40 protein-coding genes (2 of these 40 only partly in view) are annotated in these 57671 nt (G+C 70.9%); 21 read left to right on the plus strand and 19 right to left on the minus strand.

Going from position 1 to position 57671, the window contains the following annotated elements; all coding sequences use genetic code 11:
• From ACFXKZ_RS08790 to ACFXKZ_RS08805, 4 genes are all read left to right on the plus strand, one after another.
• Window positions 1–214: the final stretch of a bifunctional o-acetylhomoserine/o-acetylserine sulfhydrylase gene (locus ACFXKZ_RS08790; RefSeq protein WP_379997962.1), read on the plus strand. It extends 1163 nt beyond the left edge of the window; the window shows 214 of its 1377 coding nt (coding positions 1164–1377); the start codon falls outside the window, past its left edge; its stop codon occupies window positions 212–214.
• 36 nt (window positions 215–250) lie between these two features.
• Window positions 251–1477: a homoserine O-acetyltransferase gene (locus ACFXKZ_RS08795; protein ID WP_379997964.1), complete on the plus strand. Its 1227-nt coding sequence runs from the start codon at window positions 251–253 to the stop codon at window positions 1475–1477.
• A gap of 102 nt (window positions 1478–1579) precedes the next feature.
• Window positions 1580–2143: a rhodanese-like domain-containing protein gene (locus ACFXKZ_RS08800; protein WP_379997966.1), complete on the plus strand. Its 564-nt coding sequence runs from the start codon at window positions 1580–1582 to the stop codon at window positions 2141–2143.
• A 125-nt stretch (window positions 2144–2268) separates the two neighbouring features.
• The gene (locus ACFXKZ_RS08805) at window positions 2269–3087 is read left to right on the plus strand and encodes a polysaccharide deacetylase family protein (RefSeq protein WP_379997968.1); all 819 of its coding nucleotides are present in this window, start codon (window positions 2269–2271) and stop codon (window positions 3085–3087) included.
• Here the strand turns inward: ACFXKZ_RS08805 and ACFXKZ_RS08810 are convergent.
• The gene (locus ACFXKZ_RS08810; protein WP_379997970.1) at window positions 3063–3560 is read right to left on the minus strand and encodes a pyridoxamine 5'-phosphate oxidase family protein; all 498 of its coding nucleotides are present in this window, start codon (window positions 3558–3560) and stop codon (window positions 3063–3065) included. The genes ACFXKZ_RS08805 and ACFXKZ_RS08810 overlap by 25 nt on opposite strands.
• Window positions 3561–3661: 101 nt before the next feature.
• On the opposite strand from ACFXKZ_RS08810, the gene ACFXKZ_RS08815 reads away from it, so the two are divergent.
• Window positions 3662–4246 carry a TetR/AcrR family transcriptional regulator gene (locus ACFXKZ_RS08815; protein ID WP_379997972.1) on the plus strand — a complete coding sequence of 195 codons (585 nt, stop codon included), beginning with the start codon at window positions 3662–3664 and terminating at the stop codon, window positions 4244–4246.
• A gap of 630 nt (window positions 4247–4876) precedes the next feature.
• On the opposite strand, the gene ACFXKZ_RS08820 is transcribed toward ACFXKZ_RS08815, so the two are convergent.
• The gene (locus ACFXKZ_RS08820) at window positions 4877–5902 is read right to left on the minus strand and encodes an alpha/beta hydrolase (RefSeq protein WP_379997974.1); all 1026 of its coding nucleotides are present in this window, start codon (window positions 5900–5902) and stop codon (window positions 4877–4879) included.
• A 214-nt stretch (window positions 5903–6116) separates the two neighbouring features.
• On the opposite strand from ACFXKZ_RS08820, the gene ACFXKZ_RS08825 reads away from it, so the two are divergent.
• Entirely contained in the window at window positions 6117–6767 is a 651-nt protein-coding gene (locus tag ACFXKZ_RS08825) for a TetR/AcrR family transcriptional regulator (RefSeq protein ID WP_379997976.1), read from the plus strand.
• An 18-nt stretch (window positions 6768–6785) separates the two neighbouring features.
• On the opposite strand, the gene ACFXKZ_RS08830 is transcribed toward ACFXKZ_RS08825, so the two are convergent.
• Window positions 6786–8027 (minus strand): hypothetical protein, encoded by a 1242-nt coding sequence (locus ACFXKZ_RS08830; RefSeq protein ID WP_379997978.1) that lies wholly within the window; start codon window positions 8025–8027, stop codon window positions 6786–6788.
• A 97-nt stretch (window positions 8028–8124) separates the two neighbouring features.
• On the opposite strand from ACFXKZ_RS08830, the gene ACFXKZ_RS08835 reads away from it, so the two are divergent.
• From ACFXKZ_RS08835 to ACFXKZ_RS08845, 3 genes are all read left to right on the plus strand, one after another.
• The gene (locus tag ACFXKZ_RS08835; protein WP_379997980.1) at window positions 8125–8706 is read left to right on the plus strand and encodes a TetR/AcrR family transcriptional regulator; all 582 of its coding nucleotides are present in this window, start codon (window positions 8125–8127) and stop codon (window positions 8704–8706) included.
• Window positions 8707–8834: 128 nt separating this feature from the next.
• A complete protein-coding gene (locus ACFXKZ_RS08840; protein ID WP_379997982.1) occupies window positions 8835–10049 on the plus strand; it encodes a Cmx/CmrA family chloramphenicol efflux MFS transporter in 1215 nt (404 codons plus the stop codon).
• A gap of 234 nt (window positions 10050–10283) precedes the next feature.
• A complete protein-coding gene (locus tag ACFXKZ_RS08845) occupies window positions 10284–11966 on the plus strand; it encodes an amino acid transporter (RefSeq protein WP_379997984.1) in 1683 nt (560 codons plus the stop codon).
• 74 nt (window positions 11967–12040) lie between these two features.
• On the opposite strand, the gene ACFXKZ_RS08850 is transcribed toward ACFXKZ_RS08845, so the two are convergent.
• Window positions 12041–12418 (minus strand): RNA-binding S4 domain-containing protein, encoded by a 378-nt coding sequence (locus ACFXKZ_RS08850; protein ID WP_379997986.1) that lies wholly within the window; start codon window positions 12416–12418, stop codon window positions 12041–12043.
• 146 nt (window positions 12419–12564) lie between these two features.
• On the opposite strand from ACFXKZ_RS08850, the gene ACFXKZ_RS08855 reads away from it, so the two are divergent.
• Together ACFXKZ_RS08855 and ACFXKZ_RS08860 are read left to right on the plus strand one after the other, a co-directional pair.
• Window positions 12565–13815: a serine hydrolase domain-containing protein gene (locus ACFXKZ_RS08855; protein ID WP_379997988.1), complete on the plus strand. Its 1251-nt coding sequence runs from the start codon at window positions 12565–12567 to the stop codon at window positions 13813–13815.
• A complete protein-coding gene (locus ACFXKZ_RS08860) occupies window positions 13812–15032 on the plus strand; it encodes a serine hydrolase domain-containing protein (protein ID WP_379997990.1) in 1221 nt (406 codons plus the stop codon). The genes ACFXKZ_RS08855 and ACFXKZ_RS08860 overlap by 4 nt, the downstream gene beginning before the upstream one ends.
• Window positions 15033–15041: 9 nt before the next feature.
• Here the strand turns inward: ACFXKZ_RS08860 and ACFXKZ_RS08865 are convergent, their stop codons facing one another.
• The 5 genes from ACFXKZ_RS08865 to ACFXKZ_RS08885 all read right to left on the minus strand — a co-directional run bounded on the left by ACFXKZ_RS08865 (window position 15042) and on the right by ACFXKZ_RS08885 (window position 19853).
• Window positions 15042–15272 carry a phosphopantetheine-binding protein gene (locus tag ACFXKZ_RS08865; protein WP_379997992.1) on the minus strand — a complete coding sequence of 77 codons (231 nt, stop codon included), beginning with the start codon at window positions 15270–15272 and terminating at the stop codon, window positions 15042–15044.
• 7 nt (window positions 15273–15279) lie between these two features.
• Window positions 15280–15912, minus strand: a complete 633-nt coding sequence (locus tag ACFXKZ_RS08870; protein ID WP_379997994.1) for an isochorismatase family protein — start codon at window positions 15910–15912, stop codon at window positions 15280–15282.
• 48 nt (window positions 15913–15960) lie between these two features.
• Entirely contained in the window at window positions 15961–17646 is a 1686-nt protein-coding gene (locus ACFXKZ_RS08875; RefSeq protein ID WP_379997996.1) for a (2,3-dihydroxybenzoyl)adenylate synthase, read from the minus strand.
• Window positions 17643–18830: an isochorismate synthase DhbC gene (gene dhbC, locus ACFXKZ_RS08880; RefSeq protein ID WP_379997998.1), complete on the minus strand. Its 1188-nt coding sequence runs from the start codon at window positions 18828–18830 to the stop codon at window positions 17643–17645. The genes ACFXKZ_RS08875 and dhbC overlap by 4 nt, the downstream gene beginning before the upstream one ends.
• A 243-nt stretch (window positions 18831–19073) precedes the next feature.
• A complete protein-coding gene (locus ACFXKZ_RS08885) occupies window positions 19074–19853 on the minus strand; it encodes a 2,3-dihydro-2,3-dihydroxybenzoate dehydrogenase (protein ID WP_379998000.1) in 780 nt (259 codons plus the stop codon).
• 160 nt (window positions 19854–20013) lie between these two features.
• Here ACFXKZ_RS08885 and fhuB point away from each other — a divergent pair, with 160 nt between their 5' ends.
• Complete coding sequence (fhuB, locus tag ACFXKZ_RS08890; RefSeq protein ID WP_379998002.1) at window positions 20014–22383, plus strand: Fe(3+)-hydroxamate ABC transporter permease FhuB; 2370 nt, start codon at window positions 20014–20016, stop codon at window positions 22381–22383.
• Window positions 22384–22517: 134 nt separating this feature from the next.
• Entirely contained in the window at window positions 22518–23453 is a 936-nt protein-coding gene (locus tag ACFXKZ_RS08895; RefSeq protein ID WP_379998004.1) for a SigB/SigF/SigG family RNA polymerase sigma factor, read from the plus strand.
• Between the two features lie 105 nt (window positions 23454–23558).
• On the opposite strand, the gene ACFXKZ_RS08900 is transcribed toward ACFXKZ_RS08895, so the two are convergent.
• Window positions 23559–23978 carry an SRPBCC family protein gene (locus ACFXKZ_RS08900; RefSeq protein WP_379998006.1) on the minus strand — a complete coding sequence of 140 codons (420 nt, stop codon included), beginning with the start codon at window positions 23976–23978 and terminating at the stop codon, window positions 23559–23561.
• A gap of 397 nt (window positions 23979–24375) precedes the next feature.
• Here ACFXKZ_RS08900 and secA2 point away from each other — a divergent pair, with 397 nt between their 5' ends.
• Both secA2 and ACFXKZ_RS08910 read left to right on the plus strand, forming a co-directional pair.
• Window positions 24376–26796 carry an accessory Sec system translocase SecA2 gene (secA2, locus tag ACFXKZ_RS08905; RefSeq protein WP_379998008.1) on the plus strand — a complete coding sequence of 807 codons (2421 nt, stop codon included), beginning with the start codon at window positions 24376–24378 and terminating at the stop codon, window positions 26794–26796.
• Between the two features lie 90 nt (window positions 26797–26886).
• Window positions 26887–27393 (plus strand): hypothetical protein, encoded by a 507-nt coding sequence (locus ACFXKZ_RS08910; protein ID WP_379998010.1) that lies wholly within the window; start codon window positions 26887–26889, stop codon window positions 27391–27393.
• Window positions 27394–27430: 37 nt separating this feature from the next.
• Here ACFXKZ_RS08910 and ACFXKZ_RS08915 read toward each other — a convergent pair whose 3' ends face one another.
• From ACFXKZ_RS08915 to ACFXKZ_RS08930, 4 genes are all read right to left on the minus strand, one after another.
• On the minus strand, window positions 27431–27745 hold the full coding sequence (locus tag ACFXKZ_RS08915) for a hypothetical protein (protein WP_379998012.1): 315 nt from the start codon (window positions 27743–27745) through the stop codon (window positions 27431–27433).
• 130 nt (window positions 27746–27875) lie between these two features.
• Window positions 27876–38315, minus strand: a complete 10440-nt coding sequence (locus ACFXKZ_RS08920; protein ID WP_379998014.1) for a LamG-like jellyroll fold domain-containing protein — start codon at window positions 38313–38315, stop codon at window positions 27876–27878.
• Window positions 38316–38735: 420 nt separating this feature from the next.
• Window positions 38736–39902 carry a M20 family metallopeptidase gene (locus ACFXKZ_RS08925; protein ID WP_379998016.1) on the minus strand — a complete coding sequence of 389 codons (1167 nt, stop codon included), beginning with the start codon at window positions 39900–39902 and terminating at the stop codon, window positions 38736–38738.
• Window positions 39899–40036 (minus strand): hypothetical protein, encoded by a 138-nt coding sequence (locus ACFXKZ_RS08930; RefSeq protein ID WP_379998019.1) that lies wholly within the window; start codon window positions 40034–40036, stop codon window positions 39899–39901. The genes ACFXKZ_RS08925 and ACFXKZ_RS08930 overlap by 4 nt, the downstream gene beginning before the upstream one ends.
• A 177-nt stretch (window positions 40037–40213) precedes the next feature.
• Here ACFXKZ_RS08930 and ACFXKZ_RS08935 point away from each other — a divergent pair, with 177 nt between their 5' ends.
• From ACFXKZ_RS08935 to ACFXKZ_RS08945, 3 genes are all read left to right on the plus strand, one after another.
• Window positions 40214–47656, plus strand: coding sequence for an amino acid adenylation domain-containing protein (locus ACFXKZ_RS08935; RefSeq protein WP_379998021.1), 7443 nt, complete (start codon window positions 40214–40216; stop codon window positions 47654–47656).
• Complete coding sequence (locus tag ACFXKZ_RS08940; protein ID WP_379998023.1) at window positions 47643–47858, plus strand: MbtH family protein; 216 nt, start codon at window positions 47643–47645, stop codon at window positions 47856–47858. The genes ACFXKZ_RS08935 and ACFXKZ_RS08940 overlap by 14 nt, the downstream gene beginning before the upstream one ends.
• 62 nt (window positions 47859–47920) lie before the next feature.
• Window positions 47921–49399 carry a DHA2 family efflux MFS transporter permease subunit gene (locus ACFXKZ_RS08945; protein ID WP_379998680.1) on the plus strand — a complete coding sequence of 493 codons (1479 nt, stop codon included), beginning with the start codon at window positions 47921–47923 and terminating at the stop codon, window positions 49397–49399.
• Here ACFXKZ_RS08945 and fes read toward each other — a convergent pair.
• Together fes and ACFXKZ_RS08955 are read right to left on the minus strand one after the other, a co-directional pair.
• Window positions 49385–50602, minus strand: a complete 1218-nt coding sequence (gene fes / locus ACFXKZ_RS08950; RefSeq protein WP_379998025.1) for an enterochelin esterase — start codon at window positions 50600–50602, stop codon at window positions 49385–49387. The two genes, ACFXKZ_RS08945 and fes, sit on opposite strands and share 15 nt — an antisense overlap.
• Before the next feature lie 131 nt (window positions 50603–50733).
• Complete coding sequence (locus ACFXKZ_RS08955; RefSeq protein ID WP_379998027.1) at window positions 50734–51756, minus strand: ABC transporter substrate-binding protein; 1023 nt, start codon at window positions 51754–51756, stop codon at window positions 50734–50736.
• A 257-nt stretch (window positions 51757–52013) separates the two neighbouring features.
• On the opposite strand from ACFXKZ_RS08955, the gene ACFXKZ_RS08960 reads away from it, so the two are divergent.
• Window positions 52014–52949, plus strand: coding sequence for a S1 family peptidase (locus ACFXKZ_RS08960; protein ID WP_379998030.1), 936 nt, complete (start codon window positions 52014–52016; stop codon window positions 52947–52949).
• 21 nt (window positions 52950–52970) lie between these two features.
• Here ACFXKZ_RS08960 and ACFXKZ_RS08965 read toward each other — a convergent pair whose 3' ends face one another.
• The 3 genes from ACFXKZ_RS08965 to ACFXKZ_RS08975 form a co-directional block, all read right to left on the minus strand.
• The gene (locus tag ACFXKZ_RS08965; protein ID WP_379998032.1) at window positions 52971–53453 is read right to left on the minus strand and encodes a peroxiredoxin; all 483 of its coding nucleotides are present in this window, start codon (window positions 53451–53453) and stop codon (window positions 52971–52973) included.
• 98 nt (window positions 53454–53551) lie between these two features.
• Window positions 53552–54040 carry a DUF5360 family protein gene (locus ACFXKZ_RS08970; RefSeq protein WP_379998034.1) on the minus strand — a complete coding sequence of 163 codons (489 nt, stop codon included), beginning with the start codon at window positions 54038–54040 and terminating at the stop codon, window positions 53552–53554.
• On the minus strand, window positions 54037–54576 hold the full coding sequence (locus tag ACFXKZ_RS08975; RefSeq protein ID WP_379998036.1) for a TetR/AcrR family transcriptional regulator: 540 nt from the start codon (window positions 54574–54576) through the stop codon (window positions 54037–54039). The genes ACFXKZ_RS08970 and ACFXKZ_RS08975 overlap by 4 nt, the downstream gene beginning before the upstream one ends.
• Window positions 54577–55746: 1170 nt before the next feature.
• Between ACFXKZ_RS08975 and ACFXKZ_RS08980 the strand changes: the two genes are divergently transcribed.
• Window positions 55747–57279, plus strand: coding sequence for an ArnT family glycosyltransferase (locus ACFXKZ_RS08980; RefSeq protein WP_379998038.1), 1533 nt, complete (start codon window positions 55747–55749; stop codon window positions 57277–57279).
• Between the two features lie 134 nt (window positions 57280–57413).
• A protein-coding gene (locus ACFXKZ_RS08985; RefSeq protein ID WP_379998041.1) for a GntR family transcriptional regulator crosses the window boundary here: on the plus strand, window positions 57414–57671 show its start. It continues 474 nt past the right edge of the window; 258 of the gene's 732 nt are visible here — the first part of the coding sequence; the start codon lies at window positions 57414–57416; the stop codon falls past the right edge of the window.

Consider the following 57671-nt stretch of genomic DNA (forward strand, 5'->3'; position numbering starts at 1 on the left):
GCTGTCCCTGTTCAGCCACCTGGCCAACATCGGCGACGTGCGCAGCCTGGTGATCCACCCCGCCAGTACCACGCACGCCCAGCTCACCGACGCGGAACGGCTGGCCACGGGCGTCACCCCCGGCCTGGTCCGGCTCTCCGTCGGCATCGAGGGCCTGGCCGACCTGCGCGCCGACCTGGTGGCCGGATTCCGCGCCGCCGCGCAGTCGAACTAGCCGGGACAGCCGGGAACTTCGGACGGAACGCTCGCCATGTCGCACGCCACACCCCCCACACCCGCCCCGCCGGGGCCTCGTTCGTTGACCCTGCCCGCACCGCTGTGGACCGAGTCCGGGGAGGTGCTGCCCGAGGTCCGGATCGGCTACGAGACGTGGGGTCGGCTCGCCCCGGACCGCTCGAACGCGGTGCTGGTCCTGCACGCGCTGACCGGGGACAGCCACGTCGCCGGCCCGGCCGGTCCCGGCTTTCCCACCCCCGGGTGGTGGGACGGCCTGATCGGCCCGGGTCGGGCGCTGGACACCGACCGCTGGTTCGTGGTCGCGCCGAACGCACTCGGCGGTTGCCGGGGCAGCACCGGCCCCGCCTCGCCCGGTCCGGGCGGCCGGGCCTGGGGAAGTCGTTTTCCCCGGTTGACCATTCGCGACCAGGTGGCCGCGGAGGTGGCCGCCGCCGACATGTGGGGCATCGAGCGGTGGGCGGCCGTGGTGGGCGGGTCGATGGGCGGGATGCGGGCGGTGGAGTGGGCGGTGACCCATCCGGAGCGGGTCGGCGCGCTGTTCCTGATCGCCACCACGGCGGCGGCCGGCGCCGAGCAGATCGCGTGGTGCTCGACGCAACTGCACGCGATCCGGGCCGATCCGGGGTGGGCCGGCGGCGACTACCACGACCGGCCGGCCTCGGCCGGGCCCTGGCGGGGGCTCGGCCTGGCCCGCCGCATCGCGCACATCACCTACCGCAGCGAGCCCGAGCTGGCCGCCCGCTTCGGCCGGGAGCGCCAGCCGGGCGAGGGCCCGAACGGCCGCTACGCCGTCGAGTCCTACCTGGACCACCACGCGGCCAAGCTGACCGCACGCTTCGACGCGGGCAGCTACGTGGCCCTGACCGAGGCGATGAACAGCCACGACGTGGGCCGGGACCGGGGCGGCGTGGCGGCGGCGCTGGCCCGGATCACCGCGCCGACGGTGGTCGCGGCCGTCGACAGCGACCGCCTGTACCCGCCGAGCGGGCAGCGGACCCTCGCCGACGCCATCCCGAACGCGGGCCCCCTGCGCGTGGTGCGCTCCGCGTACGGCCACGACGGCTTTCTGCTCGAACTGGACCAGGTGGCACCCCTGGTCGCCGAACTCCTGGAGCGGGCGGGGCAGGCGGACCGCGTCGGGAGTGCCGAACCCCTGGAGCGGGTCGGGCGTGCCGCTGCGACCCGAAATACGCCGCCGAACCGGAACACCCTGCTCGATCCCACCGTTACCGGAAGGTAGTCCTCCCCATCACCCCACCCGGTGTCGAGCCCGGGGAGCCGCGCCACGCACCGGCGCGGCCCCCGGCCCGGCGGCGGGCGGGCCGTCGAAAGGCCGATCACCATGACCGCCCTCGCTCCCGCGCAGGTCCGCGCCCGGTTGACCGCGTTCACCGTGCTCGACGTGCGCACCCCCGGCGAATTCGCCACGGGCCACATCCCCGGCGCGTACAACGTCCCGCTGGACCGGCTGCGCGAGGCGGTGCCGGTGCTCAAGCGGGCAGCGCACCCCGAACTGTTGATCGTCTGCGCCTCCGGTGCCCGCTCCGAGCGGGCCCGCACCGAATTGGCCGCCGCCGGCATCGAGGCCGCGCACCTGAGCGGCGGCACCTCGGCCTGGGCCGCCGAGGGCCACGCCCTGGACGCCCCGGACGGCGCCCGCGCGGTGTGGCCGATGGAGCGTCAGGTCCGCTTCGCGGCCGGCTCCCTCGTGGTGCTCGGCCTGCTCGCCGGCCGCCGTGCGCCCAAGGTGCGCCTGCTGTCCGCGGCGATCGGCTCCGGCCTGGTCTTCTCCGCCGTCACGAACACCTGCGGCATGGCCGCCGTACTCGGCCGACTCCCCTACAACCGCCCCGCCGCCGAGACCCCCGACCTGCCCGCCACGCTCGGCGCCCTCGACCGCGGCTGACCTCCCACCGAGGGAAAGGGCGCGCCAAGTCGCCGCAAAATGGGCGTCGGGTGGGGAACCCGCCCGTTGGCCGCGTACGTGTTCGGACATGTGTCCGTAGTTCCGAACAGTGCTTGGAGTCACCGGTGACGAGCCTGCCCACCCGCCGTGTCCTGCGTCGTCTGACCGTTCTCGCCGTGGCCGGGGTGCTCGCCGCCGGGACCGCGGCGTGTTCGTCGGATTCGGGAGGTTCCGGAGACAAGGCGAAGCCCGGTGGGCGCGAGGGGTCCGCGGAGGTCGGTCCGCCACCGTCCGACGCGCCCACCGCGGCCGATCCGCAGGCGTCGATCCCGGCGCCGCTGGTGCCGGACGCGCTGGTGCGCAAGACCGCGACCGGCGGGCGCACGGTCGCGCTGACCTTCGACGACGGGCCCAGCCCGCAGTGGACGCCGCAGGTGCTCGCGCTGCTCAAGCAGTACAAGGCGAAGGCGACGTTCTGCATGCTCGGCCCGAACGCAAAGGCCAATCCGAAGCTGGTCAAGGAGGTCGTCGCGGACGGCAACCGACTGTGCGACCACTCGGTCACCCACGACGAGGGCATCGCGAAGCGCCCGCTGTCCCGGATCAAGTACGAGATCACCACCGCGCACGACCAGATCGTCGCGGCGGCCGGACCGGGCACGAAGGTCGACTGGTTCCGTGCGCCCGGCGGCGACTGGTCACCGCAGGTACGCGCGATGGCGGCCGGGTACGGCATGCGCTCGCTGGACTGGTCCGACGACACGCGCGACTGGCAGCGCCCCGGCGCGGACAAGATCCTGGCCACTGCCGAGAAGGAGCTGAAGCCGGGCGGGATAATCCTGATGCACGACGCGGGCGGCGACCGCGCGCAGACCCTGGCCGCGCTCAAGCAGCTGCTTCCCTGGCTGGTCCAACAGGGCTACACCTTCGACTTCCCTGCCTGAGCCGGTCCCGCCCCGGCGCCGGAGACCACCGACATCGCCGGCACCAGCCCGTAGGGCTCCGGGTGCACCCCGGCGGAGAAGTCGAGCACCTCGACCCGATGCGGCACCAGGCGCACCAGCACGAAGTCGCCGCCGGTCGGACCCGCCGGGAAGAACGGCCGCAGCGTCTCGTCCCAGCGCGCGGTCGACTCCTGCTCGGAGTCGACCGGTTCGGCCCGGGCGTAGAACGTCGCGTAGGCGACGGCCGGGCGATCCTCGACCGAGTACGACACCTCCGGTCGGGCACCGATGTCGAGCGCCTTGCGCGAGCGCGGACTGGTGGCGAACCAGATCGTGGCGTCGTCCTCGACCGCGAGGTGCTGCACCAGGCGCACCCGGGGCACGCCGCGCTCGTCGGTCGTGGCCAAAAAGCCCAACCCATGCGAGCGCACGATGCGCAGGGCCGTGTCGAGGAGGGTGGGGGTGATGGACATGGTCGACCGCCGATCGTTCACAGCGCTTTCCCGATTTTAATGGCTCCATACTAGAATCATGGTTCCATTAAAAATCAAGCACGAGGGCGAGGCGGACGGACGTGGGCCGCAAACCGAGGTTCGGCGACGACGACTTCCTCGACGCCGCGCTGCGGGTCGCCGCGCGAGCCGGCGCCGCCGGGGTGACGATGGCAGCCGTGGCCGCCGAGGCGGCGGCGCCGGTCGGATCCGTGTACCACCGGTTCGCGTCGCGCGACCTGCTGCTCGCCCGGTTGTGGGTGCGCACCGTGCAGCGCTTCCAGGAGCCCTTCCTGGCCGCGCTGGCCGACCCGGACCCCGAGCGCGGCGCCGACCGGGCGATCCGGGCCGTGCTCGACTGGGCCCGGGAGCATCCGGACCAGGCTCGGGTGTTGCTCCTCCACCGTCGCGAGGACCTGGTCGCCCACTGGCCCAACGAACTCGGCCGAGACCCCGCCGGGATCAACGACGCGCTGCGGGAGGCGTTGCGGGCGTACACCCGGGCGCGCTTCGGCCGCGTCTCGCCGGCGGGCCTGGAGCGGGTCACGTTCGCGCTGGTCGACGTGCCGTACGCGGCGCTGCGCCGACACCTGGGGGCGGGCCGAACCCCGCCGAGGTCGATCGAGGCCGCCGCGTTGGCCGCGTCCCGGGCGGCACTGAGCCATTGATCCGCAGGCCGACACGCCCCGGAGGATGCATCGAGATCGTCGCATTGTGAATAAATCTAGTGAAATGCACCATTCGCTCCTTATTGCAGCCTTTCGCCGTCACATCCGGATCCGCACCCGAGTCCGCACCCGGGTGACGATCGCCCTCCTCCTGTCCGCGACCGCCATCGGCCCGACCACCGCACCGACGGCCGAGGCCGCCTCCGCGCGTGGTGGGGCCATCGCCCGTTCGGAGGTCCTGGCCCGGGCGAAGGACTGGTTCGACCGCAGGGTCGAGTACGACCAACAGGCCGTCGCCCCGGACGCCGACGGCGCGCACGAGTACCGCACGGACTGCTCCGGAATGGTCGCGATGGCCTGGCATCTGCCGAGCACCGACTTCAACACCGATTCCCTCGACCGGCGTTCGGTCACCGTTCGGGTCGGCCGCGACGACCTGCTCCCCGGCGACGCGCTGGACGACACCGCCGACGGCCACGTGGTGATCTTCACCGGTTGGATCGCCCGCAGCGCCGGCACCTTCACGTACATCCAACTGGCCAACCCGCGCACCGACATGGCCACGGGCACCGGCAGCTTCGACAGTCCGCTGCTCGCCGGCCACCCGACCGCGAACTACGTCGGCCTGCGCTACCTGCACGTCGTCGACGACGAGAACACGGCCACGCCGTCGCGCGTCCTGGACCGGTATCCGTGGTCCTCGTCGAGAAATCGCAGCACCTCGGCGACCACGGCCGGGTCGCTCATCACGCGGTGATGGCCGAGTCCCCTGGTGACGAACAGCCGGGCCCGGTCGGAGTAGGCCGCCGCGAGCCGATACCCCTGATCGACCGTCGCCATCGGATCGTCCTCGTCGTGCACGACCAGGATCGGCACCCGTACCCGCTCGGGACCGTAGGACGCGGAGAACCGCTCCCAGATGTCCGACTCCGGGGCCAGCAGTCGCTCGTCCGCCCGCTCCCGGACCAGCGCCACCACCCGCGCATCCAACCGGAGTCGGGCACTGAACCGGTGCAACAGGTATTCCATGTCGCACACGCCGCCGATCGCCACCACCCGATCCGCCCGCACCCCCGAGCGCAACGCCTGGAACGCCCCGAGCACACCGAAGGAATGCGCCAGCATGGCTCGGAATTCCCCATGACGTTCCTGGAGTTGCCGGGCGATCTCGGCATAGTCCAACACCGTGGGGCCGATCCCACCCGAATCCCCGTTGCCCGGCGCGTCGAAGCCGATCGGGGTCAGCCCCCGGGCCCGCAGCTCCTCGACGAACGGCGCGAAGCGCGAGGCCCGGGACTGCCATCCGTGCAGCAACAGAACCGGCTCGGCCCCGTCGCCCCAGCGGTAGGTGACCACCTGCCGACCACCGACATCCAAGGTGTCGGTGACCGCGAACAGGTGCGCCGAACGCTCCGCCGGCCGGACCCGACTGCGCCCGAACGGACGCCGAAACAGCACGTAGGCCAGCGCCCCGGCGGCTCGCGGAGACAGCGCCGTCGTCGCCCGCAGAGCCAACCGCGCAGACGTCTCCCCGGCCCGCCTGACGACCGACCCGGAGTTCGCCGACCCCCGTGTGTCGACGAACTCCGGTGCCTTCGCGGCGAGTTCGGAATCATTCCGGCCGGCGATGGTGCCGGACCCCTTCGTATGGATCATGTCCGCACGCCCCCTGGGTGAGTGGTTCGCCGGGCCGACACGCAACCCGCCCTGTCAAAATTGCACGACCGGTCGTACTATTTATCAAGTCGGCGAAGACTGTCAAGGCCTGAGGGGAGGCACGACAGCGGGATAATCGACGCCGGTCGGCCGAGCAGGCGGCGGGCCCACCCGAGGGGCCGGACCGGTCGGGCCGGCGGAGACAGGAGTGGCCATGAGCACGTCCGCGACCGACGGGCGGGTCCGCAAGGGCGATCGCACCCGGCAGGCGATCGTCCACCGGGCCGCCGACATCGCCTCGATGGAGGGCCTGGAGGGACTGTCCATCGGCCGGCTCGCGAGCGACCTGGAGATCAGCAAGAGCGGGGTGTTCGCCCACTTCGGTTCCAAGGAGGAACTGCAACTCGCCGCGATCGGCGCGGCGGTCGAGGTCTACGTGGACCATGTGGTGACCCCGGCGATGGAGGGGCCCGCCGGCCTGGTCCGGCTGTGGCGGCTGACCGAGCACTGGATCGCCTACTCGCGCGACCGGGTCTTCCCCGGCGGTTGCTTCTTCTTCAACACCGCCGCCGAGTTCGACGCCCGCCCGGGCCGGGTCCGCGACGCACTGGCCGGCGCCTGGAGCGGCTGGCGCGCGCTGCTGACCGCCGAGGCCGAGGCGGCGAAAACCCGGGGCGAGGCCCACCCGGACCTGGACGTGGCCCAACTCGTCTTCGAGATCATCGCGTTCCTGGAGGCCGCCAACGGCATCAGCGTCCTGCACGACGACGAGAGCGCCTACACCCGGGCGGGCACCGCCATCCACGCCCGCCTGCTGACGGCCGCCATCGACCCGGATGCGCTACGGGCGCCGCCGACGGAATAGGGCGCGCCCCGCCGGGGCTCAGTCCGCCGCCAACCCCGCGTACCTCCGGCAGGCCGCCCGGTCGTCCGGCAGGTCGCGCGCCCGCAGCAGCTCGCGGAAGTTGAGCCACTTCCAGGTGTCCACATCCAGTTCGGCCAGGGTCGCCACGACCCGGCGCCGTGCCGCCGGCAAGTCGGCGAAGGCGGGCGCGGGCACTCCCAGTGCCTCCGTGCCGAAGGCCAGGCGAAGTGCCGCGTCCGTGATGGCGAAGGCCGAGGGGCCGGAGGTGCGGGACAGCCCCGTCAGGACCGATTCCAGTACGTCGACCGGGAGTTCGCCGACTTCGAGGGCGACCAGGCTGCTCGACGCGTACGCCCCCAGGTCGCCGTCGAAGAACCCCAGCGGGACCGCCTCGTCGTCGGCCGGCGGGTCCACCATGCAGGCGGCGAGTTCGGCGATCACCTCGAGGTCGGCCGCGCCGAGGCGGGCCAGTGCGATCGCTGCCGCCCAGCGGGCCAGGGGTTCGTCGGTGCCCTGGTGGTAGGCCCGCAGCGGGGCGATCTGGGCCGCGTCGCCGAGCAGCCCGATCGCCACGATCGCGTTCGCCGCGACGCCCGGTACCGATTCGGTCGCCGGCAGGTCGCGCAGCCGGGGCAGGATCCGCGACGCCTCCTCGGGAAACCAGCCGACCGCGTAGGCCGCCGCCGCCCGCAACTGCGGATCGGGATCGGTCAGCACACCGCACAGTGTCGGCACACCGGCACGCACCGCGTCGTACGCGCGCAGTTCGTACTCGGCCTCCCGGCACGACTCCTCGAAGTCGAAGGTGTCCCGCCGCCGCTCCCGGACGCGTCGCTCGGCCTCGCCGTCGGCCTCCGCGATCCAGCCGTCGAACCGCCGCCGAGCCCCCTCCGCACCCTCCGCGCGTGTTCGACCCACCGCCGCGCGCCAGGCGGCGATCGCCACCCCGTCGGGGAGATGCGCCTCGTCGTATCCGATCGCCAACGCCGCGAGCAGATGCACCAGGTCGGCCCGATCGGGGGTGCCCGGATCCGCGACGAGCGCGAGCAGGAACGGGACGGCGTGCGCCGTCGCCTCGTACCGGCTGCCCTGATGAAAGATGTTGCCGTAGAGCGCGTTCAGCGCCCGCCTCCGCTCCTCCGCATCCGCCGAGCGCAACGCGCGCAGCTGTTCGGGCACGTCCTCGGCCGAGCCGTACGCGTGTCCCGAACCCGCCCAGTCGATCCCGTCCAGCCCGGCCAGAGGCCCCCACTCCACCATGGTCGACAATCCTTCCCTCTCCGGCGCGCGGCGTCGACGGGCGGGAGCGATCAACCTTATTGGACCACCCATTACAAAACCTGCTAGCGTGCTCCGTATGGCCCGACCACGGAAGTTCGACGAGGAGCAGGCGGTCCAGGCCGCGCTCGACGCGTTCTGGCGGGCGGGCTACGAGGCCACCTCGACGCAGGACCTGTGCGACGCGACCGGCCTCGGCCGCAGCAGCATCTACAACACGTTCAGCAGCAAACGCGATCTGTTCCTGCGCGCGCTGCGGCGCTATATCGAGCACATGACGAGCGTCCAGGTCGCGAACCTGGAGAGCGATCGCCCCGTACACGACAAGATCCGCGATCTGCTGACCTCGATCGTGGTCGACGAGACCGACAACCCCGGCGACCGGCGCGGCTGCCTGGTGGTCAACACCGCGATCGAACTGTCCGGCCGCGACGTCGAGGTGACCGCGCTGCTCGAACGCGACTACCGCCGCCGGCACGCGGCGATCAGGGCCGCGATCGACGCCGGACGGCTCGACGGCGACATCGACCGGGACAAGGACGCCGACGCCCTCGCGCACGCCGTGATCGGCGCGGTGTCGGGAATCCGACTCGCCGCCCGCAGCGGGGTCGACCGTGCGGGCCTGACGGCGATCGCGGAGACGACACTCGCGGCGCTCTAGCGACCCGCGCGCGCCGAGCCGACACGGCGCCCACCGCACCCCCGGGCCCGGCTCACGCATGCCCCCGTTTTGAACCGTACATTCCAAAACACGAACGCACACCGCACCACCGACTCGGGAGTACCCCCATGCCCCTGGCCGTCTACATCCTCGGACTCGGCATATTCGCGCAAGGCACCTCGGAGTTCATGCTCTCCGGGCTGCTGGAGACGATGGCCGCCGACCTCGGCGTCTCCATCCCCGACGCCGGGCTGCTGATCTCGGCCTTCGCCGTCGGCATGGTCGTCGGCGCACCCCTGCTCGCCGTACTCACCCTGCACTGGCCCCGGCGTACCGCCCTGATCGCCTTCCAGGCCGTGTTCGTCCTGGGCCACGTGGTCGGCGCGCTCGCCCCCGGCTACTGGGTGGTGCTCGCCACCCGCGTGGTCAGCGCCATCGCCTACGCCGGCTTCTGGGCGGTGGCGGCCGTCACCGCGATCGGTCTGGTCGCCCCGAACGCGCGGGCCAAGGCGATGGCGGTGGTAGCGGGCGGATTGTCCCTGGCCACCGTGGTCGGCCTCCCGCTCGGCACCATGATCGGCACCTGGGCCGGCTGGCGCGCGGCCTTCTGGGCGGTCGCCCTGCTCACCGCGCTGAGCACGGTCGCGGTGTACGCGGTCCTGCCCGGCGGTCACACCGCGAACGAGGCGCCGCGCGCGGTCCGGACCGAACTGCGCTCCATGCGCCGGCCGCGACTGTGGGTCGCCTACACCACGACGGCGGCCGGTTTCGGCGCCGTGGTCGCGGTGTTCAGCTACCTCGGCACGATGCTGACCAACACCACCGGGATCGGCGAGGCGTGGGTGCCGCTGGTGTTGTCCTGGTACGGGGTGGGCGCGGTGGTCGGGATCACGGTCGGCGGACGGCTGGCCGACGAACACCCCTTCGGCACCCTGTACGGCAGCCTCGGCACGGTCGTGGTCGTGTCCCTGCTGCTCGCGCTGACGGCGCGGAACGTGCCGGCCACCCTCGTCCTGGTCTTCCTGCTCGGCGCGGGCGGCTTCGCGGCGAACCCGGCCGTCAACGCCCGGGTGTTCGCCATCGCGTCCGACGCCCCCACCCTCGCCGGCGCGACCAACACGGCGGCGTTCAACGTCGGCATCACCGTCGGCCCACTGCTCGGCGGCCGGGTGATCGCGGCCGGCTTCGACTACGCCGCCGTCGCGTGGGTCGGCGTCGCCCTGGGCCTGATCGCAGTGGCGAGCGCCTGGACGGATTCCCGCATGCGCGGGCGTACGTCCGCGCCCGCCGTGCATCCGGCCGCCGAGCACGCCGCCGCCGAAGCGACCCGGGTGCCCGCCTGAGCGGCGCCCGGCGCCGGCCGCGCCGGGTCGACTTCGTGGCCGACGGTGACCATCCCGCCGCACCCCGCGACACTTGCCGTCCCGTGCACCTGACACAGCATCAGTTCCCTTGATTTTTCCGGCCTCCGGGGCTGCCGGACGGCTTGCCGGGGGGTCTAATCTGATCCCCTGCTTCAATGGTCCGTTTTCGGTCGAACGGGTAGAAACCACCCGTCTAGGACAGGACGGTTCGCCATGGTCTCCACCGACCCCGCAAGACCCTCCTCGCCCGAACCGCCCCCGCGTCGCGCAGCCGGCGAGAAGGGCCTCAAGACCGGCGCCCTGGGCCTTGCGTCCAGCGTCGTGATCGGGCTCGCCTCCACCGCACCGGCCTACAGCCTGGCCGCCACCCTCGGCATCATCGTCGCGGGCGTCGGCCTGCAATCGCCGATCGTCATGGTCCTGGCCTTCGTCCCGATGTTCCTGATCGCCTACGGCTACAAGGAACTCAACGAGGACAACCCCGACTGCGGCACCACCTTCACCTGGGGTTCACGCACGTTCGGCCCGATGACCGGCTGGATGGGCGGTTGGGCCATCATCGTCGCGGACGTCATCGTGATGGCCAACCTCGCGCAGATCGCCGGCCAGTACGGCTTCCAGCTGGTCGGCGCCTACGGCCTCGCCGAGGACACGTTCTGGACCACCTTCGCGGGCGTGGTCTGGATCATCCTGATGACCTGGATCTGCTACGTCGGCATCGAACTGTCCGCCAACCTGCAGAAGGTATTGCTGACCATCGAGATCGTGGTCCTGGTCGCCCTCGGCCTCACCGCGCTCTGGAAGGTCTACCTCGGCAACGCCCCCGACGGCTCGGTCCACATCGCGGGGTCCTGGTTCAACCCGTTCGAGATCGACTCCGTCGACGCGCTGACGAAGGGCGTCCTGGCCGCGGTGTTCATCTACTGGGGCTGGGACACGGCCGTCTCGATCAACGAGGAGACCGCGGACTCCGCGCGCACCCCCGGCCGGGCCGCGGTGATCTCGACCGTTCTGCTCCTGCTGATCTACGTCCTGATCAGCACCTCGGCGCTGTCCTTCGCGGGCGCCGGCGACACCGGCAGCGGTCTGGCCAATCCGGACAACTCCGGGGACGTACTGTCCGGCCTCGGTTCGAGCGTCTTCGGCAGTGTCGGATTCGGCTGGTTCATGGCCAAGCTGCTGGTGTTCATGGTGCTGACCTCGTCGGCGGCGTCCACCCAGACCACCATCCTGCCGACCGCGCGCACCGCGCTGTCGATGGCCGCGCACCGGGCCATCCCGGAGAAGTTCGCGCGCGTGCACACCCGCAACCAGGTGCCGACCTGGTCCACGGTCGGCATGGGGATCGCGTCGGTGGCCTTCTACGTGGCGATCACCCGGGTCAGCACCAACGTCCTGACCGACTCGATCGGTTCGATCGGCCTGGCCATCGCCTTCTATTACGGCATCACCGGCTTCGCCTGCGTCTGGTACTACCGGCGCGTGCTCACCCGCAGCCGGCGCGACCTGATCACCAAGGGCATCATGCCGGGGCTCGGCGGCGCACTGCTGGCGTACTTCTTCATCGACGCGTGCTACGTCTACTCGGACAAGGACTACGGCACGACGTACTGGACCCTGCCGTTCGCGCCGCACTGGCAGCTCGGCGGGGTGTTCCTGACCGGGATCGGCGCGCTGTTGCTGGGCGCGGTACTCATGCTCGGGTACCGGTTCGTCGCGCCGTCGTTCTTCCGCGGCGAGACGCTGCCGCACGCGGTGGCTTCGAGGAACGCCGTGGTCGAGTGGGTGGGGTCGGCGGGGTCTCCGGGGTCCGCGGGGCCTGCGGGCCCGGCGGGGTCTCCGGGATCGGCGGGGGCTGCGAAGGACGAGGGGTCCACGGGATCCACCGCGCTCTGACCCGCGTGGGTGGGCCCACTCCGCTCGGTGGGCCCACCGCGCCATCGGTCGGTGTTCGCGGTCGGTGTTCGCGGTCAGTGTTCGCGGAACTGCTCCAGGAGGCGACGGTCGCGCTTGGTCGGGCGGCCCGTGCCGCGGTCCCGCTGGGGAACCATCAGGAGCGCGTCCCGAGGCGGACGCGGCGGGCTGTTGTCGGTCAGGCACTCGGCGGCCACCGGCGGCCCGACCCGCTTGCGCACGATGCGCTTGACCACGACGATCCGCTCGTAGCCGTCCATGCGCACCCGCACCTCGTCCCCGACCTTGACGGTCTGGGCGGGCTTGACCCGGTCCCCGTTGACCCGCACGTGCCCGGCCTTGCAGGCCGCGGCGGCAAGCGAGCGGGTCTTGGTCAGCCGCACCGACCAGATCCAACTGTCGACCCGAACGGTCGTCGCCTCGTCTGTTGCCATGCCCCGACTCTAACCCGGCAGGTTCGGTTCGCCCCACCTCCGCACACCGGGCTGCACCCCGGCCGGTTCGGGTGTCCGCACGGTCGTTGCGGCACCCCGCCGGGCGGGACCCTCGGGGGATACCCGTGCGTCCCCGAGGAGTCGGCGTGTTCCCGAATACGATCCACCTGCCCGGCAATCCCACCGTCGTGACCCGTCGTCGCTGCTGCGTACTGGCCGTGACGCTGGCCGGGTCCGCCGTGGTCGCCACCACGCCCGCCGCCGCTGCCACCGGCACGCAGCGGGCCCGGACGGGCGGTGCGCGACTGCGCCGGGAGGCGGAGTGGCTGCTGCGCGAGGGTGGCTACGTCAATGTCGCGATCCTGCTCCGGGACGGGTCCGAGCGGATCGAGGCAAGCGCCGGACCCGGCGAGCTGCGTACCGGGCAACCGATGCCGCGCGGCGGCGCGTTGCGGGCCGGCAGTGCCACCAAGGCGTTCGTGGCCACCGTCGTCCTGCAACTGGTCGCCGAGCGGCGGTTGTCGCTCACGGATGCGGTGGACCGGTGGTTGCCGGGCGTGGTGGCCGGCAACGGCAACGACGGACGCCGGGTGAGCGTGCACAACCTGCTGCGACACACCAGCGGGCTGCACAACTACAGCATCGAACTCGGAGACACCGCCGCCGACTTCGAACGATTGCGGTTCCGCCACACGGGGCCGGCCGAACTCGTCGCCGCCGCACTGCGCTTCCCCCCGAGCTTCCCGCCCGCCGCGCCCGACGACCCGGCACCGAACTGGGAGTACTCGAACACCAATTACATCCTGGCCGGGATGATCATCGAGCGGATCACCGGCCGACACTGGGCCGAGGAGGTGCGTGCCCGGGTACTTCGCCCGCTCGGCCTCACCGACACCCATGCCCCCGGCGACGACCCGACCCTGCCCGCGCCGTACGCCCACTCGTACCACCGCTTCCCGGACCGGGACGAGTGGGTGGACACGACCGTACGCACCATGTCCTGGGCCGACGCCGCCGGCGAACTCGTCACCACCCACGCCGACTTGGAGCGCTTCTTCACCGCGCTGCTGCGCGGCCGACTGCTTCCACCGGCGCAACTCGCGCTGATGCGCGAGACCGTGCCGATGCCGCCCGACTTCGAGCAGGTGATGCCGGGTGTGCGGTGCGGCCTCGGCCTGATGCGCCAACCGCTGCCGTGCGGCGGGTATCGCTGGGGCCACGGCGGGGACGTCGAGGGCTCCAAGATCCGCATGGGCGTCACCGAGCACGGCCGGCGCAGCGTGGTGATCGTGGCCAACGGCACCTACACGGACGACGAACACGGCCTGCGCGCCGAGGTGGCCGTGCAACAACTCACCGACCGCCTGCTCTGCCCCGAAGGGAGCGCGCCACGATGACCGCGCCGAACCGGATCCACAAAAGGTCGTTACGCCCGGCGGCCCTGGCCCTGGGCATCGCCCTGACCCTGACGGCGGCCGGCCCGGGCGCGGCGACGGCGAGCGCCGACGCCCCTGCCTCCCGCCTCCAACGCGATACCGACGCGGTCCGCGCGGCCGGCACGATCGGCGTCACCGTGCACTACACGGCTCGCCCGACGCCCGGCGGGCCCACCACCGTCCGTACCGCCCGCAGCGGTGAGGCCGAACTCCACACCGGCCGGCCGCTGCCCCCGAGCGGCCACTACCGCACCGGCAGCACGACCAAGACCTTCGTCGCCACCGTCGCCCTCCAACTGGTCGCCGAGGGCCGACTGCGGCTCGACTCCCCCATCGAGACCTGGCTCCCCGGCCTGGTGCGCGGCAACGGCAACGACGGCCGCCGGATCACCCTGCGTCACCTGCTCCAGCACACCAGCGGTATCCCCGGCTACACCGCGCTGCCCGCCGCCGTACCGGCCCTGTACTCGGCGCGCGGCTACCTGGAGAACCGCTTCCGGCACTACCGGGCCGAGGATCTGGTCGCCGCCGCGCTGACCCTGCCGAGCCGCTTCGAGCCGGGGAGTTCGTGGGCGTACTCGAACACCAACTACCTGCTGGTGGGCCTGATCATCCGGCAGGTCACCGGCCACTCGTGGGGCGAGGAGGTTCAGGATCGCATCATCCGCCCGGTCGGCCTGCACGACACCCGCGTCCCGGGCGACGATCCGTACCTGCCGCAGCCACACGCACAGGCGCAGCACACCTTCGCGGGCGACGCCCGGCCGACCGACACCACCGTGCTCAACCACACCGTCGCCGACGCGTCGGGCGCCATCCACGGCACGCCGAGCGACATCGACCGGTTCTTCGTCGCGTTGTTGTCCGGCCGGCTGCTCGGCCCCGCCGAACTGGCCGAGATGCAACGCACCCACCCGATCCCCGACGAGCCCGGACGCGGGTACGGTCTGGGGCTGGAGAGCACCGAGTTGAGCTGCGGCGGGCGGTACTGGCAACACGGCGGCGACGATCTGGGCTTCTCCAGCGAGAACGGCGTCACCGGCGACGGGAGTCGTGCAGTCCTGGTGGTGCGCAACGGCGTCGACGAGAACGACGAGGCGGGCGGTGCACGGGTGGACGCGGCGACCCGGGCGCTGATCGACCACGCCCTGTGCGCCCCGGATCCACGCCACCCGTGAACCGGGCGACTACGGCCTGGGCGCGAGCAGTTCCGTCCACCCCTCCAGGGTCGGCCGCTCCGCCAGGTCGGCGAAGTCCACGCTCACTCCGTGGTCGCGGGTCCAGCGCTCGACCAGCGCCATCACCCGCACCGAGTCCAGGCCGTAGTCGACCAGGTTCTCGTCGTCGGGGATGTCCGCCGGGTCCTCGCCGAGGATGTCGGCCACGTCGGTGCGGATCAGTTCGAGGGTCAGGGCCATGTCCGGTCTACTTTCCCGCGAAGAGTGATTGGGTATCGGTGACCACCGCGCAGTTCGCGGCGGCCCAGGACAGGGCCATGCGGTGGTTGTCCGAGGTGAAGTCGGCCACCGCGTCGGCCACCACGAACGTCTGGATGTCCTGCATCCAGGCGTCGCACGCGGTGGTGGTCACGCCGATGTGCGCGTACACCCCGACGATGATCAGTTGGTCGCGCTCCAGGTCGCGCATCCAGCGGCGCAACTCGGTGCGGACGAAGGCGCTGTACTTCCACTTGGTGAGCACCGTGTCGGCGGGGCCGGGCGCGACCGGTGCGGCGACGGCCGCCGCGTGCAGGTCGTCGGGCAGGCCCGGGCCCCAGAAGTCCTGTTGCAGGCCGCGCTGTTCGGCGGTCTGGCCGCCGGGCTGGGCGGAGTAGACCACGGGTACGCCGAGTCGGTCGCAGTCGTCCTTGAGACGGGCGACGTTGGCGAGCAGTTCGGTGATCGGCGAGGCGTTCGGGGTGAACGCGGACAGGAAGTAGTTCTGGAGGTCGTGCACGAGGAGCGCGGCGCGGGTGGGATCCACGGTCCAGTCCACCCGATTCGTCGGCAGGTCGGCTGCGTTCGGCATGGGATAGGGGGCGATCTTGGGGAGGGCCATCGGGGAGGCGGTCCTTCGGGAGGTGGATGTGTGGGGGTGGAGGCGGGCTCAGCCGGCCCGGGCGGCCAGTCCGGCCGCGATCGCCGCGCGCAGGTCCTTCTTGCTGACCTTGCCGACGCCGGTATACGGGAACGTCTCGACGAACTCGACGTGGTCGGGCACCTTGTAGCCGGCCAGGCCGCGTTCGCGGACGAAGCGGCGGATGGCCACGGGCTTGAGCGGTTCGGCACCGGCGCGCAGGATCACGTACGCGCAGGTGCGTTCGCCCAGGTAGGCGTCCGGTACGGCGACCACGGCCGCGTCGTGTACGGACGGGTGGGCCAGGATGTGGTTCTCCACCTCCTCCGCCGCCACCTTCTCGCCGCCGCGGTTGATCTGGTCCTTGGCCCGGCCCTCCACCACGAGGTGGCCGGAGGCGAGTCTGCGGACCACATCGCCCGTGCGGTAGAAGCCGTCCTCGGTGAAGGATCGCGCGTTGTGCTCGGGGGCGTTCCAATAGCCGCGGATGGTGTAGGGGCCGCGCGTGAGCAGGTGTCCGGTCTCGCCGTCGGGGACGGGCACGTCGGCGTCGTCGACGATGCGGATCTCGTCGTCCGGGGAGATCGGCCTGCCCTGCGAGGTGACGATGATCTCGTCGGGGTCGTCCAGGCGGGTGTAGTTGACCAGGCCCTCGGCCATCCCGAACACCTGTTGCAGGGTGCAGCCGAGGGTCGGGGTGACCCGGCGGGCCGCCTCCTCGCTGAACTTGGCGCCGCCGACCAGGAGTACGCGCAGGCTGCTCAGGTCGAAGCCGCCGCGCTCGGCGGCCTCGGTCCAGGCCAGGGCGAGCGGCGGTACCACCCCGGTGATGGTCACCCGTTCGCGTTCGATCAGCGCGAAGGCGACGTCGGGGGTGGGCTTGGGGCACAACACCACGCGTGCGCCCGCGTACAGCGCGCCGAGCGTGCCGGGCGAGCTGAGCGGGAAGTTGTGGGCGGCGGGCAGCGCGCACAGGTACACGCTGTCCGCGTCGACCGCGCAGATCTCGTTGGAGCCGCGCAGCGAGTAGATGTAGTCGTCGTGGGTGCGCGGGATCAGCTTGGGCACGCCCGTACTGCCCCCGGACAGTTGCAGGAAGGCGAGATCGCCCGGGGCCGGGGGGTCGGTGATCTCGACCGGGTCGCGCTCGATGTCGACCAGCGCGGTGTGTTCGCCCGGATCGCCGACCACCAGGACGTGCCGGAGCGTGGGCGTGACCGCCTGTACCGCGCTTGCCAGGGTGCGGTGGTCGAAACCGTCGGACACGTCGGGGATCACGTAGGCGACCGCCTCGCTGAACGCGCAGAAGTGGCCGATCTCGGTCTGGCGGTGTGCGGGGAGCGCGAACACCGGCAGGGCGCCGATCCGGAACAGGGCGAAGATCACCGCGAAGAACTCGGCCACGTTCGGCAGTTGCACCACGACCCGGTCGCCCCTGGCGACGCCGAGCGCGAGCAGTCCGGCGGCGACGCGGTCGGCTCGCTCGTCCAGGTCGCGGTAGGTCCAGTGGCGTTCGCCGTCCACGACGGCGACCCGGTGCGGGTGCGCGGCGGTGCGGTCGCGCAGGACGCCGCCGAAAGTCTCGCCGCGCCACCAACCGGCCGCGCGGTAGCGCTCGGCGAACTCGGCGGGCCAGGTGGGCGCGAGCGACCCGGGGTTGGGGGTGCTCGGCGTGCTCGGCGTGGACGCGGTGCTCGGCGGCTTCGGGGTGCTCATCGTTCACCCGCCACGGCGTGCAGGAAGGTGCGGAACTTGGCCTCGGTCTCGGCGGTTTCCGCGTCCGGGGAGGACTCCGCGACGATCCCGGCACCGGCGTACAGGCGCAGCACGTCGCTCGCCGCCTCGGCGCAGCGGATGGTGACCACCCATTCGCCGTCGCCGTCCGCGTCGCCCCAGCCGACCATGCCGGTGTACAGACCCCGGTCGAACGGTTCGAGGTCGGCTATGGTCTGCCGCGCGGTGGTGGTCGGGGTGCCGCAGACGGCGGGTGTCGGATGCAGTGCGCAGGCCAACTCCAGTGCGGAGGGCCGCCTTTCCGGGTCCACGGTGCCGGTGACGGTGGTGGACAGGTGCCACATCGCGGCGGTGCAGACCAGGGTCGGCCGTTCGGGGATCTCCAGGGTGGCGCAGTGTGGGGCGAGCGCGTCCCGCACGGCCGCCACCACGACGGCGTGTTCGTGCAGGTCCTTCTCGGATTCGAGCAAGGCCATCGCGCGGCGTACGTCCTCGGCCAGATCGGTGCTGCGTTTGGCGGATCCGGCGAGCGGGTTGGCGACCACCCGGTCGCCGTGCCGGGAGACGAGCAGTTCGGGGCTGGCGCCGATCAGGGTGTGGTCGGGCCGGGTGCCCGGGACCGCGAAGGTGTACCCCTGCGGGTCGCGGCGGGCCAGGCGCTGCAACAGGACGGGTATGTCCGGCGGATCGGCCGCGTGCAGTTCCAGGGTGCGGGCGAGCACGACCTTGTCGAACGCCCCGGCGCGCATGCGCCGTACGGCCTCGGCGACGCCCGCGCGGTAGGTCTCCGGCGCGGGCACCGGACGGATGTCCCAGTCGGTCGGCGGTGGCGCGGGCGCGGCCAGTGCGATCAGCGGGTCGGCGGACAGCGGCGGCCCCCAGTCGATCGTGCCGGGCACCACGAGCGCGGCGGGTGCGCCCTGGTCGAAGGGCACCGCGCCGAGCACGATCGGGGGCCGGCCGCCGACCGGACTCGCGTCGGCCAGCGTCGCGGCCACGCGCGTCGGCAACGGGCGGGCGTCGTGCGGGACTTCGGCCTGCGTGCCGTGCGCGAGCAGGGTGCGGGTGGGGGACGCGAAGAAGCGTGTGTCGCCCGGACGATACGCCTCCAGCAGCGCGGTCGCCGCGCCCACTGTGGCCAGGCCGGTGGCTTCTGGGGTGGTCACCTGAGGCTCCTTTGATTCTCCGACGGGGTGGTACGGAGTCCGTGCGGCACCGACGACCGGCCGGTCGGCCGGTGGGCCGGGCGAGTGGGGCACGTCGAACCGGTGCGCGCGGTCCGCTTCCACGGTCTGCGGTACCGGTCGCCGCGCGCGGTGTTGCGATGCGAGTGTGCGTGCGGGTACAGGTGCATGGCCGTTCCGCCGGGCGGCTCGTGGCCGAAGTCCCATACGAGGAGCGCCCGTTCGTCACACGTGCAGCGTGGCGCCGCCGTCGACGTACATGTTGTGCATGGTGATCTGCCGAGCTCGGTCCGAGGCCAGGAACACGACCGCCTCGGCGATGTCGGCGGGGTCCGCGATCCGGCCGAGCGGAATCCCGGTGCGCCACGCCGCCGGGTCGCCATCGAGCACCCGCTTCGGCGCCTCGGGGTCGGTCCACAGGGCGCGTTGCATCGGGGTGTCGGTGGAACCCGGCGAGACCACGTTACAGCGCACACCGCTGCGTGCCAGCTCCAGTCCCAGACACATCGTGAACATCGTGGCGGCGGCCTTGGAGGCCGCGTAGGCCGCCATCCCGGTGCGTGGGATGCCGGCCGCGTTGGACCCGACCGTGACGATGCTGCCGCGCCCGCGCGCGGCCATCGATCCGGCCACCGCCCGGCCGGTGTGGAACACCCCGGTGGTGTTGACCGCGAATGTGTCGGCCCAGTCCCGGTCGGTGAGTTCGGTCACCGGCGAGACGTGCAGCACGCCGGCCACGTTGACCAGGATGTCGATCGGCCCGAGGTGATTCTCGATCGCGGCGATGGTGGCGTCGACCGCCGAGGCGTCGGTGACATCGAGCGGGTATGCGATCACCGCGTCGGTGCCGTCGTCGGCCATCAGGTCTTTGACGCCGGTCGGATTGCGGTCGGTGGCGGCGACGGTCGCGCCGTGGTCGACGAGGGCCCGGACGACGGCGGCACCGATGCCCTGCGCGGCGCCGGTGACCACCGCGACGCGACCGGCGAGGTCTGATGGGTGCACGAAACTCCCCTTGGCAAGCACAACCCCGTTGATCGGGATTTAGGTTAGCCTAACCTAATATCGATCTCATGGTCGATCCCGGTGGGGCCCTCTGCGCGGGCTCGAAGTCGGCGTGATGCGGCCTTCCAAGGGTGCTCGGTGGTTAGGTTAGCCTCACTTTATGACTGTGCATCAGCCGATTCTGCAAAACCTGGGTGGCCCGCCGAGCATGTCCACCGACGCCACGCCCGGTGCGCACTCGGACGATCGCCGCGACGACCCCTCCGGGCGCGCGGCCGGTCGGCGTACGGTCCTGATCGCTGCGATCGCACTGACCGCGACGGTGGTGGTGCTGACCGGGATCTCGCTTTCGGTGGGCGCCGGCGAGGTCGGTGTCGGCGGCGCCTTCGACTACATATTCAACCGGCACGGCGCCCGCTCCGACAGTCATCTGACCCTGGTCATTCGCGACTTGCGGCTGCCGCGCACGCTGACCGCGTTGCTCACCGGCGCCGCGTTGGGCACGGCGGGCTGCCTGTTGCAGACCGTCACCCGCAATCCGCTGGCCGAGACCGGGCTGCTCGGGGTCAACGCGGGCGCCTCGCTCGGCGTCGTGCTCGGCATCACCCTGGTCGGCGTGCAGACCGGATACGGCTATCTGGTCTGGGCGTTCGCCGGCGCCGCCGTGGCCGGGCTGCTCGTCCTGGCCATCTCCGCCCGGCGCGGCGGCGGTTCGCCGATGCGGCTGGTGCTCGCGGGCGCCGCGCTGAGCGCCACCTTCGGCGGCATCACCAACATCCTGATCGTCAACTCCACCGAGGCGTACGACAACTTCCGCTTCTGGATCCTCGGTTCGCTGGCCGGCATCCAGGGCTTCGACTCGCTCGGCAGCCTCGCGCCGGTGCTCGCGGGCGGGTTCGTGCTCGCCGTGCTGGTCTCGCGGTCGTTGTCGGCGCTGGTCCTGGGCGACGACCTGGCTCGCGGGCTCGGCCATCGCCCGGCGCTGACCCGGGCCCTGGTCGCGGTGTCGGTGACCCTGCTCACCGCGTCCTCGGTGGCCATGGTCGGCCCGATCTCCTTCCTCGGCCTGCTCGCCGGATTCCTCGCCCGGACCCTGGCCGGCCCGCGCATCCTCGCCCAACTGTGCTTCTCCGCGCTGATCGGCGCGGCCGTACTGACCGCCGCCGACGTCGCGGCCCGGGTGGTTGCCCGGCCGTTCGAGGCGCCGGTCTCGGTGATCGTGGCGCTGATCGGCGCGCCGCTGTTGATCGGCGTGGTGCGGTCGCGGCGGCTGGGCGCGCTGGGGCTGACGGACGCGCCGGAGTCGGTGTCGGCGTCGAGTGGGGGTTTCGGCGGTGCGGCGCGGGTGCGGCGTCTGATCGGGCGCGGGGGCGGGGGCGCTGGGGCGGCGCGGGCGGGCGAGGCGGCACGGGCGGGCGAGGATGTGCCCGAGGACGAGGCGGCGCGTGCGGACGAGGCCGCGCGTTCCGCGGCGCTCGGGCGGAGCATTCCGCGGTTGCCCGAGCAGCTGGTGTTGCGCCGGGGCCGGTTCTCCCTGCTGTTGCCCGGTCGGGCGGTGCTGGTTACGACGCTGCTCGCGGTCGCGCTGGCCGCGGCGATCGTGGTGTCGGTCTACTCCGGACAGCGCGGACTGGGCCTGGTCCGTACCTTCGACGCGATCCTCGGCCGGGGCGACCACTTCGACGTGCTGCTGGTCCGCGAGTTCCGACTGGGTCGGATCGTGGCCGGCGCGGCGGCGGGCGCGGCGCTGGGCGTCGCGGGCTGCCTGACCCAGACACTGGCCCGAAACCGGCTCGCCACCCCGGAGTTGCTCGGCGTCAACGACGGCGCCACCGCCGCCGTCCTGGTCTCGGTCAGCTTCAGCGCGAGCGGCTCGTTCGGTGCGTGGTGGGCCGGACCGATCGGTGCGCTCGTCGCCGCCGTGGTGGTCACCGCGGTCGCCGGCGGCCTGGGCCGACGCGGCTATCGGGTCCTGGTGGTCGGCCTGGCGCTGTCCGCGCTGGCGTCCGCGATCACGCAGGTGGTGCTCGCCCGGCGATCGCTCAACTCGGCGAGCGCGCTGTACGTGTGGAGTTCGGGCAGCCTGAACGGGCGCGGATACAGCGTGGCATGGCCGGTACTGATCGGGCTCGCGGTGCTGGTCCCGCTCGCCCTCGCGCTCGGGCGCAAGCTGGACGTGTTGCGCTTCGACGACTCCACCGCCTCCTCGCTCGGCCTGGATCCGGGCCGGATCCGGCTGATCTGCCTGGTCGCGGCGGTCTGCCTGGCGGGTCTGGCGGTCGGGATCTGCGGGCCGGTGGGCTTCGTCGCGCTGGCCGCGCCGGTGATCGCCGGACGGCTGACCGGACCGCTGCGGGTGCCGATCCTCGGCTCGATGCTGGTCGGCGCGATCCTGATCGTGCTGGCCGACATGCTGGGCCGAATCGTCCTGGACGGCGCGGAGATTCCGGTCGGCGTGGTGACCACGGTGCTGGGCGGTCCGTTCCTGCTGTGGGTGCTGCTGGGTCGGTCCGGCTCGGCACGCGCGTAGGGTGGGGTCGAGGCCGGATCGTAATAATCCGCGGCGAAGGGGTGTACGCCGAAAAAGGCGGGGCAGTATGCCCGGACGTCGGAACCATGCACCCGCGCCCACGCACCGTGTACGACAAGAGGGGAAGGCAGACGATGAACCCGAGCACGACGACCGCGACCACAGCCGCCGCGGAGATTGCTCACACGGCTCGTTCCGTCGCATTCCCGGCACTCGCGTCCTCGGCTCCGGAATCCTCGGTCGGCACGTCCGGCGAGTCTGCCGACCGGGTTTTCGACACCTTGGCTTCGCCGGATCGCGCGGAGCCGACCGCGAGCGACGCGCGAGCGATGTCCAAGGTCCTCTTCGACCGACTGAAGGTGTTGGAGGAGGGCACACACGAGTATCAGTACGTGCGCAACACCCTGATCGAACTCAACCTCCCCCTGGTCCGGTTCGTGGCCGGTCGCTATCGCTCGCGGCACGAGTCGGTCGAGGAGATGGTCCAGGTCGGCACCATCGGGCTGATCAAGGCGATCGACCGCTTCGACGCCTCGTTCGGGACCGAGTTCCCCACCTTCGCGATACCCACGATCTCGGGTGAGATCAAGCGCTTCTTCCGGGACACCAGCTGGGCCGTACACGTGCCGCGGCGCCTTCAGGAGCTGCGGCTCGAACTGGCCCGTGCGCGGGACGCGTTCACCGGTCGATTCGACCGTGAACCCACCCCCGCCGAGCTGGCCGAATACCTGGACCTCAGCATCGAGGAGGTCACCGAGGGGCTGACCGCTGCGGCCGGCTACTCCGCCGCCTCGCTGGACGCGCCCACCTCGGAGGACGGTCCGGGCGACGGCTACTCCGGCCGCTCGTCCTACGTCGACCCCGGCTACGAGATCGCGGAGAACCTGCACGTACTGAAGCCGCTGCTGGCCGCGTTGCCGGAGCGGGACCGGGAGATCGTGTCGATGCGGTTCGGCCAGGAACTGACCCAGGCCCAGATCGGCGCCAGGCTCGGAATCTCCCAGATGCACGTGTCGCGCCTGCTCAGCCGCATCCTGACCCGGCTGCGCGCGGAACTGCTCGCGGACTGAGCACACTTCGTACGCTTGGTACGCTTCGCGCACGGAGCGCATCGACTCGGGGCGGGGCCACGCGAACTCGCGGCCCCGCCCCATTCGTTCGCCCGGTGCGCTGTTTCAGGCCGCCGCGCGGCCGAGCAGTGCGTCCATCGCCTCCGGGAAGTCGGCCGTGATCGCCGGTCCCAGTTCCGGGCCCACGCGGTCGGCGTCCGGGCCGGTGATCTCCAGGCGGTGCACCACCCGGGTACCGGCGCCGTTCGCGAGCCGTTGCAGGGCGTGGCTGAAGCGCAGCCGCACACCGCCGAACTCGGTTTCGTCCGCGTACAGTTCGTTCTCTTCGAGGGCGACGATCACGGACCGGATCGGCTCCTGCCCAGTCGGCGTCATCGAGACGTACGACCCGACCTCGAACGGTCCCTCCAGCACGACCGCCTCCATCGAGGTGTCCCAGCGCGCCCAGTTGTCCACGTCCGCAAGCACCTTCCAGATCGCCTCGACGCCCACCTCGGTCTCGACCGTGTGCTCGTGAATCCACATGATGTGCCCGCTCCGCTTGCTCGGCGACATTTAACCTGCGCAAAGATTATCTGTGCGACGACTGAATCACAAGGAATCCGGGTCGCCGCACCGGTCGCCGGCCGGATCCCGCCGGGCGGGGTCACCGATCGCGGGGTATGCGATCACGGACAGGGAATCCGGGTCACGAACAGGGAACAGCCGTGGACCTCGCTTCGTTGTCCGAACGGCCGCACCGACCGGATCCTCGGCGACGTGGGGCCGAGGTTGTGATGTGTGTGTCGGGTCGCGGGGGCGCGGTGCGGAACGGGCGGGCGCGGGTGGGTACACCGCGCGTCGCACGGCATCCGACCGACGTCGCCGTCGCCTCGGCTGCCGACGACAGGGGCGCCATCCGCCCCGCGGAAGTGGAGGCCCAGTGGGTTCGTCCGGCGCTCTCACCCGGTCCGTCCGTCGTTTCCTGGGCAAGCCCGGAACCGTGACCCCGACCGGCCTGCGCCCCCTGGTCCGGCGCGCCGCCGACCGCGAGGCGGCGCTGCGCAATCTGTCCGACGCCGAGCTGCGCGCGGCGGCGCACACGCTACGGGTACGGGTCGGCGGCGCGGAGCCCGAGCCGGAGGCCGCCGCGCGTTCCGGCGGCCGGTTCGGTCGGGCCGGCCGGGCGTCCGGGATTCCGGGCACGCCCTGGGACGACGACGCCATGGTCGAGTTGTGCGCGCTGGGGCGCGAGGCGGGCCGGCGGGCCCTGGGCGAGCGGGCCTACGACGTGCAACTCCTGGGCGTACTCAGCCTGTTGCGCGGCACGGTGGTGGAGATGGCCACCGGTGAGGGCAAGACCCTGGTCGGCGCGCTGGCCGCCGCCGGGTTCGCGCTCCAGGGCCGCCGGGTGCACGTGTTGTCGGTCAACGACTACCTGGCCCGCCGCGACGCCGAGTGGATGGGGCCCGTCTACGACCTGCTCGGCGTGCGCGTGGCGCACGTGACCCAGGAATCCACCCCGGCACAGCGGCGGGCCGCCTACGGCCGCGACGTGGTGCACGTGCCCGTCACCGAGGTCGGCTTCGACACGCTGCGCGACCGGTTGCGTACGGATGTCGCCGAACTGGTGTTGCCCGCGCCGGATGTGGCGATCGTCGACGAGGCCGACGCGGTGCTGATCGACGAGGCCCGGATCCCGCTCGTCCTGGCCGGCGGAACGGCCGCGGGGTCCGACGAGGCGGAGGCGGCCCGGGTGGTGGCGGACCTGGTCGAGGGCCGGCACTACGAGGCCGCGTCGGACGCGATGACCGTACAGCTCACCGACACGGGCGTGGCCGAGGTGGAGCGTGCGCTGGGCGTGGACAACCTGTACGCGCGGGGCATGGACACGCGCCTGTCCCAGGTCAACGTCGCCCTGTACGCGCGGGCGCTGCTGCGTCGGGACGTGGACTACCTGGTGCGCGAGGGCGGCATCAAGCTGGTGGACGCCAACCGCGGCCGGGTCGCCCAGCGGCAGCGCTGGCCCGACGGGCTGCACGCGGCGGTGGAGGCCAAGGAGGGGCTGACCGCCGGACCGCGCGGGGAAGTCCTGGACCAGCTGATCGTGCAGGACCTGATCGGGAGTTATCCGACGGTGGCCGGGATGACCGGCACGGCCGTGATCGTCGCGGAGCAACTGCGCGAGTTCTACCGGTTGGAGACGGGCGACCTGCCGCCGAACCTGCCCTGCGTGCGGGTGGACGAGCCGGATCGGCTCTACCACGACGAGGAGTCCCGGGACGCGGCGTTGATCGCGCTGGTCGAGCGCACCCACGCCACCGGCCGACCGATCCTGATCGGCACGCGCGACGTCGCCGCGTCGGAGCGAATCGGCGCCGCGCTGCGCGAGGCGGGCCTGCGGTGCGTGGTGCTCAACGCCCGGGACGACAGCCGTGAGGCGGCGATCATCGCGGAGGCCGGGGCGATCGGCGCGATCACGGTGTCCACCCAGATGGCCGGGCGCGGTACGGACATCCGCCTCGGCGGCGCGGACGAGGCCGACCACGAACGCGTCGTCGAACTGGGCGGGTTGCTCGTGGTCGGGGTCGGCCGACACCACACCCGACGGCTGGACGACCAGTTGCGCGGCCGCGCCGGCCGTCAGGGCGACCCGGGCACCTCGGTCTTCCTGACCAGCCTCGACGACGAGTCCATCACCCGGCACACCACCGAACCCCCGCCCCGCGCGGCCCGGGTCGAGTCCGACGGCCGCATCCTCGACGCGGCCGTGCGCCGCTACGTCGAACAGGCCCAACGAATCGCCGAGGGCGCCCTGTTCGACACCCACCGCACCACGTGGATGTACAACCAACAACTCCACCTGCAACGCCGGGAAGTCCTGTCCCTGCGCCACGACGTCCTGCACGACGACGCGGCGACCGTCATCCTGGCCGACCTCAACCCGGACCGCTGGGCCGAACTCCAGGAAGAGGTGGACGACTCCATCCTGGCCGAAGCGGCCCGCCAACTCCTCCTCCACGCCCTCGACCGCGCCTGGACCGACCACCTGGCCCGCACCGCCGACCTCCGCGAGGGCATCCACCTACGCGCCCTGGCCCGCCAAAACCCCATAGACGCCTTCCACGCCGAAACCCAACGAGCCTTCGCCCCGCTGCTCCAACGCGCCCAACGCACCGCAGCCGAATCCCTCGACACCGCCAAAATCACCAAGTCCGGCCTCGACAGGGAAGCCTCAAACCTCACCCGCCCCAGCACCACCTGGACCTACATGGTGGACGACCAACCCTTCCAAAGCCTCCGCGACCCCTTCCTCACCACAATCACCCGAAAACTCCTCCCCACCCCACCCGAAACCGCCTGACCAACAAACAACCCAAGTGATAGAAACCCCTTCAGGTTCTCCCACCCCGAGGCGAGCCAAAAGCCTCACACGAACAGGTGGGCCCAACCGATGCGCACCAAACTGCTAGCCGCAGCCATAGCCATGGCAGTGGCCATCACCGGAGTCATCACGTTCTTCGCCCTGCGCGACGACAACGGCAACGACAAACCAAAGCTCCCGGCAGCCCGCAACGTCTCCCTCAACCCAGTGGTCTGCGCCGCAGTAGGCACCGACGACCCCACGGGCCCAGCCACCGCCGACGCAGCCTGGCAAGCCCTCCAAGACGCAGCCACCACAAACAAAATCAACGCCCAACGCCTACAAATCCCAGCCACATCCCCCACCGACGCAGAGACCTACCTGACCGCCCTCGTGTCACGCAAATGCCGCATAATCATCGCCACCGGCCAACACGTAACCACAGCCGCCCGATCCATGGCCGGCCGAACCACAGACATCCAATGGGCAATAGCCGACTCCGGCCAACCCACCCTCCAAATCACCGTCCTATCCCCCGACCCCAAAACCACCCACTCCCAAGTCCATAACCTGGTCAGGGCGAGCCTGGGCACTTAAGAATTTCGCGGAGACCCAAGTTCCACATCACAAGTGGTCACACAACGCGGAACTGGCTTTGGATAACTCCATGCTCGGCCCGTACCACCCAACAGGTGTAGTGGAGACCCGGCAGATCGGATGGATCGACCCCAAGTTGCTCAGCGAGACCGGCAGCCACGGTTCTAAGCGTCCGCGACGGGTCGTTCGCCCTTTGGCAATGAGCGATAGCGCCACGGATCTCCACCACCACATACTCCATCCACACACCTTGCTCAGCGACCGAGGGATCGCCGCCCTGCCCATGTGAATGCTGCGCATCCAAAATTCGGCCGCAGATTTCACAGCGCGCGCCTACTTGCGAAACGTCCATAATCCGAATCATACCGCCGGCACCCGCCATCGGGCGATCGAACTGAAGCCCCGAAACCACCTACCTTCGAAATCGCCACCCGACTGGTCAAGCAGTGGCGACCTTGCAAGCGGGCAATCCGCACAATACGTCACCAATTCTCATCCGTCGTCCACGTGTTCATTCCGCCGTTGCCATCCGGCCATCGATACTCGAATGTGACACCAACGTCCTCATCCGACAGCTTCATCTGTTTTTGACAAGGGCCACACGGAGGACGAGTACCTGTTATTCTCACCAGTCCACCGTCGGGGGCAGGACTGGCACCCCAGAAGGGGTCATTGGGAATCTCATGATCCCCAATCATTGAGGCGCCTCCGGATGCCCTGGCCGCCCGATTCTCCGTATGAACCGCCTGGCGCGCTCTTCCCGTCCCCAGACTGGCTTCCTCGGGAGTCGTGGCACCGCTTCGAAGGGAATACGAGTCCACTTGATTCCCGTGCGCGTCGAAAACTTCCACGTCTGCAAAGTGCGTTTTACTCGTAATCGGCCCACAGATGACCGGCAGGTTTGCATTATGGACCAATATCGGCGTGGCGCCTGCCAGTACGTAATACGTATGCAGGTCGTCGACTGTCAAATTATGAACAGTTGCCTGCTGCGTCCACGACCGTATTACGGTGACTTGAACCCAAGTGCCCGCCGAAGTCCTCAGCCATTGACCCGGCCTGAGGTCCATAGCTTTCTGCCACTTGTGGAGTTCAGGGACCCAGAAGGGATGGCCGTCGGTGGCAGTCAGCGTTTCGGTGCGATCCCCGGAAATGCCGTCGACGTCGACGGTGAGTTCGACCAGGTTTTTACTACCCGAGCCGCCAATTTCGGCGGTGACCATTCGTGCACCGCCTCGGCCGGTTTCCGGATCATCGGCGAGCACTTCGTCACCTATACGGACGTTCTCGATGCTCTTGTGGCTACCGTCCGCCATTAGCACCTGAGTTCCAGGAACAAAGCTGTTCGGTCTCTGGCAACTGCCCTGCTCCGAAGTCTCCCTCGCGCGCGGTCCGCTGCTCCCGTCTGAACCGCCGCGTGAGGACGAGGTGTTCGTGGCTTCGGCGGGGGTGAAGGTTGCGGTGCTTGTGCCGTCGTTGAGTTTGGGGGCGTTTTCGACTACCCGGACGGTGTTTTGGGCCTGGGCCTCCTGGATGGAGGCCGGCTTCGCCAGGTACTCCGGGCGAATGGGCTCGGGGCGGGGGGCGTAGGTGGTGGCCGCCTCGTAGGCGCGGCCCTTGCCGGCCGAGGCGTCGTCGGCGGCGCCCTGTGGGGAGCGGGCTCGGACCTCCTCGGCGAGGCGGGCCGCTTCCGCCTTGCGGGCCGCTTCGGCCTCCGCGGCCTCTCGGGCCTTGGCGTCGGCGTCCTCGCGGGCCTTGCGCGCGGCGGGTTCCTCCTCATCGCCGCGCCGACCGCCGGGGCCGTCCTCCTCGCCCCTTCGGCCGCCCGGGCCCTCGACCTCCTCCCGGCCGCCGCGCCACTTGTTCCACTTGTTGCTCACGTAGCGACCCGCGGCATTGAAGAAGCCGCCGATGGCCATCTGCATGGCCAGGTCGCCCCAGTTGAAGTCGGCGCGTCCCGTGACCACGTCGAAGCCGTAGCCGATGCCACTCGCGAACGCGCCGAACCCGAACTGGGCGGCATAACCGCCGACCTTGGCGAAGTGCCCGCCGATCGCCCCCTCGATGGCGCCTCGCCCGGACTGGTACGCGAGTTCCTTGAAGCTGAAGTTGTCGCCGTTGATGGCGGTGGTGATGCCGTAGGCGAGGGCACCCCCGAGCGCGCCGCCGATCGCACCGCCGAGCGCCGGGTTGCCGATGGCCATGCCCGCCGCACCACCGACCAGACCGCCGACGATCGGCGCCGCGACCGCGGCCACCTTGCCGACCTTCTTCAGCGCCCCCTTGATCGACCAGTGCCCGGTCGGGTCCGTGTACATGAGCGGATTGCCGCTCGCGTACGCATACCGGTTCGCGTTGGTCGACGCCGACGGATCCAGCGTGACGCCGTCGCGCGAGGCGAACGCGCCCGTGGACGGGTCGTACCAGCGAGCGGCCATGTTGACCTTGCCGCTGCCGGCGTCGGTCCAACCACTCTGGTACCCCACGCTCGTACGCGGCCCGGACGAAGAGAGCACCTGGCCGTACGGGCTGTACGTGACCGACCGGCTCAGCGTCGTCCCACTCGCCTGGAACGTGGCCACCATGTCGCTGTGTTCGTCGACCACGGCCAGGTCCGCCTGGCCGGTCGAGCCGTTGCGAATGCCGATCAGGTCGCCGTTCGCCCCGCGGCTGTAGGTGTCCGCGCCGTCCGTCGCCAGGTCGTTGCCCGTGCCGCTGTAGGCGAAGGTGCGTCCGCCCGTGGTCAGTACCCGGTCGAGGCTGTCGTACGTGTAGGTCGACGATCCGTCGGCCGTGAGCCGGTCGAAGGCGTCGTAGGTGAGGCTGGTGAACGCCGAACCGCCGACCGTGGTCTTCTTCGCGAGCGTGCCGCGCGCGGTGTACTCGTAGGTGTAAGCGCCATCGCCGAGCAGGCGGTTGCGCTGGTCGTAGGTCGCCGTGCGTGGCCCGTCCCGGGTCCGGTTCCCGGCGTTGTCGTATTCGTAGGGCACCGTCGTCGAGCCGTTGTTCCAACTCGTCAACCGACCCGCGTCGTCATAGCCGTAGGTGTTCACCACCGGACCGGTGCCGTTGTCCGTCGTCTTGCCGGTCATCCGGTCGGCCGCGTCGAAACTCGTGGTGATCGAGTTCAGTTGCGCGCCCGTGGACGTCTTGAGCACATCCGACGTCATCCGGTGCAGCTTGTCGTAACCGAAGGTCCTGACCGACCCTCCCATACCGCCGTACGCCACCTGCGTCAACTGACCGATGCCGTCGTAGGAGTAGGCCAGATTCGTACCGGTCACGGCGTCGGTCGCGGTCTTGGTGCGACCGGCTTCGTCATAGGTGTAGCTCGACGTCCCGGACGCGTCGGTCCGGGACGTCATCCGGCCGAGATGGTCGTAGGCGAAGCTCGACGTCCCCGACGGGCCGCTCGTCGACACGATATGGCTGCGCCAGTCGTAGCCGAACGTGTCGTCGCCACTCGGCGTGGACGCCTTCACCAGGCGGCCCTGGCGGTCGTAGTCGAAGGTCTTGCTCGACGACGCCGCGTCGGGCCCCGTGGACGTGGCCGTCTGCGACGTGAGCCCGCCCAGGACGTTGTACGTACGATCGACGTTCACGCCTCCGGGACGCGTCTCCTTGACCGGACGACCGCCGAGGTCGTACGTCGTCGACCAGGTCCGGTCCGCCGCGGCCGGGTGGGCCGTGGTCGCCGGTTCCACCATCGACGCCTGCAGCCCGAGCGAGTTGTACGTCGTCGTCGTGACGTTGCCGTTGCCGTCGGTGTACCGCGTGCGGTTGCCCGCCGCGTCGTAGCCGAAGGCGGTGACGATGCCCGCCGATGTGGGGCCCGGTTCGACCTGTCGCGTGCGTCGACCCACGGCGTCGTACTCGTACCTTGTCGCCTTGATCTTCGGGTCGATCGTCTGAACGACGTTGCCCGACACGTCGTACCAGGTGGAACTGAGCCGCAGGAGTGTGTTGTCGGCGTCGTAGTCGCTCGTGATCGTCGGCCGACCCAAAGCGTCGTACTTTTGCGTGTGGTAAGTACCGTCGGTCAGCGTTGACTTCGTGATTTTGCCGTTGAGGTCACGCTCGACGAAACGGCTCCTTTGGGTCGCGTCGACGAACACGGTCGGTTCGTGCAGGGCGTTGTAGAACGTCCATTCCGTCTCGCCGTTCGGCCCGACCGTGCTGAGCCGCTCACCGGTGTCCGAATACGTGTACTTCGTGGTGTACGTCTTGCCGGTCGGCACCAGTTCCAACGTGGTGGCGGTGACCTGACGCCCGAGATCGTCATACGTCGCGGTACCCAACCCGCCGTCCGGCGCCACGGATTGAATGCGTTCGCCGGCGTCGTTGTAGTAGAAGGACCAGATCCCGGCATCCTTGCCCGGCAGCGCCGGATCCTTCCGCTGCACCGCGTTGCCGAGCGCGTCGTACTTGGTCTGGGTGATCGCTCCCTTGGCGTCGATGTCCGCGACGGGACGGCCGTTCTTGTCCGGCAGGCTGTACACCGTCGGCTTCAACGGAGTCGTCGCACCGGGCGGCGTATAGGCGGGCGCGGCGGTCACCGTATTGATGCCGTTGGCGGACCACGTGCGCGTGGTGATGTTGCCGTTGGCGTCGCTGCTCTCGGCCACCTCGCCGAACGTGTTGTAGCCGGTCATGGTGATCGCCCGCGACGACACCGGCGCGCCGCCCGCGGACTCGATGGAGATCGTGGGACTGATCGTCTTGATCTGTCGTCCGACCTCGTCATATCCGAAGGTGGTGGTGAACGCCGCCTTGTCGGCGCCGTTCACATTTCCTCTCGGCTCGGTCTGTGTCAGCGCCAAACCCCGCTGGTCGCGCGTCCACGACGTGACGGCCGTAGTGGTCGAGTCGCCGACGGTCTTGCTGATCTGCATGCCGGCCGGGTTGTACACGTACTTCGTCGTCTGCGCGACGGTGCCCTGGGCGTGTGTGGTGGCGAGGATCTCGCCGTCGCGGGCGTAGGAGTACGAGTCGGTGCGGGCCAGCCCACCGGGGTCGCGCACGGTCTTGGTAACCAGGTTGGCCGCGTTGAACGTGCTCTCCGTGACGTCCGTACCGCCCACGGTCTGCCGAATCATGTTGCCCGCGTTGTCGTACTCGTTGCGCTGAAGCACGATGTCGCGGGTGGTGCCGTCCGCGTTGCGGAAGCCGTCCTGGCGGACCATCCCGACCAGGTTGTCGTCGTAGTAGAAGACGTGGCGGGTGCGACCCATCGCGTCGGTCGTGGTGGCCAGTCGACCCGCCGGGTCGTATGCCTTCGACTCCAGGACCAGCGTCTTCGCGGTCTCGTCCCCGAGTCGTCCCTTCCAGTTCTTCAACGTGCTCTGGGTCGGGTGCCCGGTGGGCGAGTAGGTGTAGGCGAATTCGGCACCCTCGGGATCCACCACCTTGGTGCGATTGCCGTAGGTGTCGTATCCGTACGTGGTGACGTTGCCGGCGCCGTCGGTGCTCGTCGCCAGGCGGTTGGAGGCGTCGTACGTCGCCGAGGTCGTTCGGGAGGGGTCGGCGCCGGTGTAGTCGGCGACGATTTGTTGGGTGGGGTTGCCGTCCTGGTCGTACTGCGTGGAGATCAACGGCAGATGCGCGCGACCGGTGACCGCGTCGGTGGTCGCCGGATCCACCCGCAGGACGACACGCGACGACGCATCGTAGTTGAATGTGGTGACCGCACCCGCGGGTTGGGAATCGGAGACCTCGGTCTGCGTCAGGACCCGTCCCAGCGCGTCATGGGTGTATCGCATCTCCAGTCCCGAAGGAGCCACCGTCGAGACAAGGTCGCCCGCGCGGTTGTACGCGTACGCGGTCTTCTTGCCACCCGGCGTCGTCTCCGCCTTCACCAATCCCTTGGGTTGGGTCCCACCGCCCGCCGCCGCCTCCGTCCCGGCCGTGTACTCGCGCAGGGTGAACTGCGAACTGCCGCCGCCGTCCAGGGGATCCGGTTCCCAGGAGATCGCGAGTCGACCGGACGCGTCGTAGATGTAACCCCTCGCGTACCGGTTGTCGTCGTACCCCGCCGCCCGGGCGTCCCACGAACCGATCACCTGGTCGTTACGCGGATCGGTCGGATTCGCCTCGTCCAGGTAGTACTTGTACAACTCGCGTTGACATTCCCATGCCTTTCGGCAGGTCTCCTTGGAACGCACGTTTCCGCGCTCGTCGTTCTCATATCTGACGGTGTGCGCGTTCGGATCCGTCGTCGCCTTGAGGTAGCCGCGATCGTCGTAGTCGTAGAGCCACTTGCCCTTGGCCGCATCCACGTAGGAGAGCAGCCTTCCCCGGCTCCCCGGCTCGTACATGTAGCTGAGCAGGTTGGTGCCCGGGTCGATCACCTGGATCGTCTCGCCCCAGACGCCGAGGCTCTGGCGGTATTGGGCGGTTACCCGGAACAGACCCAGATCGGCGTGCCGGTAGATCGCGACCTCGTCGATCGTCCCGCTGAAGTGCCCCAGCTTGTCGCTCGGTTGAGCCGGCCACCCGCCCGAGATCGCGCCGGCTCCGACGTAGACGAAACGCTGGTCGTCGAAGTTGAGCGGCTTCCCCACCCGCGAATCCGCCCAGGCCCCGTCCACGATCAGGAGTTGGAAACCGCCGTTCGCGATGAGCGTGACCATGTGCCACGAGCCGTCGTCGACACGGTTCTGACTCGTCAGCGGATTCAGCGAGTCGTCCCAGAACTGTCCGTGTACCCGACCGTCGGTCCCGACATAGAGCACGGGCGTGTAGTCCCCGGTGGTCACGGCGGGGTCGTTGATCGCGCGCTTTTGACTGGACAGGAGCACCCCGGCCCGGTCCGTCTTGAACCACATCTGCGCCGTCAGATTGGGGGCACCGGAGAGTTCACCGTCCGGGAGCTTGACCTGCGATGTGCTTCCGTTGAAGCCCGCCGCCGTGTCGTCCGCTTTCAGAAGGGGCAGAGTCTCCATCCCCAGGGCCACGTCGGTATAGGTGGCGTTGCTGTCGTGTCCGTCGGTGAAAACGGTGCTCTTGGCCGTGGTCCCGGACCGCTCGCCCAGTCGGAAGTAGTCGTACGGCCGGGCCTTGAGTACCGAGTTCGGGTAATAGGCGCTGGTGACGGCCGTGTTCGGCAAAGTGATCCAGTACTGGCCGCCGTTGATGTCCGTGACCGTCTGGACTCGATCCTGACTGAGGGCGTACGTCAGGCCTGCGGCGGTCTTGCCTTCGGGCGTGGTGATCGAGGTGATACCGAACCCGCCCGCACGCATGTCGCTGTGTTGGCCGACCAGGGTCGCGCTCAACGGGTGATCGTAGAGCGCGAGTTCGTCGATGTCGCCGTTGAACCAACCGCGGATGTCCTGCCCCGCGGCAGGCCACCAGCTGTGGATGTACCCGGCGCCGACGGACGCGTTTCTCTGGTAGGACGACGCCGGTGCCACACCGGCGCGTTCATCGACGCGCCGACCGTCCAGCCAGAGCTGCTGATTGACCCCGTCGGCGGTGAGCACGACATGATGCCACGCACCGTCGGTAACCGACGAAGCCGATGTCATGGGGTCGTAGGCGGTGATGCCGGGGAGTGAGCCGCGCAATTTTCCGTCGGTACCGACGTACAGCGCCGGCCAGAGATTCAGGGCCCCCGAACTGTCCCGAACGCTGGTGTTCTGCATGCCGTACAGCACGCCGCCGCTGTTCGAGGTCGACCGAAACCACATCTCGATCGCGGACTCCGCGGTCTCGGTCTGGAGGTTGTGCCAGAGTTCCAGCACCGACGAGCTTCCGTTGAATCTGGCCGCGGTGTTGCTCGAACCGGTCAGAGCGCCCGGCACGCCCAGCACCACACCGCCGCTGTACCGGCCATCCGCATTGGCGACCGGAACCCCCGGTTCCTGAGCCGCGGTTGCCGAACCGGTCGAGTCGCCGAGCCGCATGTAGCTCTCCGGCATCGCGTCGGCGATCAGTGACCGGTATTGCGAGATCGGCGTCGTGCCGTACACCGTGCACTTGGTGCCCGCATCGGGCGAGCACACCTTGGTCAGCGCGGCGCCGGTGTACTCATAGGTCCACTCCGGGGCGCGTGCCGCCGCCGACGGCGCGTCCGCCGTCACCTTGGTGACGTGACCGCCCACCAGGGGCGAGGCGTTCCAGGTGAAACGAAGCGACCTACCGCTGGTGTCGTCGACCACACGGTCGACGCCCAGCACGTTGTTGTACGTGATGGTCTGCGTACGCCCGTCGTGCGTCGCCAGCTGGGTCAGGCGACCCCACTGGTCGAAGATGTAGCGGAACCCGGATTTGTCGGTGAGCAGCCAGCCCGAGGACCCACCCAGCAGCGTCGACTGCCGGCTCGACGGGGGTTCGTAAGTCCCGTTGCTGTTGCGCCCGAATCGGACCTGTCGACCGTCCGGATAAGTCACCATGGCGCCGATGTCGTCGGACCAGATGCGAGTGTCGTACACCGTGGACCACCCCGGCCCGAAGAGCGGCGCGCCGCGTCCGATCCCATTCCCTCGCGGATCGAGGGAGTTGTACGTGCGGCGGATCTCCAGTGCCGGTCCGGCCGCCTTGATCGACGCGTCGACGCTCTCGGTCGTGTAGTTGCCCAGATACGGGTCGACACCCTTGATCGCCTGCTCACCCGGCTTCCCGGCCAGGTTGGAGCTCACGCCGGGTTGCGGCACCTCGGTGCGGAACGTCGACCACCAGGTCTCGGTCTGATCGAGATCCACGGTGTCGGAGACGCGGACATTCCAGGAGAACGACTTGTCCCAGGCCAGCACACCGGCAGGGACCCGCCAACGCTCACCGACCCACCCCGACTCGGTGCACGAGCCGCTTTCGGGGCAGACGGTGAACTTGTACTGGAGGGGACCGGCGGGTGATGCGTCGGGATCGCTGCCATATGCCATCAACTGCGGGGTCAACGAGCCCTGGACATAGTTGTTCGGCGGCCAAGCGCTATCCAGCACCGGAGGAACATTGCCGACGGTCATCGTCCCACAGCGTGGTGTCACGCCCTGGTCGCCGAACGACCCACCGGGACGCGTGAGTTCGATGCACAGGTAGTAGGAGCCCGGTGGCATCGCATCGATGTTGACGTCGGTCTCGAAATTGTGGCCGTTCGGGGTGTCGAAGGGGATCGGCTGTCCGCCCACCCGCATCATCCCGCCGGAGTCGACCGTGCTCCAGATGATCCCGTTGCCACCCACGGTCCACGTGTTCATGCCGATGTTCTCCGCGCGGAAGCGGATCTTGCCCGGCGTGTTGTTGGTGGGCGGCGGGTTCAACTGGCCCCAGTCGTAACGGGCGTTCCACGGGCTCCACTCGACCTGGAGGTAGGGAGCGTTCTGCGATGCGCCGTTGGAACTGGCGAAGATCTTGTAGGCGTCGCGGTTGGCGGCGTTGACGACCAGCGACAAGCCGTAGTTGTCGCGGCCCTGGGCCCACGAGGTGAGAAGGTCGACGCCACCCGCACTCAGTGGTATCGCCCGCCAACCCGGTGCCTGACCACAGTTGGTCCCGGACGGCGTTTCACCACCGGAGAAGGAGGCCGAGCCGATGACACCGCCCGTGGCCGGCCCGGGAAAGGCACGCAACTTGCTCGCGTCCCACCACTGCGTGATCGGCACGACGTTGACCACATTGGGCGCACACGACGCCGAGTAGGTCACGTACAACTGAAGCGCCGCACCGGTCACGTAGGCGTTGGGGAGCTGTGTCCGAAAGTTGTTGAACGCCATGTATGCCTGGTTGACGCACCCGGTGTTGCTGGTGCCGGTCACCATGAATGCGGCGTGGTGGTGCGTATCGGTCGAACACGAATCGACGAACGTGGAGAAGCTGGACTTGTTGTTCAGCGACGGATCGACCATCACCGGATACACACGCTTGGGATCACGCAGCCAGTCCTGGTCCAACGTCACCCGGAGCGCAATGCCACCCTCATGTTGCACCAGGTCATAGGCCACGTCGTACGAGCGGACTCCGGCACCGGCTTCACCCTTGCCGGACGAATCCTCCATCCAGCCCCGAGGGATTACCGCCCGCACGACGCCGTGATCGTCCTTGAACTCGATCTCGCCCTCTGCGGTCCGAACCGCCTGGAGACCCGCGGCGGTAATCGGGAACGTCCACGTCGACGGCGCCTGCGGCGAGTCCAGGACCAGCGTTTCCTTGACCCCGACGTTGGTGGTTTCGAACTTGACGTCCGCGTGCGGGCGCGCGTCGGCATAGGTCACCGCGTTGCCGTCGATCCGCGGCGCGACGGGGGCGGCATCCGCCAGCGCGAGCGACACCGAGTGCCCGTCGTCGATCTTCAGGCTCTGGATCGCGTGGTCGTCCGCGCGCGGCGCCAGATCGGACTTGGCCTCGGTCTGCCGCGGCTTGAGCCGGCCGTCGGGCTGCCGGGCCGGCGTAGTGTCGATGTCCGCCCACGAACCGTCGGGTTGGCGCACATGCACGGGAACCGCGTAGGACCGGGTGGTGAACGTACCGTCCGCGTTGCGAAAGACCTTCGTCGTCTCGTCGCGGCGCTGTGGCTCCTCGACGCTGGTCGCCGCGTCGAAGCCCTTGGGTGGCGTGCCGGCGGCCGAACGTTGCGCGCCCTTGGGGTTCTTGGGGTCGACCGGAAACTTGCCGTCCTTGGGGTCGGCGGGTCCCGGAGTCTGCGGCTTCAGGTTGTTGCTGAGCGTGGGCTTCTCGGGCGCCGCCGACTTGCGCCTGTCCTGTGGCGACTCCGATGCAGCCTTCGCGGATCGTTCGCTCCCCGGCATGCGCGTCGCGTCGCTGTCGACCGTGTGGCTTCGGCCGGCGGCGGTTCCGCCGGGTTGGCCGGGGAGGTCGGGCATCGACGCGCTCGGCTTCGCGGGTGTCGCGAGGGCATTCGGCACCGTCGTCCCGAGCAGGGTCATCGCGGCGACGACCGCGACCGCTCCGAAGCGTCGGCGCATACGCGGAATGCGCGTACGGAAAACGGACCCACCACGTGCGGACATGGCTCTCCCCGGTCACGACCCCCCACCCGGGGCAATGTGCAGCGACGCCAGACGGCGCGGTTGGATTCTTTTTCCTTTATCGACTCCACCACAAGATCAAGGCTTGACCGAGGCAAGGGAAACCCATAAAGACTTGGTAAAGTCAGGTCACTTATACGGCAGATCCGGACAGTAGGACTGCCATTCCAAGGTCGAGACTTTGTCTATAAGTCTTCAGTAGTGCAGGTTCGATCGAGAGAGCAAGATGGGACATACATGCTCCCGACACGTGTCAACGGACTAATCCGAGATAGGGCCGCACTCGGGAAATCGGGCGGAATTCGAATCGCTATGTGAATCCCGCAGGGATTGGGGCCGGGAGGCGGTGGGGTGTTGTCAGTGGGGGGTGTTGTGGCGGAGGGTTGCGTAGTCGGCGGCGGTCCAGGCCATGGCGATTGCGGCGTCCAGGAGGGCCTGGTCGGCCTGGGGGGAGATGGCGGCTTCGGCGAAGGCCGCCTCGTGGGGGGCGCTTGTGCCGCCCGTGATGTCGAGGACCGGGTGGATCGTGGGGATGACGTGGGAGACGTTGCCCATGTCGGTGCAGGCGAAGGGTGGGCGCGTGGTGGGTTCCGGGCGGCCCAGCTCCCGGGCGTTGGCGCGCCACAGGGCGATCAGGGTCGGGTCGGTGCGGAAGTCGAGGTAGTCCGGCTCGGGGCGGGTCAGCCGGACCTCGCAGCCGATGGCCAGTGCGCCCGCGCGAAAGCATGCCTCGACCCGGGTGCGCAGTTCGGCCAGGTCGGCGGCGTCGGTGGTGCGCAGTTCGTACTCCGCCGTGGCCCGCTCCGGGACCACGTTGGGCGCGGTGCCCGCCGCCGTGGTGATGCCGTGCACCCTCCAGTCGGCGGGCAACTGCCGCCCCAGCAGCCCGAGGGCGACCTGAGCCACCGTCAGCGCATCGGCGGCGCTGCGGCCCTCGTGCGGATTCAGGCTCGGGTGCGCCGCGGTGCCCAGGAACTCCACGGACAGCGTGCCGAGCGCGAAGGAGCGGAATTCGGCCACTTCGAACGGACACGGGTGCACCATCATCGCCGCGTCCACCCCGTCGAACGCGCCCGCCTCCAGCAACAGCGCCTTGCCGGCGCCGCGTTCCTCGGCCGGTGTGCCGATCACCCGTACGGTCAGGCCCAGTTGCCCGGCGACCGGGGCGAGCGCCAGGGCCGCGCCGACCCCCGCCGCCGCGATCAGGTTGTGTCCGCACGCGTGGCCCAAACCCGGCAGCGCGTCGTATTCGCACGCGATGGCCACCGTCACCGGTCCCGTGCCGACGGTCGCGACGAAGGCCGTCTCCAGGCCGTGCGCGGGCGCGGTGACGGTGTAGCCGTGCGCCCGCAGCAGTTCCACGCACCAAGCGGAGGCCCGGTGTTCGGCGAACGCCGGCTCCGGGTAGGCATGGATGCGTCGACTCAGCGCGAGCAACTCGTCGCGGTTGGTCAGGACTCGATCGCGAATCGCGGCCCGGTCGGCGTCCGAGGCCGGTAGGTTCGCCACGTCGGCCACGCTCATGTTCCGCTCCAGTTCATGTTCTTCAGCGAGAGCTGCATCGAGAGCCGCTTCGAGAGCAGCGTCCGGAACCGCACCGAGAACCCCATCGCGAGCCGCACCGACAGCTCCTTCGCGAGCCGCGTCGCGCACGTCACCGAGAGCTCCGTCCCTTCGGGAGCTCCGCCTGATCGAGAGCTCCGCCTGATCGAGTTCCGCCGCTCCCGGGGGCACCCCGTCGAGCATTCGAAAGATAGCTTAGGCTTACCTAACTTGGCGTGCCGGGGATCGGTACGCTCCGCCTGCCCTCGTCGCATTCCGGGAGTCCCCACACCATGCGTCACTACCCGGCCCAGCCCACGGTCACGGACGCCGACCCGAGTCAGGACGGCCCCGAAGTCCCCGAATCCGTGCGGCTGCCCCTCCTCGCCGCCCAGGCCGGCATCCACTACGCGCAGGCCCTGGCCCCGGACGACCCCGAGTACAACACCGCCGACCGGATCGAGATCCGCGGCCCACTGGACGCCGACCTGTTCGCGCGGGCCCTGCGCCAAGTGGGCGCCGAGGCCGAGACGCTGAACCTGCTGGTGTCGATCGGCCCGGACGGAACCCCGGTCCAGGGCGTACGATCCACCGCCGACGGCCGCGAGGACCCCCTGCACCGCATCGACGTGCGCACCGCCGCCGACCCGGAGGCGGCGGCCGAGAAGTGGCTGCGCGCCGACCTGGCCCGGCCGATCGATCCGACCACCGGTCCGTTGGTCACCCACGCGCTGTTCCGGCTCGCCGACGACCGCCACTGGTGGTACCGGCGCGTCCACCACATCGCCGTGGACGCGTACGCACTCACCCTGATCGGCCGGCGCGTGGCCGAGCTGTACACCGGATTCGCCACCCATGCCCCGACCACCCCCAACCCCTTCGGCACCCTGCGCGAACTGGTCGCGGAGGAGGCCGACTACCGAGCGAGCGAAGCGTACGACACCGATCGCGCATTCTGGCTGGAACATCTCGCGGACCGACCCCGATCCGTGACCTTGGCCGAATCCCGACCCACGGCGCCGGTCCCGCCGTCACGGGCGGAACCGAAGCAAGCGGAACCGGGGCAAGCGGAACCGGAACGGGCGGAACCGGAACGGGTGGAACCGCAGCAAGCGGGACCAGAGCCCGCGCACCCCGCGCACCCGGAACCGCCCTCCCCCGCCTCGCCGATCCTGCACCGCACCCTCGAACTCGACGCCGACCGCACCACCCGCCTCACCGAGGCCGCGACCACCGTCCGCGCCACCTGGGCCGAACTCCTGCTCGCCGCCACCGCCGGATACCTGCACCGCGTCACCGGGGCGCGGGAGATCGCCCTGGGGCTGCCCCTGCTCAACCGGCGCAGCGTCACCGCCCTACGCACGCCCGCGATGACGGTCAACATCCTGCCGATGCGCATCGCGGTTCAACCCCGCGACACCGCACCCGAGTTGCTGCGCCGGGTCGTACTCGAACTGCGCGCGGTGCGCCGCCACCAGCGCTTCCGCCAGGAAGACCTGCTGCGCGAGTTGGGCGCCGCCGGACGCGAACAGCCGCTCTACGGGCCGATGGTCAACATCAAGACCTTCGAGGGCGACCTCGTCTTCGGCGACGCGGTCGGCCGGGTGCACAACCTCGCCGCCGGACCGATCGACGACCTGGCCCTGGGCGTGGTGCCGACCCCCGCCGGCGGCCTGCGCCTCGACCTGGACGCGCACCGCGACCGCTACGACCCGACCTCGCTGGCCGAGCACGAACGCGGCCTGCTGCGCTACCTCGACGGCCTGGTCACGCTGCTCCACGAGGCGCCGGCGCTGCCGATCGGCCGGATCGATCTGCTCACCCCCGCCGAGGTGCACGCGGCGACCGAGGGCCGCGCCGAACCGCCGGTCGACGCCACGCTCCCCGAGCTGTACTCCCGCCGGGCCGCGCGCACACCCGACACGATCGCGGTCCGCGCCGGCGCCGACGCGCGTACGTTCGCCGAACTCGAGTCGGCCGCCAACCGGCTCGCGCACGAGTTGATCGCGGTCGGTGTCACCGCCGAGGTCCCGGTCGCCGTCGCCCTGCACCGCGGCGCCGACACCGCCGTCGCGCTGCTCGCGGTGCTCAAGGCGGGCGGCGTCTGCCAGTTCCTCGATCTGGGCCACCCCGCCCGGCGGATCACCGACGTGTTGGCGGACACCCGTCCGGCGTGCCTGATCGGCACCACCGAAACCCTCGCGGCCCTGCCCGCGCACCACATCCGCACGCTGGTCCTCGACGACCCGAGCATCCGCGCCCGGCTCGCCGCCCACCCGGACCGGGCCCTGCGACCGCCACGCCCCGAGCAAACCGCGTACGTGATCCACACCTCCGGCTCGACGGGCCGGCCCAAGGGCGTCGCGGTCACCCACGCCTCGCTCGCCAACCTGTACGCCGGGCACGGCACCGACCACATCGCGCCGGCCGTCGAGCGCACCGGTCGGGAGCGGTTGCGGATCGGCCACAGCGCGTCGTTCGCGTTCGACGCGTCGTGGGACCCGGTCCTGTGGATGGTGCACGGCCACGAACTGCACCTGCTCGACGACGCGACCTACCGCGACCCCGGCGCGCTGATCGCCTACGTGCGCGAACACCGCCTCGACTACTTGGACGTCACCCCCACCTACGCCGAAGTCCTGCTGGCCGACGGCCTGTCGGATCCCGATCGGCACCACCCGGCGATCCTGGTGGTGGGCGGCGAAAGTGTGCCCGAGCCGCTGTGGCGCCGCCTTGCGGCCATCCCCGGCAGCCGGCCGCTGAACCTGTACGGGCCGACCGAGACCACCGTCGACGCCTACTTCTGGGGCGCGGACGGCGTCGGCCGCCCCGTGCGCGGCTCGCGCGCCTACGTCCTGGACGGCGCGCTGCGGCCGACCCCGGTCGGCGTCACCGGCGAACTGCACATCGCGGGCGCCTGCCTGGCCCGCGGCTACCTGGGCCGGCCCGACCTGACCGCGGAGCGCTTCGTCGCCGACCCGTTCGGTGCCGCACACGGCGATCCCGGCGCCCGGATGTACCGCACCGGCGACCTAGCCCGCCGCCGCGCCGACGGCACCCTCGAACTGCTCGGGCGCGCCGACGAACAGGTGAAGATCCGCGGCTTCCGGATCGAACCGGGCGAGATCCAGGCGGTGTTGGCCGCGCACCGCGACGTCGCCCAGGCCGTGGTGATCGCCCGCGAGGGCGCGCACGGCAAACGCCTGCTCGGCTACGCGGTGCCCGTCGCCGGCCGCTCCCCCGCGCCCGAGGCGCTGCGCGCGCACCTGGCCGACGCGCTGCCCGAGCACATGGTGCCGGCGGCGATCCAGGTGCTGCCCGCGCTGCCGCGCACCGCCAACGACAAGATCGACCAGCGTGCGCTGCCGGAGCCCGCGCCGACCGTGCCGGGCCTGCGTGAGGGCCCGCGTGGACTGCACGAGGAGATCCTGTGCGATCTGTTCGCGGCGGTCCTGGCGCTGCCCGAACAACCCGACCGCAACGCGGACTTCTTCGAACTGGGCGGCCACTCGCTGCTCGCCGCGCGGTTGGCCGCCCGGGCCCGGGAGAGTTTCCGGTCCCCGATCGGCCTCGCCGACGTCTTCCGCCGGCCGACCCCGGCGGGCCTGGCCGAACTGGCCCGCGCCGGCGCCCGTCCCGAGCCGCGTCCCGCGCTCGCCCCCGTCCCGCGCGACACCGACCGGCTGCCGCTGTCCCCGGCGCAGCAGCGGTTGTGGTTCATGTACCGGCTCGAAGGGCCCAGCCCCACCTACAACATCCCGCTGGTGCTGACCCTGACCGGACCGCTGGACCGCGCCGCGCTCGACCTCGCGCTGGCCGACCTGGTCGAGCGGCACGAGACGCTGCGCACCGTACACCCGGCCGTCGAGGACACGCCGTACCAGCACATCCTGAGCCCTGATCAGGCCCGCCCCACCCTGCACATCGCGGCCTCCGCCGCCGAACTCGCCTCCGCCGTGCGCCACCCCTTCGACCTCGCCGTCGAAACACCGTTGCGCGCCACACTGTTCACCGCCGACCGCACCACCCACACCCTGGTTCTGCTGCTGCACCACATAGCCGGCGACGGCGCCTCCACCACCCCGCTCGCCCGCGACCTGGCCGCCGCGTACACCGCGCGCGTGGCCGGTCGCGCGCCTGATCTCGCGCCGCTGCCGGTGTGCTTTTCGGACCACGTCGCGTGGCAGGCCCGGCTGCTCGGTGACCCCGGCGACCCGACCCCCCTCGCTCGGCGGCAACTCGACTTCTGGCGCGCGACGTTGGCCGGGCTACCCGACGAACTGGCGCTGCCCACCGACCGACCCCGCCCCCGGGTCGCCTCGACGGCGGGCGACACCGTGCCGTTCCGGCTCGACGCCACCACGCACACCGGCCTGGTCGAATTGGCCCGGGCGAGCGGGACCAGTGTGTTCATGGCCGTCCAGGCCGCGTTCGCCGCGCTGCTCACCCGGCACGGCTGCGGTACCGACATCCCGCTCGGCGCCCCGGTGGCGGGCCGCGACGACGACGCCACCGCGGACCTGGTCGGGTTCTTCGTCAACACCCTGGTGCTGCGCACCGACACCTCCGGCTCCCCCGACTTCCGCACCCTGCTCGACCGGGTCCGCACCACCACGCTGGCCGCCTACGACCACGCCGACCTGCCCTTCGACCGGGTCGTCGACGAACTCAATCCGGCCCGATCGTTGGCTCGGCACCCGCTGTTCCAGGTGATGATCGCGTGGCAGTCCCGACCCGACGCCGAGTTCGCGCTCGGCCCGCTGCGCGCGCGTATGGTGGCCACGCCCACCGGCACCGCGAAGTTCGACCTGACCTTGAACGTGGGCGAGCAACCCGGCCTGGGCCTGGGCGGTTTCCTGGAGTTCCGCACCGATCTGTTCGACCGGAGCACCGCGCTGGGCCTGTCCCGCCGACTCGCCGCGCTGCTGGGCGCCGCCGTCGCCGCACCCGACACCCCGATCGACCGACTGCCGCTGCTCGACGACGCCGAACGGCACCGCGCGCTGGTCGAATGGAACGTCGGCCCCACCGCGACCGCCACCTCCTCCACCACCCTGGTCGCCCGCTACGAGCGCGTCGCCGCGGAGCACTTCACGCGGACCGCGGTCGACTGCGAGGGCCTGTCGCTGAGTTACGCCGAACTCTCCTCCCGGGCCAACCGCCTCGCCCGGCTCCTGGTGGCGCGCGACATCGGCCCCGGCGACATCGTCGCGCTCGCCCTGCCCCGCTCGCTCGACCTGGTCGTCGCGCTGCTCGCGGTGGCCAAGGCGGGCGCCGCCTACCTACCGCTGGACCCCGACTACCCGGCCGACCGGCTGGCCTACATGCTCGACGACGCCCACCCCGCCGCGCTGCTCACCGACACCGCGACCGCACCCCGCCTGCCCGCGCACGAGTTGCCCCGAATCCACGTGGACGGCCACGAGGCCGACGCCCACCCGGGCTTCGACCTGACCCAGGCCCAGCGCAAACGCCCGCTGCGCCCGTCGGACCCGGCCTACGTCATCTACACCTCCGGATCCACCGGCCGACCCAAGGGTGTACCGGTCACCCACCACAACGTGGCCCGCCTGTTCACCGCGACCGACCACTGGTTCGGCTTCGGCGCGGACGACGTGTGGACCCTGTTCCACTCCTACGCGTTCGACTTCTCCGTCTGGGAGTTGTGGGGCGCGCTGCTGTTCGGCGGCCGATTGGTGGTGGTGCCGCACACGATCAGCCGGGACCCGGCCGCCTTCCTGGACCTGCTCGCCCGCGAGCGGGTCACCGTGCTCAACCAGACGCCGTCCGCGTTCCATCAGGCGGTGGCCGCCGACCGGGAGCGGCCCGGCCGCGAACTGGCGCTGCGCTACGTGGTATTCGGCGGCGAGGCACTGGAACCGGCCCGGCTCGCCGACTGGTACGAACGGCACGCCGACAACGCGCCGCGCCTGGTGAACATGTACGGGATCACCGAGACCACCGTGCACGTGTCCTACCATCCGCTGGACCGCGCCTCGGCCGCCGCCGGCACGGCGAGCACGATCGGGGTGAACATCCCCGACCTGCGCGTCTACGTCCTGGACCGGTACCTCCAGCCCGTGCCGCCCGGGGTGACCGGCGAGATGTACGTCGCGGGCGAGGGCCTGGCCCGGGGCTATCTGGGTCGGCACGCGCTCACCGCCGAGCGCTTCGTCGCCGACCCGCACGCGGCCCGGTTCGGCGAGCGCGGCACCCGGATGTACCGCTCCGGCGACCTGGCCCGACGCCGCGCCGACGGCACGCTCGACTACCTCGGGCGCGCCGACCAGCAGGTGAAGATTCGCGGCTTCCGGGTCGAACTCGGCGAGATCGAGGCGGTGTTGGCCGCGCACCCGACCGTCGCCGACGCGGCGGTGATCCTGCGCGAGGACACGCCGGGGGACAAACGCCTGGTCGGCTACGTGGTCGCCGAACCCACCGCTGAACCCACCCCTGAACCCAGCCCCGAACCGGCGCTCGAACCCGACGCCGAACCCACCGCCAAGCCGGCCGCCGACGGACCCGCGCTGCGCGAGCACGCCGCCGCGACGCTGCCCGTGCACATGGTCCCGTCGGCCGTGGTCGTACTCGACCGCCTGCCGCTGACCGCGAACGGCAAACTCGACCGCAAGGCGCTGCCCCGCCCGGAGTACACCCCGACCACCATCGGACGGGCGCCGCGAGGGCCGCGTGAGGAACTGCTCTGCACGCTGCTCGCCGAGGTCCTGGGCGTGCCCCGCGTCGGCATCGACGACAACTTCTTCGACCTGGGCGGCCATTCGCTGCTCGCTGTGCGCCTGGCCGGTCGGATCAAGGCTGTTCTCGGCGTCGACATCGGCATCGGCACCGTCTTCCAGGCACCCACCGCCGCGGGCCTGGACGCCGCCCTGGAGGCCACCGACCGCACCGACGCGCTGGACGTACTGCTGCCGCTGCGCCCGGCCGCTCCCGGCGATCGAACGCCGCTGTTCTGCGTACACCCGGCGGGCGGACTGTCGTGGTGCTACGCGGGCCTGATCCGGCATCTGCCGGCCGACGTGCCGATCCACGGCCTCCAGGCGCAGGGCGTCGGTGCGGCGACCGCCGACGCGCCGTTGCCTGCCACGCTGGAGGAGTTGGCCGCGCACTACGTGGACCGCCTGCGCGAGGTGGACCTGCGCGGCCCGTACCGACTCCTCGGCTGGTCCACCGGCGGGATCATCGCACACGCGATGGCCACCCGGCTCCAGGAGCTGGGCCTGCCGGTCGAGCTGCTCGCGATCCTGGACGCCTATCCGGCCGAGGGTTTTCGCGAACTGCCCGTCCCGGACCGGGCGGAGGCGCTGGAGGCGCTGCTCACGATGGGCGGCTACGGACCGGAGAGCCTGGCCGGCGCACCGCTCGAACTCGGCCCGGTGATCGAGGTGTTGCGCCGCGAGGGCAGCCCGCTGGCCGGTCTGGAACCGGCCACGATCGAGGCGCTGGGCGACATCTACCTGAACACCAATCACCTCGTCCGCGCCTACGACCACCGGGTCTTTTGGGGCGACGTGCTCTTCTTCCGGGCCACCGTCGACACCATCGACGACACGTTGACCCCCGACACCTGGACCCCGTACGTGAGCGGTCGGATCGACAACACCGACGTGGCCTGCTCGCACAAGGACATGACCCTGCCCGGCCCGATCGCGCACATCGCCCGCGTGGTCGCCGACCGCCTGACCGCATTGGAGAGCAAGACCGATGAGCAGCCGTGATCGCGAGACCCCGACGAACCCGTTCGACGACGAGGACGGCGAGTTCCTGGTGCTGGTGAACGACGTCGGTCAGCACTCCCTGTGGCCGGACTTCGCCGCCGTGCCGGACGGTTGGGCGATCGCGCACGGGCCGTGCCCGCGCCCGGCCGCGCTGGAGTGGATCACCGCGCACTGGACCGACCTCGGCCCGGTCGCGCGGTGAACCCGGAACACACCGAACAGGGCGCGACCCGGACCGCCACGTCGCAGGGTTCCGCCTGGATCGTGGTGCTCGTCTACACCGCCGCGATGTGCATGAACGGCCTGGACTCGACCATCGTCAACCCGGCGCTGCTCACCATCGCGGAGGACTTCGATCGCCCGGCGGTGGCGGCCAATACGGTCGAGATCGCCTTCCTGGTCGCGCTGGTGGCCGCGCTGCCGGTGGCCGGGCGGCTGAGCGATCGTCACGGCACCAAGCGGGTCTTCCTCGGCTCGCTCGCGGTGTTCACCGCCGCCTCGGCCGCGTGCGGGTTGTCGCAGAACCTGGTCTCGCTGGTCCTGGCCCGGGTGGTCCAGGGCCTGGCGGGCGGGCTGCTCACGCCGGTCGGGATGACCATCCTGTTCACGGCGTTCGCGCCGCACGAGCGCATGCGGCTGGCCAAGTGGCTGATCGTGCCGACCGCGCTGATGCCGGCCCTCGGCCCGCCGCTGGGCGGGTTCCTCACCGAACACCTGTCCTGGCACTGGCTGTTCCTGGTCAATGTGCCGATCGGCACGGCCGCGGTGCTGCTCGGCCTGTACGGGCTGCGCGAGCATCGGGCGGGTGTGGTCGCCCCGTTCGACCGCACCGGGTTCTGGCTCACCACGCCCACCCTCGGCCTGCTCACCTACGCGCTCGGCTTCGGTCCGTCGCAGGGCTGGACCACGCCCGCCATCGCCGTCTCCGGCCTGCTCGGCCTGATCCTGCTGGTGGTCGCGATCGCCCACCAACTGCGCGCCACCGAGCCGCTGTTGCGCCTTCGCCTGGTGTCCGACCGGGCGTTCGGCGCGGCCACCGCACTCGCGCTGGTGACCTCGGCGGGGCTGATGGGCGTGCTGTTCGTCTTCCCGCTGCTCTATCAGGCGGCGCTGGGCGCCTCGGCACTGGACGCCGGGCTCGGGGTGTTCCCGGAGGCGGTCGGGCTGATGTTCGCCTCGCAGGTGGTGGATCGCCTGCTGCCCCGATTGGGCCCACGCCGGCTGACCACTCCCGCGCTGGTCCTGGCCGCCCTGGTGTTCGGCGCGCTCGCGCTGCCGGGGGTGGCCGATCACGCCTGGGCGGTACGGGTGTTGATGTTCTGCGTCGGGCTGGTGCTGGGCACGGCGGTGCTGACCGTACAGATCGCCGGGTTCGGCGGGATCGAACCGCCGGACATGGGCCATGCGATGGCCCTGTTCACCATCGTGCGCACGCTCGGCGGCTCGCTGGGCATCGCGGCCGGCGCGGCGGTGATCGAGGCCGGCGGCGTCGACGGACACGACGCGAGTGCGCCGGGGCCGTATCGGGCCGCGATCTGGGTCACGGCGGGACTGGTCGCCCTCGGCGCGCTGTTCGCCCTGCGGTTGCCGCGCGAGGCGCCGGAACCGCCGCCGTTCGACGACGACGAGCCGAACGACGCGGAGCCGGGCGAAGACCCGCTCGAGGGTGGGGGGAAAGCCGGGGGCGAAGCCGCAGCCCGGGGCGAGCCGGCCGCACCCACCGGCGCGTCAGCCTCCGGCTGACAGCAGTCCGACGAGTCCGACGGCGAGCCCGCCGCGCCAGCAGGCGTAGTCGTGGCCGCCGTCGAACTCGACGTAGGTGAGCAGATATCCGCGCTCGCGCAGCACGTCGCGCAGTCGCCGGTTCTCGGCCACGAGCATCCATTCGAGCAGGCCCACCTCGACGTGGAACCGGATCGGCCGCCGCTCGGTCGCGGCGAACCGCCGGGTCAACCACTCCGGCCCGTCGTTGGTCTCGTCCGGGTCGGGCCACCAGAACGACCCGGACTGGGACAGTGCGTTGCCGAAGCGGTCCGGCCGATGGAACGCCCCGAACGCGGCGGTCAGCCCGCCCGCGCTCTGCCCGGCCAGTACGGTGTGCGCCGGATCCGCGCTCACGCCGTACCGTTCGCCCGCCCACGGCAACAACACGTCGGCGAGCCAGTCCACGAACGGTTCGCTACAGGTGAGATCGGCCATCCGCCGCTCCCGGCCCATCGTGTCCACGAGCAGCGCGACGGTCGGCGGGATGCGGCCGTCGGCGTGCAGGTTGTCGAGGGTGTCGCCGATCGCGAGCACCGACCCCCACACCTCCCCGTCCAGCAACACCACGACCCGGCAGGGCTGTTGCCCCATCGCGGGCGGCAGCAGCACACTCACCCGCCGGCCGTCGACCGTGGTGTCCTCGCGCGGCCCGCGCGGGATCCCCGGCCGACGCCGCGCCCACGGCTGCGCGGGGGCGTCCGGCAGCGCCAGGATCGAGGACGGGTTGCGGCCGTCCCGGGCGGCCAGGGTGGGTGCGTGGTTGTACGGATCGGGCACCGCGGCGTCCAACACGCCCAGCCAGGCCGCCCGATCCGTACGCAGCGTCTCGGCCCGCGAGCCGGTTCCGACGAAGAACTGGTACGACGCGCGCAACCCGGCCGGCAGCCGGTGGGTGATCGCCCGTACGTCCGTCCCCGGCACCCGACGCAGCAGATGCGGCGTCAGATCGCCCGCGTGCCGGTCCCGATCGGTGAAGGTGTGCAGCAGCGCCAGCACGTCGCCGGTGGGCCCGGCCGGGTCGTCCCGCCACACGAACGTGACCAACCGCTGCCCGGGATCGTCCGGATCCGGCTCGACCAGCGGGGCGCCGACCGCCTCGACCCGGGCCCAGAACTCGGCGCAGGCGTCGGCGCGTCCGGCGTCGACCGCCCGGCTCAGCGCGTGCAGGATCGGAGTGTCCATGGTGCCGGTCGCCTTCCGCAGGTCGAGAACAGTCGAATCACCAACAGTCGGCCCCAAGCCGGTCGGGCCGGGCTCCTCAAGCCCGGGGCTCCGGGCCCGGAATCACCGAGCCCGGTTCACCCGGCCCGTGCTCAGGAAGTCGCCGTCAGCGCCTTCGCGATGTCGCCGAGCACCACGTCGGCCGCCAGCGGCCCGCCGCGCGTGGACCACACCGAACCGTCCACCGTGACCACGTGGTTCTTCTGCACGGCGTTCAACTCCTTGTAGGCCGGCTTGCTCTGTACCTCCTTGAGCGCACTCGCGCCGTCCGCCGTGAGCGTGCCGAGGAAGAGCCAGTCGCCGTCGATCTCGGAGATCTTCTCCAGGCTCAGCGCGGGCGTGTGCGCGTTGCCGTCCTTGTCCTGCGCCTTCGGCCGGGTCAGGCCCATGTCCAGCGCAACGCCACTGGCGAACTGGCGCTTCTCCATCCAGCTCGGGCCGTTCGGGTTCCAGCGCACGATGCTCACCGCGGCGCCCTTGTTCGCGGTCAGGTCCTCGCCGGTCTTCTTGGCCTTGGCCTCGTAGTCGGTGATCACCTTGTTCGCCTGCTCCAGCTTGTTGACCGCGTTGCCGACGCCGCGGAAGGACAACTTCCAGTCGTCGGTGGGCGCCATGGTCACCAGCGTCGCCGGGGTGATCTTGCGCAACTGGCCGAGCATCTGCGTGTCCTGCATGTCGCCGGCCAAAATCAGGTCGGGCTTGGCCGCGATCACCTTGTCCATCACCGGCTGGAGCAGGTTGCCGATCACCTCTATGCCCTTGACCTTGTCGGCCAGGTAGGCGGGCGGCTTGTCCAGGCCCTGGCCGTTGGTGATGCCGACCGGCTTGACGCCGAGCGCGAGCACCGCGTCCAGGTCCTCCTGGGTGAGCACCACGACGCGCTTGGGGTTGGCCGGCACCTGGACGGTGGTACCGGTGGCGTCCTTGACCGTCCGGGTGCCGCCGGCCGCGTCGCCGCCCCCGCTGCCGCCCTGGCTCGCGGCGGACTTCGAATCGGACTTGGAGTCGGAGTCGGATCCGCATCCGGTGAGCAGCAGACCGGCCGCCCCCGCCACGGCGAGCAACCGAACCGCGCGCCGCCGGGCGGTCGCGAGCGGGCGAAGAGAAGTGGTCATGTGGGGCTCCGGGCGCGAGAAAGTACGGGGGGTGAAAACGGCAGCCCCCCAGGACGTCACTTAGGTTAGCCTTACCTTGCGCATTCGGCGCAAGGTGGTCCGGGCCGGCGAACACATCCGCCCGCGCGGGTCGACGCGCCACCGGAATGCGGAATCGCCCCATGCCCACGCTCGGATGCGGGCATGGGGCGCCCGATCGGGTGACCTCGGCGCGGTTTCGCCCGCCCGAACCGGGCGTGATCCGTACGGTCTTCCGCATGAAGCGGACCACGCGGACCACGCGGAGCACCATGACGCGGTCGACGGGGGCGATGGCCGCGGCGGTCGTCCTCGTGCTCACCTCGCTCACCACCCCGGCCGGCGCCGACCCGGCCGGCGCCGGTTGCCTGACCGACCGGCTCGACCGACTGCGCGCGCTGCACGGCCGCCTCGACGCGCTGGCGCTCGACGGCCGGGCGGGCGCCGGCCAGTACTGGTACGTCGACCACCGCCGCTGCACGCTGACCGTGGCCATCCTGCGCGGCGCCGCCGACCCGCTCACCGCCGCTTTCCTGGCCGCCGCCCGCCTGGTCCCCGCACTGGTCGAGATCACCGAGGTGGACACCCCGATGCGCCCGCGCGTGGCCCGGGCACCGGCGGGCGAGGCGACGCCGCGGCAGGCGGCCGGCTTCCACGGCGGCAGCACCCTGTACAGCGGCCTCACCGGCACGGTCTACATCTGCACCGCAGGCTTCAACGGCTACCGCCCGAACACCACCACGACGGCGGGCCATTGCGCCCACGACGCGTCCACCTGGTACGACGGCAGCGGCACCCTCATCGGCACCGTCGACGACTCCCGCTTCCCGGGCGCCGACTGGGCGGTCGTCCCCGGCGCGGACGGCGTCTCCCTGGCCCCCGACATCCTCGACGACGACGCCACCGCCACGATCACCGCCTTCGGCCGCCCCCGCCTCGACGACCGGGTCTGCGGCACCGGCGCGTCCAGCGGCACCCGCTGCGGCACCATCGACGCCCTCGACGTCACCGTCAACTATCCCGAGGGCCCGGTCACCGGCCTGGCCCGCAGCACCCAGTCCGGCGCCGCCGGCGACTCCGGCGGCCCGGTCCACACCGGCTCCACGGGAGTCGCCCTGATCAGCGGCGGGCCGACCGAGGGGGCGCCGACCTTCGTACAACCGCTGGACTTCTGAAGCCGAGCACCACGGCCCGACTCAGGCGTCGAGCAACCTCAGTTGGGCCGTCAGCGTGTCGACTCCCCGGTAGGTGAGGCCGACCAGCGCCACGTGCTTCCAGCGCAGCACACCCTGGGCGTCCACGATGAACACCGCCCGGCGCAGCGCCTTGCCGCCCATGCCGATGCCGTAGGACTCGACCGCCCGATGCTCGGTGTCGGCGAGCAGCGGCATCCGCAGGCCGTGTTTGCGGGCGAAGCGCTCGTGGCTGTCGAGTCCCTGCGGGCTGATCCCCCAGACCACCGCGTCGAGGTCGGTGAACTGTTCGAAACCCGAGGAGTACGAGCACAGTTGCTTCGTACACACCGCGGTGTCGTCGCCGGGGTAGAAGGCGAGCACCACCGGACGACCGCGCTGCGCCGACAGGGTGAGCGGTTCGCGGATCGCCTCGCCCTCGGTCAGACGCACCGCGTCGAGGGTGAAGTCCGGTGCCGGGGCGCCGATGTCGGGGGTCTTGGACACGTGGGGAGCTTCCTCGCAGGGGTCGGGCGTCCGGGCCGGAAAGCCGCCCTCGGGCGCGGAACGCGAAGCGTTCCGGGTGGTGACGTTACCCGCCCCGGTCAGGGCCGGGCGATCGTCGTACGCCGCACGAGCCGGGCGAGCGCGGGCAGCGGGAACAGCAGCAGGAACAGGTTGGGCAACCACCACTCGATCGCGAAGTCGCCGCGCAGGGTCCAAAACGCCACCGCCTGGAGGCCGGCGACGGCGGTCAGCACCAGCGAGATCGGCAGCAGCGCATGTACCCGGTCCGGTGCGATCCGCCGCCCCGGGCGCAGCGCGGCGAGCCCGGTCACCGCGGCGGCGACGTCGAGTGGCATGAACGAGTAGTTCCAGTCGCTCATCACCGGATCGGCGTAGTCCTTGTACGCGTATTCGGCCGGGAGCAGCGCGAGGAGGGTGACCGTCCAGTAGAGCAGGAAGCCCACGTCGGCAACGGCCATCGAGACGCGGGTGAAGCACATCACGTCGACGGTCCGCACCCGGGAGACGGCACGGCTCGCGCCGCCCGGGAGCAGTTCGCGTACACACGCGCCCACCCCCGCGCTCACTCCGCGCCGCCTCGGGTCCGGATCAACTCGACCAGCAGCGCCCGCAGTCGGGTGTGCGCGTCGTCGTGCGGCACGCCCAGATCCAACAGCCGAGCGGCCCACCAGCCGTCCACGGCCATCCGAACCAGATCGGCCACGGCCGGCTCCAGGCCGTCGTCGGCGAGCCGAAGTTGCCAGTGGGCGTAGCGGGCGCGCAGCGCGGCCAGTACGTCCGGTCCGCCCGCCGCGGCGAGCAGCGCGAGCGGGACCTGGTCGGCGCCGCTGCGATCGCCGGTCGGCGACTCGGCCGGGATGCTCGCCCGCAACCAGGCCAGCGTGAACGCCCCGGGCGGCGCGCCGGGTTCGGGCAGCGCGGCCTCGAACCGATCGGCCAGCCGCTCGACCACCCCGCGCACCAGGTCCTGCTTGCTCGGGAAGTGGTGCAGCAACCCGCCCTTGCTGACCCCGGCCTCCCGGGCGACCGCGTCCAGCCGCACCGACTCCACGCCGTCCCGAACCAATATGCGTTCCACCGCGTCCAACAGCCGATCACGCATCGGCACGCCCCCGTCCCCGTGTGAAAACCCGCTCGAACCCTCCGGACCGTCCGGACGGTCGGGAGCCACCGTAGCAGCCGCCGCCCCGAGCGCGACCACGATCCGCCGCTCGCAACACGGGAGTTGCCTAGGTGCGATGGGCCTGCCGCCGGCTGTCGGGAGTCGATCGATACGGCCGGCACGGCGGGTACGACCGGCCCGAACCCCCGCGGCGTGTAGTCGGTCGCCGTGACCCCCGTCGACGCGGGCGCGGTCTCGGCCGCACCGCTGTCCGAGGACGGAGGCACCGCATCGCCCCGGGACGAGGTGTCCGTCGGGTCCGGGGAAGCCGATTCGGACTCGACCGCCGCCGGACCGCTCGTACCCTCGTCACCCCCGCCACCGCCCCCACCACCGCGACCGTTGGGCAGCAGGCTCACCACCACGATCACCACGAGAATCCCGCCGACCGCCCCGAGGACCGGCCCCCACCCGGCGCCACCGGCGACGTCGGGGCAACGGATCGGCCGAGTCGACGACATCGCCCGAAGCCACCCGATCAGCCGGCAACGCCACGGTGGGCGATCCAACCGGCACAGGAACCGTGCTCCCGTCCCCACCGCCCTCGACGGCGGGCGATCCCATCGGCGCGCGAACCGTGCTCGCCTCCCCGTCTGCCCGCTCCGCCTCCACCGGCCGCGCCGGCTCCGCGAGCGCCGACGGCCCCGCCGACTCCGGCCCCACCTGCCGTGTCCCGCTGTCCGTCACATCCGCGTCGAGGGCCCACCGGACCTCCTCCGCGTCCGCTCGCCGCTCCGGCTCCTTGGCCGGCAGCCCCAGGATCACCCCGGTCAGCGGCCCCGCCCGGCGCGACTCCGGAGGCGGCTCGCCGAGCACGGCGGCGCGCCGGACCACGCCCCTCCCCCCGGCACCCAGCCGCTCGCGCAGCCGATACCGGCCCGCGACCGAGCGCCCCGAACCCCGCATGTCCATGGCAGGCCACCCCCGAAGGACAGTGTGCGCCGGGATCCGATCATCGCGTCGGAAAACGGTCATCCCCGATTCCGCCCCGACGGCGTCGAGCCGTCCGTTCCGGCGTCGTTAGGCCGTCCGTTCGACCGATCCGACTTGTTGTCCGGACCTGCGCGCGAGTCTCTGCCGTACCGCTCGTCGATCCGGCACCATGACCTAATGAGCCGTGTGGAGAAAGGCACGTCGACCGAACCGTTGCTGCCTGCCCCGGCCCCGCCCGCCCTGCCACCGCTCGCCAAGCGACCGATCGTGCTGATCATGGTCGCGGTATTCGCGCTGCAGGCGGCGGTGTCCGCGCGCTACGGATTCCACCGCGACGAGCTGTACTTCGTCGTGGCCGGTCGACATCTCGCCTGGGGCTACGTGGACCAGCCTCCACTGACCCCGCTGCTCGCCCGGGCGTCCGGCGAACTGTTCGGGGACGACCCGCAGGACCTCCGCATATTCGCCGCCCTCGCGTGCGCCGGGACGGTGCTCCTGGTCGCCCTGATCGCCCGGGAGTTCGGCAGCGGACGGGCGGGCCAACTGCTCGCGGCGGCCTGCGCGGCCACCTCCGGGATCGTGCTCGGCATCGGTCACCTGTGGTCCACCGCGACCCTGGACATCGTCGCCTGGCTGCTGATCGCGTGGTTCGTTCTGCGGCTGCTGCGCACCGGCGACGGGCGCTGGTGGCTCGCGGTGGGTGCCGCCGTCGGCTTCGCGATGCTGAACAAGTACCTGGTCGGCTATCTCGTGGTGGCCCTGCTCGTGGGCCTGTTCGCGGTCGGCCCCCGCGAGGTGTTGCGCAGCCGGTGGCTGGTCGGCGGCGTGGCGATCGCGATCGGATTGAGCGCGCCGGGCCTGTGGTGGCAGGCCACCCACGACTGGCCGCAGTTCACCGTGGCCGGCGGGATCAGCACGGACGACGGCATCAAGAACCGGATCATGTTCGTCCCGCTGCAAATCGCCTACCTGTCACCCCTGTTCGTGCCGATCTGGGTGGCCGGCGCGCGCCGGCTGCTGCGCGCGCCGCAGATCGACTGGGCGCGCTCGATAGTGCCGGGCTACGCGGTTTTGTGTGTGCTGGTGATCGCCTCCGGCGGCAAGTCGTACTACGCGCTGCCACTGCTCCTGGTGCTGGTCGCGGCGGGGTGCGAGCCGACCGTGCAGTGGGCCGCGAGCCGGCCCGGGCGACGGGTGCCGGTGGGTTCGATGCTCCTGGTCGCCACCGTCACCAGCGCGGTCATCTCGCTGCCGCTGCTGCCGGCCGGACGGGTGAACGCGGTGATCGGGATCAACCCCGAGCAGGGCGAGCAGATCGGCTGGCCGGAGTTGGCCGACGCGGCGGCGGTGGCCTGGGGGCGGATCCCGCCGGACCAGCGCGGCCGGGCGGTGTTGTTCGCGGGCAACTACGGCGAGGCCGGCGCGCTGGACCGATACGGGCCGGCCCGGGGCTTGCCGAAGCCGTACTCGGGCCACATGTCCTTCGCCGACTGGGGCCCGCCGCCGGACCGCGCCGACGGGCCCGTCGTGGTCGTCCGCGAGGGGGAAGTCACCGCGCGATACCGCGACTTCGTCGACTGCCGGCTGGTCACCCGGGTGGACAACGGCAAGGGGGTCGACAACGAGGAGCAGCACGCGGTGGTCGAGCTGTGCGCCGGCACCACGAAGCCCTGGTCCCGCATCTGGCCGGACCTGCGGCACTTCTACTGAGCACCGAGCCGCGAGCAGCGAGCAGCGAGCCCGCACGGCACCGAATCGCACCACAGCGCGTCCCACCGCACCACCTCGCACCACATCGCACCCGACCGAGTCGTACCGAGTCGTACCGAGTCCCGAGGAGTGTCATGGCGCAGGCGAGTCCGCCCGGGTACCGCACCGGTGGCGAGGGGCGACCGGGGTCGCTGACGGGATCGGCGTACCGGGAGATCCGACGCCGGGTGTTGTACCTGGAGCTGGCCCCGGGCTCGCGGTTCACCGAGAAGGCGGTGGCCGAGGAGCTGGGCATGAGCAAGACACCCGTGCACGAGGCGCTGGCGCTGCTGGCCGAGGACGGGTTCGTCGACGTGATCCCGCGCAGCGGCTACCGGGTCACCCGGGTCACG

This window comes from Embleya sp. NPDC059237 (assembly GCF_042754105.1).
GTDB lineage: Bacteria > Actinomycetota > Actinomycetes > Streptomycetales > Streptomycetaceae > Embleya.

Bases quoted from the DNA above. Each gene is read 5' to 3' on its own strand.
- fhuB (WP_379998002.1), top strand. From the start codon at position 20,014: ATGACTGTGCATCAGCCGATTCTGCAAAACCTGGGTGGCCCGCCGAGC.
- ACFXKZ_RS08830 (WP_379997978.1), bottom strand. From the start codon at position 8,027: ATGGTGGAGTGGGGGCCTCTGGCCGGGCTGGACGGGATCGACTGGGCG.
- ACFXKZ_RS08825 (WP_379997976.1), top strand. From the start codon at position 6,117: ATGAGCACGTCCGCGACCGACGGGCGGGTCCGCAAGGGCGATCGCACC.
- ACFXKZ_RS08915 (WP_379998012.1), bottom strand. From the start codon at position 27,745: ATGGACGTTTCGCAAGTAGGCGCGCGCTGTGAAATCTGCGGCCGAATT.
- ACFXKZ_RS08955 (WP_379998027.1), bottom strand. From the start codon at position 51,756: ATGACCACTTCTCTTCGCCCGCTCGCGACCGCCCGGCGGCGCGCGGTT.
- ACFXKZ_RS08935 (WP_379998021.1), top strand. From the start codon at position 40,214: ATGCGTCACTACCCGGCCCAGCCCACGGTCACGGACGCCGACCCGAGT.
- ACFXKZ_RS08835 (WP_379997980.1), top strand. From the start codon at position 8,125: ATGGCCCGACCACGGAAGTTCGACGAGGAGCAGGCGGTCCAGGCCGCG.
- ACFXKZ_RS08795 (WP_379997964.1), top strand. From the start codon at position 251: ATGTCGCACGCCACACCCCCCACACCCGCCCCGCCGGGGCCTCGTTCG.
- ACFXKZ_RS08845 (WP_379997984.1), top strand. From the start codon at position 10,284: ATGGTCTCCACCGACCCCGCAAGACCCTCCTCGCCCGAACCGCCCCCG.
- ACFXKZ_RS08865 (WP_379997992.1), bottom strand. From the start codon at position 15,272: ATGGCCCTGACCCTCGAACTGATCCGCACCGACGTGGCCGACATCCTC.
- fes (WP_379998025.1), bottom strand. From the start codon at position 50,602: ATGGACACTCCGATCCTGCACGCGCTGAGCCGGGCGGTCGACGCCGGA.
- ACFXKZ_RS08900 (WP_379998006.1), bottom strand. From the start codon at position 23,978: ATGTGGATTCACGAGCACACGGTCGAGACCGAGGTGGGCGTCGAGGCG.
- ACFXKZ_RS08800 (WP_379997966.1), top strand. From the start codon at position 1,580: ATGACCGCCCTCGCTCCCGCGCAGGTCCGCGCCCGGTTGACCGCGTTC.
- ACFXKZ_RS08910 (WP_379998010.1), top strand. From the start codon at position 26,887: ATGCGCACCAAACTGCTAGCCGCAGCCATAGCCATGGCAGTGGCCATC.
- ACFXKZ_RS08895 (WP_379998004.1), top strand. From the start codon at position 22,518: ATGAACCCGAGCACGACGACCGCGACCACAGCCGCCGCGGAGATTGCT.
- ACFXKZ_RS08840 (WP_379997982.1), top strand. From the start codon at position 8,835: ATGCCCCTGGCCGTCTACATCCTCGGACTCGGCATATTCGCGCAAGGC.
- ACFXKZ_RS08810 (WP_379997970.1), bottom strand. From the start codon at position 3,560: ATGTCCATCACCCCCACCCTCCTCGACACGGCCCTGCGCATCGTGCGC.
- ACFXKZ_RS08940 (WP_379998023.1), top strand. From the start codon at position 47,643: ATGAGCAGCCGTGATCGCGAGACCCCGACGAACCCGTTCGACGACGAG.
- ACFXKZ_RS08850 (WP_379997986.1), bottom strand. From the start codon at position 12,418: ATGGCAACAGACGAGGCGACGACCGTTCGGGTCGACAGTTGGATCTGG.
- ACFXKZ_RS08920 (WP_379998014.1), bottom strand. From the start codon at position 38,315: ATGCGCCGACGCTTCGGAGCGGTCGCGGTCGTCGCCGCGATGACCCTG.
- ACFXKZ_RS08980 (WP_379998038.1), top strand. From the start codon at position 55,747: ATGAGCCGTGTGGAGAAAGGCACGTCGACCGAACCGTTGCTGCCTGCC.
- ACFXKZ_RS08820 (WP_379997974.1), bottom strand. From the start codon at position 5,902: ATGATCCATACGAAGGGGTCCGGCACCATCGCCGGCCGGAATGATTCC.
- ACFXKZ_RS08925 (WP_379998016.1), bottom strand. From the start codon at position 39,902: ATGAGCGTGGCCGACGTGGCGAACCTACCGGCCTCGGACGCCGACCGG.
- ACFXKZ_RS08975 (WP_379998036.1), bottom strand. From the start codon at position 54,576: ATGCGTGATCGGCTGTTGGACGCGGTGGAACGCATATTGGTTCGGGAC.
- ACFXKZ_RS08870 (WP_379997994.1), bottom strand. From the start codon at position 15,912: ATGGCCCTCCCCAAGATCGCCCCCTATCCCATGCCGAACGCAGCCGAC.
- ACFXKZ_RS08960 (WP_379998030.1), top strand. From the start codon at position 52,014: ATGAAGCGGACCACGCGGACCACGCGGAGCACCATGACGCGGTCGACG.
- ACFXKZ_RS08875 (WP_379997996.1), bottom strand. From the start codon at position 17,646: ATGAGCACCCCGAAGCCGCCGAGCACCGCGTCCACGCCGAGCACGCCG.
- ACFXKZ_RS08860 (WP_379997990.1), top strand. From the start codon at position 13,812: ATGACCGCGCCGAACCGGATCCACAAAAGGTCGTTACGCCCGGCGGCC.